General features: G+C 68.9%; 54 protein-coding genes (2 of these 54 cut by a window edge). 13 read left to right on the top strand and 41 right to left on the bottom strand.

Annotation, left to right across the window (positions count from 1 at the left end; all coding sequences use genetic code 11):
• The 5 genes in view from tkt to pgl are tightly spaced (at most 4 nt apart) and all read left to right on the top strand, a layout consistent with a single transcriptional unit that may run on beyond the window.
• Window positions 1–175, top strand: partial view of a transketolase gene (tkt, locus tag PV766_RS06655; protein WP_064064995.1) — the final stretch only. It extends 1928 nt beyond the left edge of the window; the window shows 175 of its 2103 coding nt (coding positions 1929–2103); the start codon falls outside the window, past its left edge; its stop codon occupies window positions 173–175.
• A gap of 4 nt (window positions 176–179) precedes the next feature.
• The gene (tal, locus tag PV766_RS06660) at window positions 180–1325 is read left to right on the top strand and encodes a transaldolase (RefSeq protein WP_064064900.1); all 1146 of its coding nucleotides are present in this window, start codon (window positions 180–182) and stop codon (window positions 1323–1325) included.
• 2 nt (window positions 1326–1327) lie between these two features.
• Complete coding sequence (zwf, locus tag PV766_RS06665; protein WP_026003409.1) at window positions 1328–2869, top strand: glucose-6-phosphate dehydrogenase; 1542 nt, start codon at window positions 1328–1330, stop codon at window positions 2867–2869.
• Complete coding sequence (gene opcA / locus PV766_RS06670; protein ID WP_347400870.1) at window positions 2866–3774, top strand: glucose-6-phosphate dehydrogenase assembly protein OpcA; 909 nt, start codon at window positions 2866–2868, stop codon at window positions 3772–3774. The genes zwf and opcA overlap by 4 nt, the downstream gene beginning before the upstream one ends.
• On the top strand, window positions 3767–4528 hold the full coding sequence (gene pgl / locus PV766_RS06675) for a 6-phosphogluconolactonase (RefSeq protein WP_421096716.1): 762 nt from the start codon (window positions 3767–3769) through the stop codon (window positions 4526–4528). Before opcA ends, pgl begins: the two co-directional genes overlap by 8 nt.
• A gap of 385 nt (window positions 4529–4913) precedes the next feature.
• Here pgl and PV766_RS06680 read toward each other — a convergent pair whose 3' ends face one another.
• Window positions 4914–6683, bottom strand: coding sequence for a GMC family oxidoreductase N-terminal domain-containing protein (locus PV766_RS06680; protein ID WP_421096717.1), 1770 nt, complete (start codon window positions 6681–6683; stop codon window positions 4914–4916).
• Window positions 6680–7363: a hypothetical protein gene (locus PV766_RS06685; protein ID WP_421096718.1), complete on the bottom strand. Its 684-nt coding sequence runs from the start codon at window positions 7361–7363 to the stop codon at window positions 6680–6682. The genes PV766_RS06680 and PV766_RS06685 overlap by 4 nt, the downstream gene beginning before the upstream one ends.
• 195 nt (window positions 7364–7558) lie before the next feature.
• On the opposite strand from PV766_RS06685, the gene PV766_RS06690 reads away from it, so the two are divergent.
• The 5 genes from PV766_RS06690 (at window position 7559) to PV766_RS06710 (ending at window position 13592) form a co-directional block, all read left to right on the top strand.
• A complete protein-coding gene (locus tag PV766_RS06690; RefSeq protein ID WP_421096719.1) occupies window positions 7559–9166 on the top strand; it encodes a hypothetical protein in 1608 nt (535 codons plus the stop codon).
• Between the two features lie 104 nt (window positions 9167–9270).
• Complete coding sequence (locus PV766_RS06695; protein WP_421096720.1) at window positions 9271–10035, top strand: pentapeptide repeat-containing protein; 765 nt, start codon at window positions 9271–9273, stop codon at window positions 10033–10035.
• A gap of 297 nt (window positions 10036–10332) precedes the next feature.
• Window positions 10333–11769: an MFS transporter gene (locus PV766_RS06700; RefSeq protein ID WP_421096721.1), complete on the top strand. Its 1437-nt coding sequence runs from the start codon at window positions 10333–10335 to the stop codon at window positions 11767–11769.
• A 68-nt stretch (window positions 11770–11837) separates the two neighbouring features.
• Window positions 11838–12326, top strand: coding sequence for an SRPBCC domain-containing protein (locus PV766_RS06705; protein WP_421096722.1), 489 nt, complete (start codon window positions 11838–11840; stop codon window positions 12324–12326).
• 135 nt (window positions 12327–12461) lie between these two features.
• Window positions 12462–13592: a DUF2235 domain-containing protein gene (locus PV766_RS06710; protein ID WP_064064906.1), complete on the top strand. Its 1131-nt coding sequence runs from the start codon at window positions 12462–12464 to the stop codon at window positions 13590–13592.
• Between the two features lie 20 nt (window positions 13593–13612).
• Here PV766_RS06710 and PV766_RS06715 read toward each other — a convergent pair whose 3' ends face one another.
• The 21 genes from PV766_RS06715 to PV766_RS06815 form a co-directional block, all read right to left on the bottom strand.
• Window positions 13613–14863 carry an RNA polymerase sigma factor gene (locus PV766_RS06715; protein WP_421096723.1) on the bottom strand — a complete coding sequence of 417 codons (1251 nt, stop codon included), beginning with the start codon at window positions 14861–14863 and terminating at the stop codon, window positions 13613–13615.
• 3 nt (window positions 14864–14866) lie between these two features.
• Window positions 14867–15205: a YciI family protein gene (locus PV766_RS06720; RefSeq protein WP_421096724.1), complete on the bottom strand. Its 339-nt coding sequence runs from the start codon at window positions 15203–15205 to the stop codon at window positions 14867–14869.
• A 90-nt stretch (window positions 15206–15295) separates the two neighbouring features.
• Window positions 15296–18058, bottom strand: a complete 2763-nt coding sequence (gene ppc / locus PV766_RS06725; RefSeq protein WP_421096725.1) for a phosphoenolpyruvate carboxylase — start codon at window positions 18056–18058, stop codon at window positions 15296–15298.
• Between the two features lie 65 nt (window positions 18059–18123).
• The gene (gene secG, locus PV766_RS06730) at window positions 18124–18357 is read right to left on the bottom strand and encodes a preprotein translocase subunit SecG (protein ID WP_026003669.1); all 234 of its coding nucleotides are present in this window, start codon (window positions 18355–18357) and stop codon (window positions 18124–18126) included.
• A gap of 195 nt (window positions 18358–18552) precedes the next feature.
• Window positions 18553–19338 carry a triose-phosphate isomerase gene (gene tpiA, locus PV766_RS06735; protein ID WP_421096726.1) on the bottom strand — a complete coding sequence of 262 codons (786 nt, stop codon included), beginning with the start codon at window positions 19336–19338 and terminating at the stop codon, window positions 18553–18555.
• 5 nt (window positions 19339–19343) lie between these two features.
• The gene (locus tag PV766_RS06740; protein WP_064064911.1) at window positions 19344–20555 is read right to left on the bottom strand and encodes a phosphoglycerate kinase; all 1212 of its coding nucleotides are present in this window, start codon (window positions 20553–20555) and stop codon (window positions 19344–19346) included.
• Window positions 20556–20581: 26 nt separating this feature from the next.
• On the bottom strand, window positions 20582–21598 hold the full coding sequence (gap, locus tag PV766_RS06745) for a type I glyceraldehyde-3-phosphate dehydrogenase (RefSeq protein ID WP_064064912.1): 1017 nt from the start codon (window positions 21596–21598) through the stop codon (window positions 20582–20584).
• A gap of 123 nt (window positions 21599–21721) precedes the next feature.
• Entirely contained in the window at window positions 21722–22705 is a 984-nt protein-coding gene (whiA, locus tag PV766_RS06750) for a DNA-binding protein WhiA (protein WP_064064913.1), read from the bottom strand.
• Window positions 22696–23748, bottom strand: coding sequence for a gluconeogenesis factor YvcK family protein (locus PV766_RS06755; protein WP_084421931.1), 1053 nt, complete (start codon window positions 23746–23748; stop codon window positions 22696–22698). Before PV766_RS06755 ends, whiA begins: the two co-directional genes overlap by 10 nt.
• Window positions 23745–24668 (bottom strand): RNase adapter RapZ, encoded by a 924-nt coding sequence (rapZ, locus tag PV766_RS06760; protein ID WP_064064998.1) that lies wholly within the window; start codon window positions 24666–24668, stop codon window positions 23745–23747. The genes PV766_RS06755 and rapZ overlap by 4 nt, the downstream gene beginning before the upstream one ends.
• Window positions 24669–24682: 14 nt before the next feature.
• Window positions 24683–26851 carry an excinuclease ABC subunit UvrC gene (gene uvrC / locus PV766_RS06765; RefSeq protein WP_064064914.1) on the bottom strand — a complete coding sequence of 723 codons (2169 nt, stop codon included), beginning with the start codon at window positions 26849–26851 and terminating at the stop codon, window positions 24683–24685.
• 30 nt (window positions 26852–26881) lie between these two features.
• A complete protein-coding gene (locus PV766_RS06770) occupies window positions 26882–27388 on the bottom strand; it encodes a PH domain-containing protein (protein WP_421096727.1) in 507 nt (168 codons plus the stop codon).
• Window positions 27385–27867 carry a 6,7-dimethyl-8-ribityllumazine synthase gene (ribH, locus tag PV766_RS06775; protein WP_064064915.1) on the bottom strand — a complete coding sequence of 161 codons (483 nt, stop codon included), beginning with the start codon at window positions 27865–27867 and terminating at the stop codon, window positions 27385–27387. Before ribH ends, PV766_RS06770 begins: the two co-directional genes overlap by 4 nt.
• Window positions 27867–29117, bottom strand: a complete 1251-nt coding sequence (locus PV766_RS06780; protein ID WP_255162759.1) for a bifunctional 3,4-dihydroxy-2-butanone-4-phosphate synthase/GTP cyclohydrolase II — start codon at window positions 29115–29117, stop codon at window positions 27867–27869. Before PV766_RS06780 ends, ribH begins: the two co-directional genes overlap by 1 nt.
• A 74-nt stretch (window positions 29118–29191) precedes the next feature.
• Window positions 29192–29797 carry a riboflavin synthase gene (locus PV766_RS06785; RefSeq protein WP_016934885.1) on the bottom strand — a complete coding sequence of 202 codons (606 nt, stop codon included), beginning with the start codon at window positions 29795–29797 and terminating at the stop codon, window positions 29192–29194.
• 39 nt (window positions 29798–29836) lie between these two features.
• Window positions 29837–30856, bottom strand: coding sequence for a bifunctional diaminohydroxyphosphoribosylaminopyrimidine deaminase/5-amino-6-(5-phosphoribosylamino)uracil reductase RibD (ribD, locus tag PV766_RS06790; protein ID WP_064064917.1), 1020 nt, complete (start codon window positions 30854–30856; stop codon window positions 29837–29839).
• On the bottom strand, window positions 30853–31536 hold the full coding sequence (gene rpe, locus PV766_RS06795) for a ribulose-phosphate 3-epimerase (protein ID WP_129976702.1): 684 nt from the start codon (window positions 31534–31536) through the stop codon (window positions 30853–30855). Before rpe ends, ribD begins: the two co-directional genes overlap by 4 nt.
• 157 nt (window positions 31537–31693) lie before the next feature.
• Complete coding sequence (locus tag PV766_RS06800; RefSeq protein ID WP_421096728.1) at window positions 31694–32623, bottom strand: 1-phosphofructokinase family hexose kinase; 930 nt, start codon at window positions 32621–32623, stop codon at window positions 31694–31696.
• Window positions 32624–32700: 77 nt separating this feature from the next.
• On the bottom strand, window positions 32701–34182 hold the full coding sequence (locus tag PV766_RS06805; RefSeq protein ID WP_064064920.1) for an RsmB/NOP family class I SAM-dependent RNA methyltransferase: 1482 nt from the start codon (window positions 34180–34182) through the stop codon (window positions 32701–32703).
• Window positions 34179–35102 (bottom strand): methionyl-tRNA formyltransferase, encoded by a 924-nt coding sequence (gene fmt, locus PV766_RS06810; protein WP_129976699.1) that lies wholly within the window; start codon window positions 35100–35102, stop codon window positions 34179–34181. The genes PV766_RS06805 and fmt overlap by 4 nt, the downstream gene beginning before the upstream one ends.
• A gap of 159 nt (window positions 35103–35261) precedes the next feature.
• Window positions 35262–36272 (bottom strand): esterase/lipase family protein, encoded by a 1011-nt coding sequence (locus PV766_RS06815; RefSeq protein WP_421096729.1) that lies wholly within the window; start codon window positions 36270–36272, stop codon window positions 35262–35264.
• Window positions 36273–36559: 287 nt separating this feature from the next.
• Here PV766_RS06815 and PV766_RS06820 point away from each other — a divergent pair, with 287 nt between their 5' ends.
• Window positions 36560–37261, top strand: coding sequence for a hemerythrin domain-containing protein (locus tag PV766_RS06820; RefSeq protein ID WP_129976697.1), 702 nt, complete (start codon window positions 36560–36562; stop codon window positions 37259–37261).
• Window positions 37262–37302: 41 nt separating this feature from the next.
• Here PV766_RS06820 and PV766_RS06825 read toward each other — a convergent pair whose 3' ends face one another.
• The 16 genes from PV766_RS06825 to PV766_RS06900 all read right to left on the bottom strand — a co-directional run bounded on the left by PV766_RS06825 (window position 37303) and on the right by PV766_RS06900 (window position 55046).
• Entirely contained in the window at window positions 37303–39321 is a 2019-nt protein-coding gene (locus PV766_RS06825; protein ID WP_421096730.1) for a primosomal protein N', read from the bottom strand.
• A gap of 17 nt (window positions 39322–39338) precedes the next feature.
• Window positions 39339–40553 carry a methionine adenosyltransferase gene (gene metK / locus PV766_RS06830; protein WP_016934198.1) on the bottom strand — a complete coding sequence of 405 codons (1215 nt, stop codon included), beginning with the start codon at window positions 40551–40553 and terminating at the stop codon, window positions 39339–39341.
• 134 nt (window positions 40554–40687) lie between these two features.
• Window positions 40688–41971: a bifunctional phosphopantothenoylcysteine decarboxylase/phosphopantothenate--cysteine ligase CoaBC gene (coaBC, locus tag PV766_RS06835; RefSeq protein ID WP_421096731.1), complete on the bottom strand. Its 1284-nt coding sequence runs from the start codon at window positions 41969–41971 to the stop codon at window positions 40688–40690.
• Complete coding sequence (gene rpoZ / locus PV766_RS06840) at window positions 41968–42288, bottom strand: DNA-directed RNA polymerase subunit omega (RefSeq protein ID WP_371053292.1); 321 nt, start codon at window positions 42286–42288, stop codon at window positions 41968–41970. Before rpoZ ends, coaBC begins: the two co-directional genes overlap by 4 nt.
• A gap of 56 nt (window positions 42289–42344) precedes the next feature.
• On the bottom strand, window positions 42345–42896 hold the full coding sequence (gene gmk / locus PV766_RS06845; protein ID WP_016934195.1) for a guanylate kinase: 552 nt from the start codon (window positions 42894–42896) through the stop codon (window positions 42345–42347).
• Between the two features lie 64 nt (window positions 42897–42960).
• Window positions 42961–43281, bottom strand: coding sequence for an integration host factor, actinobacterial type (gene mihF / locus PV766_RS06850; RefSeq protein WP_006551450.1), 321 nt, complete (start codon window positions 43279–43281; stop codon window positions 42961–42963).
• A 430-nt stretch (window positions 43282–43711) separates the two neighbouring features.
• Window positions 43712–44554 (bottom strand): orotidine-5'-phosphate decarboxylase, encoded by an 843-nt coding sequence (pyrF, locus tag PV766_RS06855; protein WP_421096732.1) that lies wholly within the window; start codon window positions 44552–44554, stop codon window positions 43712–43714.
• Window positions 44551–47895, bottom strand: coding sequence for a carbamoyl-phosphate synthase large subunit (carB, locus tag PV766_RS06860; RefSeq protein ID WP_129976694.1), 3345 nt, complete (start codon window positions 47893–47895; stop codon window positions 44551–44553). The genes pyrF and carB overlap by 4 nt, the downstream gene beginning before the upstream one ends.
• Complete coding sequence (gene carA, locus PV766_RS06865; RefSeq protein WP_421096733.1) at window positions 47896–49077, bottom strand: glutamine-hydrolyzing carbamoyl-phosphate synthase small subunit; 1182 nt, start codon at window positions 49075–49077, stop codon at window positions 47896–47898.
• A gap of 117 nt (window positions 49078–49194) precedes the next feature.
• Complete coding sequence (locus PV766_RS06870) at window positions 49195–49686, bottom strand: hypothetical protein (RefSeq protein ID WP_016935410.1); 492 nt, start codon at window positions 49684–49686, stop codon at window positions 49195–49197.
• An 8-nt stretch (window positions 49687–49694) separates the two neighbouring features.
• On the bottom strand, window positions 49695–51008 hold the full coding sequence (locus tag PV766_RS06875) for a dihydroorotase (RefSeq protein ID WP_064064929.1): 1314 nt from the start codon (window positions 51006–51008) through the stop codon (window positions 49695–49697).
• A 44-nt stretch (window positions 51009–51052) separates the two neighbouring features.
• Entirely contained in the window at window positions 51053–51994 is a 942-nt protein-coding gene (locus PV766_RS06880) for an aspartate carbamoyltransferase catalytic subunit (protein WP_016934774.1), read from the bottom strand.
• The gene (pyrR, locus tag PV766_RS06885) at window positions 51991–52629 is read right to left on the bottom strand and encodes a bifunctional pyr operon transcriptional regulator/uracil phosphoribosyltransferase PyrR (RefSeq protein WP_026003434.1); all 639 of its coding nucleotides are present in this window, start codon (window positions 52627–52629) and stop codon (window positions 51991–51993) included. The genes PV766_RS06880 and pyrR overlap by 4 nt, the downstream gene beginning before the upstream one ends.
• A gap of 211 nt (window positions 52630–52840) precedes the next feature.
• Window positions 52841–53350: a transcription antitermination factor NusB gene (nusB, locus tag PV766_RS06890; protein ID WP_016934776.1), complete on the bottom strand. Its 510-nt coding sequence runs from the start codon at window positions 53348–53350 to the stop codon at window positions 52841–52843.
• The gene (gene efp / locus PV766_RS06895) at window positions 53351–53914 is read right to left on the bottom strand and encodes an elongation factor P (RefSeq protein ID WP_016934777.1); all 564 of its coding nucleotides are present in this window, start codon (window positions 53912–53914) and stop codon (window positions 53351–53353) included.
• Between the two features lie 34 nt (window positions 53915–53948).
• Window positions 53949–55046 carry an aminopeptidase P family protein gene (locus PV766_RS06900; RefSeq protein ID WP_129976692.1) on the bottom strand — a complete coding sequence of 366 codons (1098 nt, stop codon included), beginning with the start codon at window positions 55044–55046 and terminating at the stop codon, window positions 53949–53951.
• Window positions 55047–55121: 75 nt separating this feature from the next.
• Here PV766_RS06900 and PV766_RS06905 point away from each other — a divergent pair, with 75 nt between their 5' ends.
• A complete protein-coding gene (locus PV766_RS06905; RefSeq protein ID WP_064064931.1) occupies window positions 55122–55706 on the top strand; it encodes a B-4DMT family transporter in 585 nt (194 codons plus the stop codon).
• Between the two features lie 79 nt (window positions 55707–55785).
• Window positions 55786–56397 (top strand): TIGR03086 family metal-binding protein, encoded by a 612-nt coding sequence (locus tag PV766_RS06910; protein WP_421096734.1) that lies wholly within the window; start codon window positions 55786–55788, stop codon window positions 56395–56397.
• Window positions 56398–56400: 3 nt separating this feature from the next.
• On the opposite strand, the gene aroB is transcribed toward PV766_RS06910, so the two are convergent.
• Together aroB and PV766_RS06920 are read right to left on the bottom strand one after the other, a co-directional pair.
• Window positions 56401–57510, bottom strand: coding sequence for a 3-dehydroquinate synthase (aroB, locus tag PV766_RS06915; RefSeq protein ID WP_064064933.1), 1110 nt, complete (start codon window positions 57508–57510; stop codon window positions 56401–56403).
• Window positions 57507–57671 carry the 3' portion of a shikimate kinase gene (locus PV766_RS06920; RefSeq protein ID WP_064064934.1) on the bottom strand. Its footprint extends 402 nt past the window's final position, so the window shows 165 of its 567 coding nt (coding positions 403–567); its start codon lies beyond the right edge, outside the window; its stop codon occupies window positions 57507–57509. Before PV766_RS06920 ends, aroB begins: the two co-directional genes overlap by 4 nt.

The following is a 57671-nucleotide window of genomic DNA, read 5'->3' on the forward strand; positions in this document are numbered from 1 at the left end:
CGAGGCCGGGCTCGCCATGCCGTGGTACCGCCTGATCGGCGACGCCGGTGAGCCGGTCTCGCTCGAGCACTACGGCGCTTCCGCCGACTACAAGACCCTGTACCGCGAGTTCGGCATCACCGCCGAGGCCGTCGTCGACGCTGCGCGCCGCTCGCTGACCCGAGTGAAGGGATGATCCGATGACCCAGCAGACCTCCACGCAGAACGCTGCGCTGGCCGAACTGTCCGCCCAGGGTGTGTCGGTGTGGCTGGACGACCTGTCGCGCGACCTCATCGACTCCGGCAAGCTCGCCGAGCTCGTCGCCACCCGCAGCGTCGTCGGTGTGACGACCAATCCGTCGATCTTCCAGGCCGCCCTGTCGAAGGGCCACGCCTACGACGCGCAGATCCGCGACCTCGCCGGAGCCGGCGCCGACGCCACCGAGGCGATCCGCACGGTCACCACCGACGACGTCCGTTCGGCCTGCGACGTCCTCGCACCGGTGTTCGAGGCGACCGGCGGTCTCGACGGACGGGTGTCGATCGAGGTCGACCCGCGTCTGGCGCACAAGACGGACGACACCGTCCAGCAGGCCCTCGACCTGTGGCGCGTCGTCGACCGCCCGAACCTGTTCATCAAGATCCCCGCGACGGTGGCGGGCCTGCCGGCCATCGCCCGGGTGATCGGTGAGGGTGTCAGCGTCAACGTCACCCTGATCTTCTCGGTCGAGCGCTACGAGCGGGTCATCGAGGCCTACCTCGACGGTCTCACCGCGGCGAAGGCCGCCGGGCACGACCTGTCGGCGATCCGCTCGGTGGCGTCGTTCTTCGTCTCGCGTGTCGATACCGAGATCGACCCGCGCCTCGAGGAGATCGGTACCGATCAGGCGCTGGCTCTGCGCGGCAAGGCCGGCTTGGCCAACGCGCGACTCGCGTACGCCGCCTACCAGCGGGCGTTCGAAGGCGGAACGCGCTTCGAGCAGCTCGCCGAGGCCGGTGCCGTTCCCCAGCGTGCGCTGTGGGCGTCGACGGGTGTGAAGAACCCCGACTACCCCGACACGCTCTACGTCACCGAGCTGGTCGCGCCGAATACCGTCAACACGATGCCGGAGAAGACCCTCGAGGCCGTCGCCGACCACGGCGAGGTCACGGGCGACACCGTGACACGCAACGTCGCCGCTTCCCAGCAGGTGTTCGACGCGCTGACCTCGGTCGGCGTGGATCTTCCCGACGTCTTCCGCAAGCTCGAGGACGAGGGCGTGGAGAAGTTCGTCGTGTCCTGGAAGGACCTGCTCGCGGCAACGGCGGAACAGCTCGCGGCTCACGCGCCGGGCGCGGAGGGCTGAACGTGCCCGAATCCGGTGCGGCGGAGTGGGTGAATCCGCTCCGGGACAACAGAGATCGCAGACTGCCCCGTATCGCCGGCCCGTGCGCGCTGGTGATCTTCGGTGTGACCGGCGATCTCGCCCGGCGCAAGTTGATGCCCGCCGTCTACGATCTCGCCAACCGCGGTCTCCTGCCGCCCGGATTCGCGCTCGTCGGTTTCGCCCGGAGGGATTGGGCCGACGAGGATTTCGGTCAGGTGGTCCACGACGCGGTGCGTGAACATTCGCGTACCCCCTTCCGCGAGGAGGTCTGGCAGCGCCTCGCGGAAGGGATCCGCTTCGTGCAGGGCACCTTCGACGACGACGCGGCATTCGCGGAACTCGCGACGACCCTCGAGAAGCTCGACCGCGAACGGGGTACGGGCGGCAACCACGCGTTCTACCTGTCGGTCCCGCCGGACGCCTTTCCCGTGGTGTGCGGGCAGCTGTCGCGTTCGGGTCTGGCCGCGCAACGCAACGGCTCGTGGAGCCGCGTCGTGATCGAGAAGCCCTTCGGGCACGACCTCGAGAGCGCACGCGAACTCAATTCGGTTGTCGGTGAGGTGTTCTCCGAGGAATCCGTCTTCCGCATCGATCACTATCTCGGCAAGGAGACGGTTCAGAACATCCTCGCGTTGCGTTTCGCGAACCAGATGTTCGAGCCGGTGTGGAACGCGCACTACGTCGACCACGTGCAGATCACGATGGCCGAGGACATCGGCCTCGGTGGTCGCGCCGGCTACTACGACGGCATCGGAGCAGCCCGCGACGTCATCCAGAATCACCTGCTTCAGCTGCTCGCCTTCACCGCGATGGAGGAGCCGGTGAGCTTCGCGGCGTCGGAGCTGCACGCGGAGAAGATCAAGGTGCTGTCGGCGACCCGGCCGGCCGAGCCGTTCGAGGAGACCACCGCGCGCGGCCAGTACGCATCCGGGTGGCAGGGCGGCGAGAAGGTCGTCGGTCTGCTCGAGGAGAAGGGCTTCGCGGCGGATTCGACCACCGAGACGTACGCGGCCATCACCCTCGAGGTCGACACCCGCCGCTGGGCGGGTGTGCCCTTCTACTTGCGCACCGGCAAGCGCCTCGGCCGCCGCGTCACCGAGATCGCAGTGGTCTTCAAGCGGGCCCCGCACCTGCCGTTCGACAAGACCATGACCGAGGAGCTCGGTCAGAACGCGCTGGTGATCCGCGTACAACCCGACGAAGGCATCACGATGCGCTTCGGGTCGAAGGTGCCCGGCTCCGAGATGGAAGTCCGGGACGTGAACATGGACTTCAGCTACGGCCAGGCGTTCACGGTCTCCTCCCCCGAGGCCTACGAGCGACTGATCCTGGATGTGCTCCTCGGCGTCCCGTCGTTGTTCCCGGTGGACGAGGAAGTCGAATTGTCCTGGAAGATCCTCGATCCGGTGCTCGAGCACTGGGCGGCGAACGGACGACCGGAACCCTACGAGTCCGGTACGTGGGGTCCGCATTCGGCCGACGAGATGCTCCGTCGTACGGGCCGGGAATGGAGGCGTCCGTGAGGCTGCAGTTGCGTAACACCTCCGCCAACGCCATCAGCCGCAAGCTGGTGGAGTTGCGACGATCGAGCGGAATGGTCACGCAGGGACGTGTTCTCACGTTCATCGTGTGCGCCGGCGACGCCCGTGGCCTCGACGCCGCGATCACCGCGGCCACCGAGGCGTCGAAGGAACATCCCTGCCGAGTCATCGTCGTCGGTCGCGGTCGCCAGGACGGCCCGTCGAGGCTCGACGCGGAGATCCGGGTCGCCGGTGAGGCGGGCGCGTCCGAGGCGTTGATCCTCGCCCTGCACGGCGAACTCGGTGAGCACCAGGAATCGGTTGTGGTGCCGTTCCTGCTGCCGGACACGCCCGTCGTCGCGTGGTGGCCCAACCAGGCCCCTGCGGTACCGGCCGAGGATCCGGTGGGACGTCTCGCCGTCCGCCGCATCACCGACGTGACCAACTCCGACGACCCGCAGGCCGATCTCGCCACCCGTTTGTCCGGTTATCGGCCGGGCGACACGGATCTGGCCTGGGCACGGATCACCTACTGGCGGGCACTGCTGGTCTCGGCGCTCGACCAGCCACCGCACGAGCCGGTGCTCTCGGCCCGTGTCTCGGGGCTGCGAACCGAGCCCGCCGTCGATCTGCTCGCAGGCTGGCTCGCGAGCCGTCTCGACTGTCCCGTCGAGCGAACGATCGGCGAACTGAGGGTGGAATTGCGCACGACCTCGCAGACGATCGCTCTGGAGCGACCGCAGGAAGGCCGCGTGGCAACCCTCGAACGTACCCACAAACCCGATTCGCTGATCAGCCTGGCGCGCCGGAACTCGGCCGAATGCCTCGCCGAGGAACTGCGCCGACTCGATCCCGACGAAGTCTACGAAGCCGCGTTGTCGGCCCTGCCGAAGGTGGAATATGTCTGACCTCGCCCGGAACCCGTCCGAGATCCTGCGTTTCGCCGATGCCGACGAGGTCGCGAGCGCGGCGGCGTCCGCCTTCGTCGACGCGGTCGTCGCCGCGCAGCGCGAGCGGGTGCAGGCCCATGTCGTGCTCACCGGCGGCGGCACCGGTATCGCGATGCTCGAGCATGTGCGCCGCGCCCAGGGCGGTATCGACTGGTCGGCAGTGAACGTCTACTTCGGCGACGAGCGTTTCCTCCCGCCCGGCGATCCGGATCGCAACGAGGTGCAGGCCCGGCACGCTCTGCTCGACCACGTGCCGATCGACCCGACCCGCATCCACGCCATGCCGGCGCTCGGCGAGGACGGGTGCAGCACGCCGCAGGACTCGGCGCAACGGTACTCCGAACTCCTGGCCGCACACTCCCCCGACGGCACCGTGCCGGTGTTCGACGTGCACCTGCTCGGCATGGGCGGTGAGGGACACATCAATTCGCTGTTCCCCCATACCGATGCGGTGCGCGAGTCCGAGCGTTTCGTGGTGGGTGTCGACAATTCACCGAAGCCGCCGCCGGCGCGGGTGACGTTGACGCTGCCCGCCGTACAACGGGCGCGCCAGGTGTGGCTGCTGGTCACCGGCTCCGCCAAGGCCGAGGCCGTCGCGGCGGCCGTGGCCGGTGCCGCACCGGAGGATTTCCCCTCGGCGGGCGCCCGTGGCACCGAACGCACCGTGTGGTTCCTCGATCCGGAGGCCGCCGCGCAACTTCCGGCCTCATGATCGAGCCGAGTACTGCCGAGATCGCTGCCTGCGTCGTGAGGCCGCGATCGGCGACTCGGCGCTCACGCGCCGGCACCGTCGAAGTCGGGGTCGTCGGCCTCGTCCGTCTCCGTGCGACGATCCCCTGCGGAGTGGCCACCGCTGCGGTCGTCGAGACCGCTTCGCACACAACGCATCCGAATCGACGATCGCGGACCTGCCGTCGACCGTAGTGCTCGTAGTGGTGATCGACCCGGGACACATCGCACCGTTCGTGGGTCCATGCCGGTGAACTCCTCCCGTCGTGGACCGTTGTCGTCACGGCCCTCTGTCTCGTTCGACGCGCCGGGACGCCCGACGGTTCCATTCGGAACGAAATCGACGGTTCCGATTCGGGAGCGAGCGGTCAGATACCCCGTTCGATCACCGCGGCGGTGACGCGGTCGTCGATCGACGACACGGGGTTCTCACGTGCCACCCAGGGATCGCCACCGAAGTACTTCGCGAAGATCTTCTCGGCTGTGCGGGTGGCGAGCGCCTGCGTCGTCAACGTCGGGTTCGGACCTCCCAGACTGTTGGCGAGCGCCGAATTGTCGGCGACGAACAGCCTTTTCACCCACCGCGCTTCGGCGTCGGCATCGAGCACCGAATCCCGGTCGCTCACCCCCATCCTCATGCTCGACTGCGAGTGCAGGATCAGCGGCGGCCAATCGCAGCGATGCACCCTCTTCGCACCCGCCGCCCTCATCAACTCGACGGCCTTGCGGGTCGCGTAGTCACGATTGCGGCGGGTACGAGCCGAGCGCCGACGATGCTGCACGGTCACCCGCGGCGCCGGACCTCCTTCGTCCGGATACAGGATCGGTGAGAGCGTCACGCGGTTGTCAGGTTCGACGTCGTCGTCCGAGATGACGAGCGCCGCGAGGACGCGGTCGGCGTCCGCCATCGTGTCGAGCAGGTCGCGTCCGACGAGCCGCCCCATACTGTCGGCCCCCGCGGAATCGACAACACCGCCGGCACGTCCGTACCCGTGGATGCCGGAGTCGCTGAAGTTCAGCGCATACGCGATCAACGCCGGGGGCAGACCGACCTGCTCGATCCCGCCGTAGCCGGGCAGATCGACGCGAGCGTTGGAACCCGGTCCGCGCGTCTGTCCGGTGTACTCGTCGAAGACACCGAAGACCGCGTCCATGTGGTGGTCGGTGAGACCGCGGCCGACCCAACCGTTCGGATTCGGCAGCGTCGAGTTCAGCCACAATCGCGGGCTCTCGATGCACCCGGCCGCCAGCACCACCACCGGGGCGGTCGCCTCGTGCTCCTCCCCCGCTGTCGTGAACCGCACGCCGCGTGCCACGGCCTCCCCGTTCACCTCGTCGACGAGAATCTCGGAGACCACCGCATCGGCGATCAGGGTGACGGCACGCCCCGGGGATGACCACGCGTCTGCGGTGAGCATCATCGGGACATACGAGTTGTCGGTGGACCGTTTGGCCTTGAGATTGCGCGGCGCCCCCAGCGGCAGGAAACAACCCTGATAACAGTGCCCGCACATCGTGCAACCCCGCGCTTCGGGATGGTGCAGACGCGCGCGGTCGCGGGTGCGGCCGGCGGTGCCACCGGGTTGGAGGATCGCGTTCTGCTGGGCGCGGTGGGCTGCCCCGGTGGTGTCGAGCGAGGTCTGGTGCGGCAGACCCATGGCGGCTGCGCCCCGCAGGAACAATTGCTCCTTGGCACCCATCGGTGCGGTCTGCACGGGCAACGTGGCCTCCACCCACTCGTAGTAGGGACGCAGATCGTCGTAGCCGAAGGGGAACAGGTGCGCCGTGTCGTACATGTCGCGGTCGGCGCCGTCGTATCCGGAGAACGCGCCGGGTGCCGCCCGCGGTGAGTTGCCGAAGAAGTGGAGCGTGGTGCCCCCCACGCCGGACACCTGCCACACGAACGAGTTCTGAGGCAGATCACGCAGCCACGGCGTGCCCGAGCGGTCTCCCGGCCCGTGGCGGAACAGCCCGGTGATCGGATTGTTGATGTCGTCCTCGAAGTGGGTCCACTCGTTCTCCGGGTCGGCGAAGCGAGGTCCTGCCTCGAGAACGAGCACGTCGAGGCCGCGCGCTGCGAGCTCCTTGGCCACGACGGGTCCGCCGCCACCGGCCCCGATGACGATGACGTCGGTCATCTGTCCCCCACCTCGTCGATTCCGCCGTAGTAGCCCAGGAACTCGTCCCACCCGTCGCTCGGCCCGGCATAGCGGCTCAGCTCCCAGCCGACCGGGCGTCCCGTGATCTGCCGGCGCGCGCGGTCGTAAGCGGAGACCTCCGCGAAGGCCGCGAAGGCCGCCAGGGTGGGGATCGCGTTGACCATGAACTTCAGCACCAGACCTTCGAAACGCGGGTCGGTGTCGAGCCATTCCAAGACCTGCGCTTTCGCGGCGTGACTCAGGTTCGCGAAGGGCGCCGCGAACGGCCCACTCACCGAACGCGGGTCGGCGGTGACACCGAAGGTGTTGAGCAGCACCGCGATCGCCGCGGCGCCGGGCAGCTTGCCCGCCTCGGGGCCGAGCAGCGGCATCGGCGACGCCTGGTCCAAAGTTCGCTCGAGGGATTCCGCCGTGCCGACGGTGACGCCACCGGGCCTGTCGGTCCACACGCCCTGCTGGTGCGAGTACAGGTCGTTGCCGGGTACGACGAACGCGAGCACTCCGTTGATCGTGTCGCGCACCGGAGGCGTCTCGCTCGGCGGACTCGCGGCCGACTCCCGCGCAAACACCCCTGCGGTGCCGACCAGGGCCGCCATGGTCGTGGCCATTCCGGCGAGAAAACGCCGCCTGTTCCAGTACCCCTGTTGCGCGTCGTCCACGTCACCCCCTCGTCGCTTCCGGCGTGCAGCGTACGAGATGTCACGGAACGGGTGCGGTATTTCGCCCGAATCACCCGTCGGTCGTACGGACCGGCGGAGCCATCAACGGAAATCGGGTAGCTCGCTACCCGTGTCGTCCGCGCCCGAAGCGCGGAGGATTCGAACACGGTCGATCGGTGCAACGGGGTGAGAATCATGTTGCAGAAGAGGGAAGACAGCCGGTTCGCGACGATCTGGAAGCGGCATCGCAGCCAGGGAGACAGCCCGGCCGCACCTCCCGAGTTCACGCTGCGCAATGCGACGCCTTCCCGGCTTCGCATCACCCGCGCGGACGGCCGAACACTCGTGTTCTCACCACTCGAACGCCGCGTGCTCACCGAAACCGAAGAACAGTGGCTTTGGCAAGGTCTGATACGTCGCGGACTCGTGTCCCCTGTTCGACCCTCGGTCGAGAAACGTCTCGACGGCGCCAAACCGCGTTCCCGCCGTCAACTGCACACGGTCACGCTGTGGTGCATGCTCGCGATCAGCGTGGCAGTGCCCGTCCTGGCGTTCCGGGCCGGGCTGGTGAGGATCACCGAGGCACCCATCGTCGCCGTCGTGTTCGTGGCAGTGGCAACCATGTTGCCGGGTCTGTTGTTCTTCCTGTTCGACCGTCAACGTTTGAGCACGCTGCGCGACCGCTTCGAATGGCAGATCTTCCGGCTGGACCCGAATGTCCGCACGCTGGCAGACGTGCAGTCGAAGTACGGCAGCCAGATGGACGAGGTCTTCTACGCTGCAGACGAACAGACCACGACGGTGAACGCCACTCAGCGACTGTGGCCCATCCTCGTCTCCACTGTCACCATCGCGTTGGGCTGGACCATGGCCCTGCATTCCCCCACCGCGCCCGACACAACCCTTTTCGCTGCGCTCGCCGACCCACTTGCGTTCGCGTTCCTGGGCGCATACTTCTTCTCCCTGAACACCTGTCTGCGCCGCTATTCCCGGAACGACCTACGACCGAAGGCATACAGCGCGATCACCGTGCGAGTGATCACCGTCGCCATCCTGGCCTGCCTGCTACAGGCCGTCGTCGAATCACCGGAGTCATGGATCTACGACGCCACGGTGCTGCCGTTGGCGTTCCTGATCGGCGTGCTTCCTGAAACAGGGATGGTGCTGCTCCGCCAGACTCTGCGACACCGCCTTCTCCCCAAGGATCGCCGTGCCCTCGAAGAGCAACTACCACTGACCGACATCGAAGGACTCGACCTCTACGACCAGGCACGTTTGATCGACGAGGGCGTACCCAACATCGAGGCTCTCGCGCACCACGATCTCGTGGACCTGTTGCTCGAAACGCGAATCCCGGTCGGGCGTCTCGTCGACTGGGTAGACCAGGCGATCCTGCGCCTACACATCGTCGAGTCTACGAAGACGGACGATCCCGGCGACCTCGAGGGCACGGAAGTGCTGTCCGATTTGCACGCGTTGGGAATCCGCAGCGCCACCGATCTCCTGGCGGCCAAACGGAGATGCGCCTACCGCAACGCTCTGGTCGACGCGATTGCCCGCCGTGGCGATTCCCCGGACACCGCCGAGTGCCGTCTGGAACTACTGACCGGCGCGTTGTGCGACGACGAGTGGATCACCTACATACAAGCCTGGCGTGCTCGAACCTTGATGCCTGATCGGCACATCGAACTCGACGATCGAGGTGAGCCGGTATCGGATGAGACGACCGCTCCCCACCACGACCTCGATGCTTGCGAATGTGGCAGCCACCCCGCGGGCCGTGAATGCTCGAACCCGATGTAGGACGGGTCTGACCCGATACAGGAAGACGCATGGACCCCACGCGCACAACGCCACCTCGCCCTCCCGAACCGCGCCGCCGGAGACAGGCGGAGCGGTTGCGACCCATGACACGACATCCGTCACCTCTGTCGACACCACAGTCGTGGTGGGCGCGGATCAGCCTTCGCGGCGGTCGGATCTTCGGGTGGCACGGCTGGCCCAAGGTGGCGTCACTTGCCACCACGGTCGCTGCGGTCGGTGCGCTCTGGTTCTCCGGCCAGTCGTTACGCGCCAACGAGAACCAGTACCAACTCTCCGAACAGGGACTCCTCACCGAGCGTTTCAGCAGAGCCGTCGAGCAGCTGGGCTCGTCGGCGCTCGACGTCCGCTTGGGCGCGGTCTATTCCCTCGAACGCCTGTCCCGCGACTCCGTTCGCGATCATCCGACGATCTTCGAGGTCCTGGGTGCTTTCGTCCGAACCCATTCCCCCGTCACGCCAGGGTGCGCCGAATCGCCGGATCCCCTCGCCGAGCCTCGCCCCTCGGTCGATGTGCAAGCGGCTCTCACGGCCATCGGGCGACGGAATGCTGATCACGATGGACCCAACGCGATCGATCTGTCGGCATCCTGTCTTGCCGGCGCCTCTCTGACCGATGCAGATCTCTACAATGCCGATCTGGCCGAGACCGTGCTGGCCTACGCCGATCTCCGAGGAACCGACCTCACGGCTGCTCACCTGACCAACGTCGACCTCTACGGTGCCGACCTCACAGGCGCAACGTTGATCGGCACCGAGCTTCGCGAGGCCGACCTGACCGGCATCGTGTACGACGCCAGCACCACCTGGACCGACGGAACTGCACCGCCCCCGCCTGCTGTCCCCCGTTGAGTCGGGTACTACGCCTCTAGGTACTCGGTCCTATTCGGTCCGGAGGGGATCGAGTAACGCACTACTCGTGCTGATGCCTGCCGACGGCGCACACTGGGAATATCGATTCGGTGGACACGGAAGCGTCCACCCGTCCGAGGAGAAGTAATGCGAATGCAGAAGACGGAGCGACGAGTATCGCATCGGTGATCCCGCCTTCCGGCGGTCCGATCCCCGTGCGCCCTCACTTCGTGTCGCATTCGGTTCCGGCCCTGCCCTCGACTCCGTCGAACGCCGACTTCGTCCAAGGACCCCGTCATGTCCTCGCACCGAGCTGCGGTTCCGCAGCTCTCGTCACCGACATCCGTCGACCCACCACCCACCCATCACGACATCCTCGCGGTGCTGCTCCCCCTGCTCGCAGCGCTGTTCGCCGCATTGCTCTCGGGCACCGTCGCGATCCCCGCACTACCTGCCGTCACAGCAGAACTCGGTGGCGGCTCCGTCGGCCTGACCTGGATCATCACGGTCGCTCTCCTCGCCAACGCGACCACCACCCCGGTCTGGGGATCGATATCCGACCGCTACGACACGCGTCTTCTCGTCCAGGCGGCGCTGTTGACATTGACGGCGGGGTCGGTGATCTCGGCCTGCGCTCCGGCTCTGTCCGTTCTCCTCGCCGGTCGCGTGGTGCACGGGGTCGGTCTCGGCGGCGTCGTGGCCGTGACCGTGGCGGTGCTCGGCGCTCTCATCCCGCCGCGGGAACAGGGCCGTTATGCCGGGTACGGCGCCGTGGTCATGGCGGTGTCGATGGCGGGCGGTCCGCTCCTCGGCGGCGCACTCGTCGACACTCCTCTCGGTTGGCGGGCCTGTTTCCTCGTGCCCGCGGTACCGGCCGGCGTGGCGCTGGTCGCACTGCGACGCAGGCTGAAGTCGCGGCCGCGCAGCTCGTCGGATGCGCGGGTCGATTGGGCCGGCGCGGTACTGCTCACAGCCGGGGTGACGCTGGTGCTCGTGTGGGTCAGCTCCGGCGGCAGCCGGTTGTCGTGGCCGCAGGTCGGATACCTCGTCGTCGGCGGGGTCCTGCTCGTCGCTGCGCTCGCCGTCGAACGCCGCACTCCCGTCCCTGTGGTGCCGGTGGATCTGCTCGGGCAGCGCACCGTCGCGTGCGCTCTGATCACGTCCGTATCGTCCGGGTTCGCGTTCTACGCAACGCTGTCCTTCCTCAGCGAGTACTTTCAGGCGGTGCGCCACCACACGGCCACTGCCACAGGGATCCTGCTGACCCCCTTGGTGTTCGGACTCGCGTCCTCCTCCTACACCTCGGGTCGTCTCATCGCTCGCTCCGGCAGGTGGAAGGCACTGCTCGTGGCCGGGTCCGTGCTCCAGGTCGCCGGATGCGCGATGCTCGCGTGCGCCGACGGCAACACCGCTCCGTGGTGGATCGAGCTCGCAGTCCTGCTGCTCGGTCTGGGGATCGGGGTCCTGCTGCAGAACCTCGTGACGCTGGTCCAGAACGCCGTCGCCCCGGAGCGTTTCCGTGCGGCCGGTGCGGCGGTCTTCTTCTTCCGCCTCATCGGAGCGGCCGTGGGTCTGCCCCTCCTCGCCGCGACGGTCCCGCCCCACGGCGAGGGCACCGACCGGGTCTTCCTCCTGCTGTCGGTGCTGTCCGTCGTCGGACTCGTCGCGGTCGCCCTGCTGCCGAACCAACGGCTGCGCACCTCCTTGGCCACAGCGGAGGAACCATCGCGGTGAAACGGCTCGCGCCGACAGCCGGATACAGGACAATTTCGGTGAGGTGAGCGCCCATGAGAGGAGCCGTGATGAGCACGCCGAGGACGATCACAGGCGAAGTGAACCCGGAGCGTGATTGCCCGAGCGACTCGTCGCTGGTGCGGCTGAGCTACCACCGCAACTTCCCGCTCCCGATCGGCGAGGTCTGGGCGGCACTCACCGACTCCGAGAAGCTGGGTCGCTGGTACGGCACATACACCGGCGACCCGGCCACGGGCCGTGTGCGGTTGACGATGACCGACGACCACGACTCGGCCACCACATACGTGGACATCCTTCGGTGTTCTCCCCCGGACGGATTCGCCGTCGACGTGGACGGGTGGCAACTCGAGGTTGCGCTGCACCAGGTCGGAAAGATCACCACCCTCGAGTTCACGCACCGTCACGTTCCGCGCTCGGAAGCCGGAGAGATCGGGCCGGGCTGGCAGTACTACCTCGACCGTCTCGACGCAGCACTGGCCGGCACCCGCCCACCGTCATGGGACGACTATCTCGACCTGGTCGACGAATACCGCTGACCGGCACGGACGCGTCCGATGCAGGAACGCCGTCCGACGCGTCGGACGGATTCGAGTAGTGCACTACCCGTGAGACGTCCTGTCAGGGCTCCTAGCGTCGGGTCTACCAGCCGGACGCATTCAGGGAGTCCTACTATGCCGCAGCCCGGAACAGACACACAGCAGACCGAAACAACGACGAAGAAAGGATCGAAGAACATCGTCCTGTGCTTCGACGGCACCGGGAACGAAATTCGCGCCACGGGGAACACCAACGTCGTCCGATTGTTCCGAGCACTCGAGAACACCACGGGCGAACAGATCGTCTACTACGACCCGGGGGTCGGCACATTCTCGTCGGCCGGCGCGTCGACACGCGTCGGGCAGAAGATCTCGCGCACGCTCGGGCTCGCATTCGGCGTCGGAATCAAGACGAATCTCGCGGAGGCCTACGCCTTCCTGATGAACCAGTGGGAGCCGGGAGATCGAATCTATCTCTTCGGGTTCAGCCGAGGTGCGTACACGGCCCGGGCGTTTGCGGGCATGTTGCACGTCATCGGCATTCCACGACCTGCGGCAGAAAACCTCGTCCAGTATGCGATCGCCAGGTATGCGCCCCGGGGCGAGTGGACAGAGGAGAACGAGAAAGCCGCCCAGGAATTCTCCGCCACCGTGTGCCGTGCGCCGAACGGCTCGTTCTCCGTTCCTGTGCACTACCTAGGCATCTGGGACACTGTCAGCGCCCCCGGCCTGTTCCGGCGAGACCTTCACTTCGTGAAGACCGAGGACCTCCCGAATGTGGAAGCAGGTCGGCATGCCGTCTCGATCGACGAATATCGCAGGCCGTACAAGGCGGACTTGGTGACGAACGCGGCAATCCAAGAAGCCTGGTTCACCGGCGTCCATTCCGACGTGGGTGGCGGATTCAAGGACGACAGACTCGCCAACATCTCGCTTCTGTGGGTGCTCGACGGGGCACGTGAGCACGGGGTACTGCTGCGTCGGAAAGCGGAGTTGCGTGGACTTCCCCAGCGGGACAAAGAGTACGCAAAGGCGAAGCCGAATCGTATGGGCCGGATCTGGATCCTTGCCGGTCGCACACGGCGCCCGATCCCACCCGACGCGAACTTCCACGCGAGCGTGCTGTTCCGGTGGGACGACTTCCGAGACGGCCCGGACGATCCGGCATGCATCGACGACGGCTGGTGCGACCCGGAACCTCCGGACGATCCCGTGCCGCTCGCTCTCTCGGAGTCACGCGGCGACCCGGAGTTGCCCGAATCGTAAGCTCCAGCGCCCGCAATCCTCTACTCACCCGGTGGGTTCGCCGACCTCACGAGTCTCGATCGAAGGTGTCGCCGCTCGGGTTCGGTACCGGCGAGCTCGAGCGCGCGCCGATACGCCTCGGCCGCTTCACCTTTCCGACCGACCCGGCTCAGCAACTCGGCCCGCGCCACCGCGTACGGCCCGTAGTCGCGCAGACTCGGCTCCTCCGCGAGACCGTCGAGGAGTTCGAGTCCGGCCGCGGGCCCGTCGCGCATCGCAACCCCCACGGCGCGGTTCAGTGCGACGACCGGCGACGGGCTCAGTGCGGTCAGCACGTCGTAGAGCGCGACGATCTGCGGCCAGTCGGTGCTGTCGACGTCGTTCGCTTCGTCGTGCAGTGCGGCGATGGCAGCCTGCACTCCGTACGGGCCGGGTGGTCCCCCGGTGAGTGCGGCGACCACCAGCGAACTGCCCTCCTCGATCATCGAGCGGTCCCAGCGGGTGCGGTCCTGTACGTCGAGCAGCATCATCGCGCCCGACGGGTCGGTGCGTGCGTCCCGGCGTGCATGGACGAGCAGCATGAGCGCGAGCAGCCCGCTCACCTCCCGTTCGGTCGGCATCAGGCGGTGCAGGATGCGCGCGAGGCGGACCGCTTCCTCGGCGAGGTCGAGGCGTTGCAGATGTTCGCCGCTGCTCGCGACATAACCCTCGGTGAAGATCGAGTAGAGCGCCGCAAGCACCGCCGGTAGTCGCTCCGGCAGTTCGTCGGGGCCCGGCACCCGGAACGGAATGCGAGCACCGCGGATCTTCTTCTTGGCCCGCACGATCCGTTGCGCCATCGTCGGCGGCGGAAGGAGGAAGGCGCGGGCCACCTCGTTCGTCGTGAGCCCGCCGAGGCAGCGCAGGATCAGCGCGACGCGGTCGTCGGCGGCGAGGGCGGGGTGGGCGCAGGTGAAGAACAGTTCGAGGCGGTCGTCCGGCAGCTCACCGGTCTCGGGTGGTTCGTTCGACGTGCGACGTTCGGTGTCGATGGCGAGTTCGGCGAGGCGTGTCGCATACACGCGGTCGCGGCGTACCCGGTCCAGCGCTCGGCGCCTCGCCGTGGTGAGCAGCCAGGCACCCGGACGCTCGGGCACCCCGTCGGCCGGCCAGCGTACGAGCGCCGTTTCCAGCGCGTCCGATGCGACCTCCTCCGCGAGGTCGAGATCGCCGAACCGATGGACGAGCGCGGCGAGGAGCCGGCCGTGTTCCTCCCTGAACACCGCCTCGACGGTCGCGGCCGGTTCCTCCATCGCTCAGTCCCCGAAGTCCGCGATCGGCCGCACCACGACCGTGCCGCCGTCCCTCGAACCGGGGCAGCGGGCCGCCCAGTCGAGTGCCTCGTCCAGACTGCCGACGTCGATGACGTCGTATCCGCCGAGCACCTCGCGGCTCTCGCCGAACGGTCCGTCTGTCACCGTGCGTCGCCCGTTCGCGTCGACCTGCACGGACGTCGCGGTGACGAGATCCTGCAAAGCGTGCCCGGACACGAGGACTCCCGCGTCGCGCATCGTCTTCTCGTAGTTCTGCCAGTCCTCGATGGTGCATGTGGGCTCATCGGTGGTGGATGCGTAGATCAGCAGCATGTACTTCATGGCGGTCGCTCCCGTCTGTGTGGTGTTCGTCCCTACACCATCACGACGAACGGACATGTGCCGGATCGACAACCCGACGAGAAACTCTTTCTAGCCGCTGTTGCGCAATGCGGTAGCAAGCCCGTTCATGGTGATCTGGATGCCGCGCCGGACCCGGTCGGTGTCCTCGCCGGCGCGGAACCGGCGCAGCAACTCGACCTGCAGATGGTTGAGCGGTTCGAGGTACGGGAACCGGTTGTGCAGCGACCGCTCGAGGGCAGGATTGTCCGCGACGAGCGAGTCGTACCCCGTGATCAGCTCGTAGGCGACGACGGTGCGGGCGTGCTCGTCGACGATGCTGCCGAACACCCGCTCACGCAGTTCGGTGTCGTCGACGAGTTCGGAGTACCGGGCGGCCAGGCCGAGATCGGACTTGGCGAGCACCTGCGCCATGTTCGACAACACCGAACGGAAGAAGGGCCAGCGTCGGTAGAGATCCTGCAGAGTTGCCAATCGGTCCGGATCGCCGGATACCCAGTCGTGCACGGCCGTTCCGGTGCCGTACCAGCCGGGGAGCATCACACGGCTCTGCGTCCAGGAGAGCACCCACGGGATGGCCCGCAGGTCGCTGATCGCCTTTGTCTGCTTGCGGGAGGCAGGACGGCTGCCGATGTTGAGCGCCCCGATCTCCGAGACCGGTGTCGCCGTGGTGAAGTACTCGACGAAGCCCGGCGTCTCGTGGACCAGGCGGCTGTACGCGGCGCGGGCCAGGTCGGCGAGTTCGTCGAGGATCCGGTAGGCCTCCGGTGCGTCCTTTCCGAGGCCTTCGACGTCGAGCAGGCTCGATTCCAGTGTCGCCGAGACGAGCGCTTCGAGATTGCGGCGGGCGAGCACCGGTTCGCGGTACTTCGCGGCGATGACCTCACCCTGCTCGGTGAGGCGCAACGATCCCTGAACCGCTCCTGGCGGCTGGGCGAGGATGGCGTCGTAGCTCGGTCCGCCACCGCGGCCGACGGTACCGCCGCGACCGTGGAACAGACGCAGCCGGATCCCGGCGGTGCGAGCCGCGTCGACGAGGTCGAGTTCCGCGCGGTAGAGCGCCCAGTTGGCGGCGAGATAGCCGCCGTCCTTGTTGGAGTCGGAGTACCCGAGCATGATCTCCTGCAGGCCGTCGTGCCCGTCGACGAGGCTGCGGAACTCGGGCACGGCGAGGGCCGCGGTCAGCGTGGCAGCGCCGCCGCGCAGGTCGTCGATCGTCTCGAAGAGCGGGATGACCTGCACCGTGCTGCGCGGATAGCCGCGGTCGAGGTCGAGCAGGCCGACCTCCTTGAGCAGTACCTCGACCTCGAGCAGGTCGGACACCGAGGTGCACATGCTGATGATGTAGTGCTCGATGGCGGCCGGTCCGATGCGGCGGACCACTTCGGCGGCGGCACGCAGGATGCCGAGTTCTTTCGCGGTCTCGTCCGACAGGTGCGCATCGGCGGCGGTGAGCGGGCGGCGAATCCGCAGTTCCGCGGTGAGGAGCGCGACCTTCTGGTCTTCCGGCAGATCGCGATAGCGGTCGGTGACCCCCGCCCAGGAGAGCAGTTCGGCGACGACGTTCTCGTGTACCTCGGAGTTCTGCCGCAGGTCGAGCGGTGCGAGGTGGAACCCGAAGACCTCGACGGCGCTGCGCAGGTGGGCGAGCCGGTCGTCGGCGATCACCGCGGCACCACCCGCACGCAAGGATGCGTCGACGATGTTCAGGTCGGTGTGCAGGCGGGCCGGGTGAGGATACGGTTCGCACGGGATGCGCACCGTGTGGGGCAGGTCGACGCCGGGCAGCAACCGTTCCGCGGCCGCGGTGAGGCGAGCGCGGATGCCGTGCACGGCACGCCGGTACGGCTCGTCACTGTGCGCGGGATCCTCGTCGCCCGAGTCGTCGGCGAGTTTCTTCAGGGCACCGCTGATGGTCGCGGTGCGTTCGGACATCGACAGTTCGCGTTCGAGCGCCGCGAGTTCGGTGAGGTGATGACGCAGCGCGGTCTCGCAGGCACGATTCGCGGCGGTGGTGACGACTTCCCCGTCGACGTTGGGGTTGCCGTCGCGGTCGCCACCGATCCAGGTGCCGGGCCGCACCAGCGGCTCGGTGAGCACCGCGGCGTCGGGCCAGCGTCGCCGGAGTTCGCGGCGCACTTCGGCGTTGAGAGCGGGCACGACGTCGAACAGCGCGAGGTCGTAGTAGCGCAGACCGTTGTCGACCTCGTCGCTGATCCGCAGCCGCGCAAGCCTGATGAGCGCGGTGTCCCAGAGGGTGAGGATGTGCCGGTAGAGCGCACGGTCGATCTCCTCGAGCGCGGCGGGGTCGTCGGTCTTCTCCCGGCGCCGCATGAGGTCGGTGACGGCGGTCTGCACGTCGAAGACCGTGCGCCGCCGGGTCTCGGTGGGATGAGCGGTGATGACAGGAGCGACGAGGGCGGAGGACAGCGCGTCGGTCACGGTGCCGACGTCCAGGCTCGGGCCGGCCGCGTCGAGCTTGGCGTAGGTGGCGGCGAGACTGCTGTCCTGCGGCGGGTCGCCTGCCCGCACGTGCAGGGCGCGGCGTCGTTCGCGGTGCAGATCCTCGGCGAGATTGGCGAGCAGACCGAAATGACTGAACGCGCGGGCGACGGGAAGCAGGTCGTCGGTGGCGACGCCGGCGAAGCGGTCGGCGAGTGCGGTGCGGTCGATCTCGGAGCGCCGGATCCGGAAGCTCTCCACCCGGGCCGATTCGACCAGGTCGAAGGTGTCGGCTCCCGCCTGCTCGCGGATGACGTTGCCGAGGATGCCGCCGAGCAGGCGGATGTCCTCGCGGAGAGGTTCTGTCGCAGATGTAGGCACAGCGTCCGTCATACGGCCAGTATGTGTGCCTCGTGGCCGGTGCGCGACCGCGCACGCGGCCGTGCGCCCCGGTCGGATCAGCTGAACTTGATCTGCAGTCCGATGCCGAGGATCGCGATCACCCAGATGATGCCGGTGAAGACGGTGAGACGGTCGAGGTTCTTCTCCGCCACCGTCGAGCCCGAGAGATTGGACTGGACTCCGCCACCGAACAGGCTGGACAGACCACCGCCCTTACCGCGGTGCAGCAGCACCAGCAGGATGAGCAGCAGGCTCGTGACGATCAGGAGGATGTCCAGGAACAGTTCCATGTCGGTGTTCGATGTCCTTCGGATGGTGGGCGACGTCGGCGTCAGCTTACCCGCTCGTCGTGGGACGACGGCGTGGGTGTGCCGGTGAGGGTCGCTGCGAGCACGAGGCCGGGCGGGAAATCTGCGTACAGAGGCGAAAAGCGGTGGAGTGCAGGATCTCGACGAGATCCTGCACTCCACCGCGATGTTCGTCGCTCAGAGCAGCGGACCGCCTGCGGCGATCGCCGACAGCTGAGCGAACTCGTCGGCCTTGAGGGAAGCGCCTCCCACGAGACCACCGTCGACATCGGACTGAGCGATGAGCTCGCCGACGTTCTTGGCGTTGACCGACCCGCCGTACAGGACGCGGACCGACGCCGCGACCTCGGGCGAGGCCAGCTCGGCAAGGGTGGTGCGCACCGCGGCGCACACCTCCTGGGCGTCGGCCGCCGAGGCGACCTTGCCCGTGCCGATGGCCCAGACCGGCTCGTACGCGACGACGATCTTCGCGATCTCGTCGGCGGACAGACCGGCGAGCGAGTTCTTCAACTGCTCGACGTTGTATTCGACGTGGTTGCCCGCTTCGCGGACGTCGAGACCTTCGCCGATGCAGACGATCGGCGTGAGGCCGTGCCGAAGCGCGGCCTTGGCCTTGTCGCGGACGATCTCGTCGGTCTCACCGTGCAGGGTGCGACGCTCCGAGTGCCCGACCACCACGTAGGTGCAGCCGAGCTTGGCGAGCATCGCGCCGGAGATCTCTCCGGTGTAGGCGCCGGAGTCGTGGACCGACAGATTCTGCGCCCCGTAGGTGATGCCGAGCTTGTCGCCCTCGACGAGCGTCTGCACCGAGCGGATGTCGGTGAACGGCGGGATGACCGTCACGTCGACCTTCTCGAGGTACTTCTCGGGAAGGGTGAACGCGATCTTCTGCACCAGAGCGATGGCCTCGAGGTGGTTGAGGTTCATCTTCCAGTTGCCCGCGATGAGCGGTGTCCGTGCCATTCCCGTCAGCCCTCCAGAACCGAGATGCCGGGCAGTTCCTTGCCCTCGAGGTATTCGAGGGAGGCGCCGCCACCGGTGGAGATGTGCGAGAAACGGTCCTCACCGAGTCCGAGCGACCGCACGGCCGCAGCGGAGTCGCCGCCGCCGACGACGCTGAACGCGCCCTTTCCGGTGGCTTCGATGATCGCCTCCGCGACACCCTTCGTGCCTGCCGCGAAGTTCTCGAACTCGAACACGCCCATCGGGCCGTTCCAGAACACCGTCTTCGCGGAGCCGAGGAGCGAGGCGAAGCGCTGCACGGATTCCGGTCCGATGTCGAGGCCCATCCATCCGTCCGGGATGGAGTCGGCCGCGACGGTCTGCGACTGTGCGTCGGCCGCGAACTTGTCGGCCACCACAACGTCCTGCGGGATGTGGATGACGTCGCCGAACCGCTCGAGCAGCTGCTTGCAGGTGTCGATCATCGACTCCTCGAGCAGCGACGTGCCGACCGGACAACCCTGCGCGGCAAGGAAGGTGAAGCACATGCCGCCACCGATGACGAGCGTGTCGACCTTGGGCGCAAGTGCCTCGATGACCCCGAGCTTGTCGGAGACCTTCGAGCCGCCGAGCACCACGGCATAGGGCCGCTCGGTGTCGGTGGTGAGCTTGGCGAGCACCTCGACCTCGGCCGCGACGAGACCGCCCGCGTAGTGCGGAAGCAGCGTCGCGACGTCGTAGACCGACGCCTGCTTGCGGTGCACGACACCGAAGCCGTCGGAGACGAACGCGCCGTCGTCGCCGACGAGCTCGACGAGTTCGCGGGCGAAGGCGAGCCGCTCGGCGTCGTCCTTGCTGGTCTCGCGAGCGTCGAACCGGACGTTCTCGAGGAGGAGGATGTCGCCGTCGGTCAGGCCTTCGGAGCGTGCGAGCGCGTCCTGCCCGACGACGTCGCCGGCGAGCTGGACATTGCGCCCGAGAACCTCACCGAGCTTCGCCGCGACGGGCGCGAGTGAGTACTTCGGATCCGGCTCGCCCTCGGGGCGGCCGAGGTGCGCGGTCACGACGACCTTGGCCCCGGCCTCCGCCAGCGTGCGGATGGTGGGCGCGGACGCGAGGATGCGGCCGGCGTCGGTGATCGTCTCGCCGTCGAGCGGGACGTTGAGGTCGGAGCGCACGAGCACGCCACGGCCCTCGACACCGGCGTCGAGCAGATCCTTCAGGGTCTGAACTGCCACTGTTCGGATGTCCTGTTCTGCGAGTGTCAGAGGGACTTGCCGACGAGACCGATGAGGTCTGCCAGACGGTTCGAGTAGCCCCACTCGTTGTCGTACCAGGAGACCACCTTGACCTGCTCGTCGATGACCTTGGTCAGCGGCGCGTCGAAGATCGACGAGTGCGGGTCGGTGACGATGTCCGAGGACACGATCGGGTCGGTGTTGTACTTCAGGATGCCCTTCAGCGGGCCCTCGGCAGCGGCCTTCAGCGCGGCATTGACCTCGTCGGCGGTGGCCTTCTTGGTGAGGGTCGCGGTGAGGTCGGTGACCGAACCGGTCGGGACCGGGACGCGCAGCGCGTAGCCGTCGAGCTTGCCGAGCAGTTCGGGGAGCACCAGGCCGATGGCCTTGGCGGCGCCGGTGCCCGTGGGCACGATGTTCAGGGCGGCGGCGCGGGCGCGACGCAGATCCTTGTGCGGCGCGTCCTGGAGGTTCTGATCCTGGGTGTACGCGTGGATCGTGGTCATCAGACCCTTCTCGATGCCGAACTCGTCGTTCAGCACCTTGGCGAGGGGGCCGAGGCAGTTCGTGGTGCACGAGGCGTTCGAGATGATGTTCTGCGTGCCGTCGTACTTGTCGTGGTTGACGCCCATGACGATGGTGATGTCCTCGTCGGTGGCGGGCGCCGAGATGATGACCTTCTTGGCACCGGCGTCGAGGTGACCCTTGGCCTTGGCAGCGTTGGTGAAGATGCCGGTGGATTCGACGACGACATCGACACCCAGGTCGCCCCAGGGCAGCGCGGAGGGGCCTTCCTTGATCTCGAGAGCCTTGATCTTCTGCTCGCCGACGATGATGTAGTCGCCCTCGACACGCACGTCCTTGTCGAGGCGACCCAGGATCGAGTCGTACTTCAGGAGCGTCGCGAGAGTGTCGTTGTCGGTGAGATCGTTGACGGCGACGATCTCGATGTCGGTGGTGCCGAGCGCCTTCTGCGCCTCGACCGCACGGAAGAAGTTACGCCCGATGCGTCCGAATCCGTTCACGCCTACGCGGACAGTCACAGTGAAGCTCCTTTGCCCTGAAATTTCGATGATTGTGCTGGTGTGACCCCTACCCTAGTGGGCTGTGGTCGTGCGGTGGGAGCCGCCCTGTCGTGGCGCGAACTCCGTTCCCAGCGTGCCCCGCTACGCCTCGTCCAGCAACTCAGCGGTGACGGCCGACTCCGTGTCGGGGATACCGAGTTCCTTCGCCCGTCGATCCGCCATAGACAGCAGGCGGCGGATCCTCCCTGCCACGGCGTCCTTGGTCATCGGCGGGTCCGCGAGCTGTCCGAGTTCCTCGAGGGACGCCTGGCGGTGCTGCACGCGCAGCGATCCGGCGGCGGCGAGGTGGTCGGGCACGTCCTCTCCCAGGATCGCCAACGCCCGTTCGACCCGCGCCGCGGCTGCCACTGCGGCGCGTGCGGACCGGCGCAGATTGGCGTCGTCGAAATTGGCGAGGCGGTTCGCGGTCGCGCGCACTTCCCGGCGCATGCGGCGTTCCTCCCAGACCAGGCGGGTGTCCTGGGCGCCCATGTGGGTGAGCAGCGCGCCGATGGCCTCGCCGTCTCGGATCACGACGCGGTCGGCGCCGCGCACCTCGCGCGCCTTGGCGGTGACGCCGAGCCTGCGGGCCGCACCGACGAGCGCGAGGGCGGCCTCCGGGCCGGGACAGCTGACCTCGAGGGCCGAGGACCTGCCCGGTTCGGTGAGCGAGCCGTGCGCGAGGAACGCCCCCCGCCAGGCCGCGGCGGAGTCGGAGACGCTGCCGCCGACCACCTGCGCCGGCAGGCCGCGTACGGGTCGTCCCCGGCCGTCGAGCAGACCGGTGCGGCGGGCCAGCGCCTCACCGTCCTTGGCGACCCGGACGACGTACCGGGAGCTCTTGCGCAGTCCGCCCGCGCCGAGCACCTGGATCTCGGCGGGATAGCTGTAGAGCTCGAAGATCTCGCGGCGGAGACGGCGGGCGATCGAACCGAGGTCCACTTCGGCCTCGACGACCACCCGTCCGGCGACGATGTGCAATCCCCCGGCGAAGCGCAGGAGGGCGGACACCTCGGCCTTGCGGTTGCTGATCCTGGTGACCGACAACCTGCTCAGCTCGTCCTTGACCTCCGCTGTCATTGCCACGAGACGCTCTCCCTCCCGTCCCCGCGTGCGGCACGGTTTCCACGGCGCGAGGACAGACATGTTTCCAGTGCCCCTGCCAACTTGGCGGGGTCGTGTCGATGCGTACCGGTCTCCGCGACGTCGACGAACGAGACGTCCGCGCCGAATCGGGCCGCGGACCGGCTCAGGTGCTCGCGCTCGCGTCCTTCCGGTACCGAGGCAGCATCCACGACGACGTGGTCGACACGGAAATCGGGTGCGTGCTGGGCGAGAACGTGCAGGTGACGCTCGGCGGAGAATCCGGCGGTCTCCCCCGGCTCCGCCGCGAGGTTGAGCACGAGTACCTTGAGCGCCTTCGTGTGGACCAGCGCCTCGTGCAGGTCCGGGACGAGCACGTGCGGGATGACGCTCGAGAACCACGATCCGGGGCCGAGCACCACGAGGTCGGCCTCGCAGACCGCGTCGAGCGCGGACGGGCAGGCCGGCGGATCGGCGGGGATCAGGCGGACCCTGCGCACCTTGCCGGGGGTGGTCGCCACCGCGACCTGCCCACGGATGCACCGGCTCACCCGCGGGTCGGATTCGAGTCCCGACACGTCGGCCTCGATGTCGAGCGGGATCGGCGACATGGGCAGGACACGGCCGCGCACGTCGAGGACGCGGGCGAGCATGTCGAGCGCGGTGACGGTGTCGCCGGCCACCTCGGCGAGCCCGGCGAGGATCAGGTTGCCGACGGAATGCCCGGCGAGCGCACCCGTCCCCCCGAAACGGTGCTGCACGGTCTCGGTCCACACCCGGACCTCGTCGTCCGGACCGGCGAGCGCGGCGAGGGCCATGCGCAGATCACCGGGTGGGACGACGCCGAGTTCGGCGCGCAGCCGCCCGGAGGATCCGCCGTCGTCGGCGACGGTCACCACGGCGGTGACCCGCTCGGTGAGACGCCGTACGGCGCTGAGGGTCGCGTACAGGCCGTGTCCGCCACCGAGAGCCGTGATCGCAGGTCCGGATATGGCCTCGTCGGAGTTCGAAACCGCGTCGGGGTTCGGAGCCTCGTCGGAGTTCACTCGCGCCCCAGATCCCGGTGCACCACGTTCACCGTGAGATCCGGTGCCTGCTCGAGGCGTGCGGCGAGGGCCTCTGCCATCGCCACGCTCCGGTGTTTCCCTCCCGTGCAGCCCACTGCGATCGTCATGTAGCGCTTCCCCTCCCGGCGGTAACCGGCCGTCGTCAGATCGAGCAGCCGGTGATAGGTGGCGAGATAGTCCTCGGCACCGTCGCGGGACAGTACATAGTCGCGCACCGCGGGCTCCTGCCCGGTATGCGGTCGCAGTTCGGCGATCCAGTGGGGGTTCGGCAGGAACCGCACGTCGCACACGACGTCGGAGTCCATGGGCAGGCCGTACTTGAAGCCGAACGACTCCACGGTCACCCGGATGGTGTCGGACGCGGCGTCGCCGAAGGCCGCTTCGATCTTGCGGCGCAGGTCGGGTCCCGACAGGGCGGACGTGTCGATCACGAGGTCGGCGGCGGCCTTGACGGGAGCGAGTTGCTCGCGTTCGACGGCGATACCGTCGGTGAGCGTGCGGTCGGCCGTGTCGGATTGCAGCGGATGACTGCGGCGCACCTGTTCGAACCGCCGGACGAGCACCGAGTCGGCTGCTTCGAGGAACAGCACACGGGTGTTGACCGGACGGGCCGCGAGGTCGGTGACGACACGTTCGAGGTCGCCGGTGAACAGCCGGCTGCGCACATCCATCACCACGGCGAGACGTTGCAGAGGAGGCTCGGCCTGCACCGCGAGATCGATCATGGACAGCATCAGCTGGGGCGGAAGGTTCTCCGCCACGTACCACCCGAGGTCCTCGAGTGCGGTCGCCGCGGTACTCAGCCCTGCCCCGGACAGGCCGGTGACGACGATGACCTCGGCCTGTGCCGGCCTCTCACCGTCGACTCCCGACTCCGAACCGTCCGCCGTTCCCGGGATCCGACCCACTTCGGTCACTGTTCCGACTCCGCTCGTACACCCGACACGCCGACGGAGCCATCATCGCCTACCGGCGTGTCGCCCGCATCCGCGACCGCCGGCGCGTCGGTACCGTCCTGCCGTGGTGCGGCCGGTGGCGGCGTGTCGTCCCGCAGCGCTTCGAGCACGGCACGCGCGGTGGCCTGCCCGATGCCGGGTACCGCGGTGATCTCCTCGACGCTCGCCTCCCGCAACCGTGCAACGGACCCGAAATGGGTGACCAGGGCCTTACGCCGGGTGTCGCCGAGGCCACGAACCCCGTCGAGGGCGGATGCCGTCATCCGCTTGGACCGCTTGCTCCGGTGGTAGCCGATGGCGAAACGGTGCGCTTCGTCGCGGATGCGCTGCAGCAGGAACAGCGACTCGCTGGTGCGCGGAAGGATCACCGGATCCTCCTCTCCCGGCACCCACACCTCTTCGAGACGCTTCGCGAGTCCGACGACGGCGACATCGGTGATGCCGAGTTCGTCGAGGACCTCCGCCGCGGCCGCGACCTGCGGTGCACCACCGTCGACGACGAACAGGTTCGGCGGATAGGCGAACCGCCGGGGGCGGCCCGTCGCCGGGTCCAGTGCTGCCTCGGGCGCGAGATCCCCGCCGTTGCCGTCGTCGGACGCAGGTTCGGCCGCATCCGTCTGTCGCGCCACGTCGCGGTTGTGACGGAGGAAGCGTCGACGCGTCACCTCCGCGATCGAGGCGACGTCGTCGCTGCGCCCGTCTCCGGCCGCCTCCTTGATGGCGTAGTGCCGGTAGTCGGACTTGCGCGGCAACCCGTCCTCGAACACCACCAGTGAGGCGACGACATCGGTGCCTTGCACGTGGCTGATGTCGACACATTCGATGCGCAGCGGCGCCGAGTCGAGGTCGAGGGCGTCCTGGATGCCCTGCAAGGCCGCCGAGCGAGCATTGAAGTCGCCGGCGCGCCGCAGCTTGTGCTGGGCGAGGGCTTCCTTGGCGTTGCGCTCGACCGTGTCGGCCAGGGCCTTCTTGTCGCCGCGCTGCGGGATGCGCAGACGCACGGGACCACCCCGCAGGCGCCCGAGCCAGCGGCTCATCTCGTCCGGATCCGGCGGCAGAGCGGGGACGAGCACCTCGCGCGGCACGGCGCTGGTCGCGTCGGTGTCGCCGCTGTCGAGCGCGGCCTCCTCACCGTAGAACTGGGTGAGGAACTGCTCGACGAGCAGGGAGAGCTCTTCGGCGTCGTCCGTTCCCTCGACAGCCTCGACGCCCTCGACGTCGCGGTCCTCGGGACGATCGAGCACGTCACCGGACTTCTCGACGACCCAGCCACGCTGACCGCGCACGCGCCCGCCACGCACGTGGAAGACCTGCACGGCCACCTCGAGGTCGTCGCCTGCGAAGGCCACGAGGTCGGCGTCGGTGCCGTCGCCGAGCACGACCGCCTGCTTCTCGAGGGCCTTGCGCAGCGCCCCGAGGTCGTCGCGCAGGCGGGCGGCGGTCTCGAAGTCGAGTTCCTCCGCCGCGGCCTGCATCCGCTTCTCGACGTCGCGTACCAGTTTGTCGGTGCGTCCGGCGAGGAAGTCGCAGAAGTCCTCGACGATGCGACGGTGCTCCTCGGCGGACACGCGCCCGACGCAGGGCGCGGAGCACTTGTCGATGTAGCCGAGCAGGCACGGACGGCCGATCTGCGCGTGCCGCTTGAAGACCCCGGCCGAGCACGTGCGCGACGGGAACACCCGCAACAGCAGATCGAGGGTCTCGCGGATCGCCCAGGCGTGCGAGTAGGGGCCGAAATAGCGCACGCCCTTACGGCGCGGCCCGCGGTAGACGAACAGCCGGGGATATTCCTCGTTCAACGTGACCGCGAGCATCGGATAGGTCTTGTCGTCGCGGTAGCGGACGTTGAAGCGCGGGTCGAACTCCTTGATCCAGTTGTACTCGAGCTGGAGTGCCTCGACCTCGGTGCGCACCACCGTCCACTCGACCCGGCCCGCGGTGGTCACCATCTGACGGGTGCGCGGATGCAACGAGGCGATGTCGGCGAAGTACGAGTTCAGACGGGAGCGAAGGTTCTTCGCCTTGCCGACGTAGACGACCCGGCCGTGCGGATCGCGGAACTTGTAGACCCCCGGCTCCGTGGGAACGGAGCCGGGGGCGGGGCGATATGTCGAGGGGTCGGGCACAGGTCCAGGCTAGTCGTCGCCCCTGACGGCTCAGCCGTCGTCGTCGCCCCTGACGGCTCCCCCGTCGTCGTCGCGCCTGACGGCTCCGCCGGTGTAATAGGACTCGAGTTCGCGGAAACGCTCGAGTGCGTTCACGGCGAGTTCCCCGTCGCGCGCCTGGATGGCGACGACGGGCACGTACTCGTCGAACGGCAGTTCGAGGCGCGCCCAGGGCGCCCCGTGGTCGAAGAACAACCCACGCACGTCGGTCCACGGGATGTGTCGTTCGGCCACGACGTTGCGGACGGATACTCCCTCCGCCCCGGCACGCAACCGCGGCCGGGTGAACAACAGGACGCCCCCGGTGAGCATGATGCCGATGGCGAGGATCGCGATCTGGTCGACGAACCGCAGGTTCACCCCGGTGTCGCCGCCCCCGCGGAGTACCAGCGCCGCGAAGATGTGCGCGGCAAGGACGACGACGGCCGCCACGACGACCCAGCGCCGCATCTTCTGCGGGCGTACTTCCAGATCCCGGCCGGTCTCGTCGCGGGTCAACGCGCCACCTTCCGCAGCCGCTGCAGCGTCACGGCGGTGTCGAGCGCGGCCGCACAGGCCTGTCCGCCCTTGTCCTCCGCGGAGCCGGGCAGACCGGCGCGGTCGCGGGCCTGCTGTTCGGTGTCGGTGGTGAGAACACCGTTGCCCACGGGGGTGCCCTCGTCGAGCGCGATCCGGGTCAGGCCGTAGGTCACGGCGTCGCACACGTACTCGAAGTGCGGTGTGCCGCCGCGGATCACCACGCCGAGCGCGACGACCGCGTCGTGGGTGCGCGCCAACTGCTGCGCGACGACGGGGAGCTCGATGGCTCCCGCAACGCGCTCGAGCGTGACGTCGGTGACGCCTGCCTGCTCGGCGACCCGTTGGGCGCCGGCGATGAGCGCGTCGGAGATCTCGGTGTGCCAGCGACCGGCGACGATCGCGAGGCTCAGGCCCGCGGCGTCGGCGAGCTGCAGGTCGGGCAGGCCCTCGCCGCTCATCAGGCGTCTCCCTCGTCGAACTCGTCGAGACCGATCAGGTCGTGGCCCATGCGATCGCGCTTGGTGCGCAGGTACGAGATGTTCTCGCGGTTCGCGCGCAGCGGCATCGGGACACGTTCGGTGATCTGCAGGCCGTAGCCGTCGAGACCGACACGCTTGGCCGGGTTGTTGGTCAGCAACCGCATCGACGAGATGCCGAGATCGACGAGGATCTGCGCACCGATGCCGTAATCGCGAGCGTCGGCGGGCAGGCCGAGCTGGAGGTTGGCGTCGACGGTGTCGGAGCCGGAGTCCTGCAGCTGGTAGGCCTGCAGCTTGTGCATCAGGCCGATGCCGCGCCCCTCGTGGCCGCGCATGTAGAGGACGACGCCACGGCCTTCCTCGGCGACCATCTCGAGGGCGGCGTCGAGCTGCGGACCGCAGTCGCAGCGCAGCGACCCGAAGACGTCGCCGGTGAGGCATTCGGAGTGCACGCGTACGAGCACGTCGGAGCCGTCGCCGTCCGGACCGGCGATGTCGCCGCGGACGAGCGCGACGTGTTCGACCTCGTCGTAGATGCTCTGGTAGCCGACGGCCGTGAAATCGCCGTACCGGGTGGGGATGCGGGCCTCCGCGACACGCACGACGTGCTTCTCGTGCTTACGGCGCCACGCGATGAGATCGGCGATCGAGATCAGGGCGAGCTCATGTTCGTCGGCGAAGACCCGCAGCTCGGCGGTGCGGGCCATCTCGCCTTCGTCCTTCTGCGAGACGATCTCGCAGATGACGCCGGCCGGTCGCAGGTCGGCCATGCGGGCGAGGTCGACGGCCGCCTCGGTGTGGCCGGGCCGGCGCAGGACGCCGCCCTCCTTGGCCCGCAGCGGCACCACGTGGCCGGGACGTGTGAAGTCCTGGGCGGTGGTGGTCGGGTCGGCGAGCAGTCGCATGGTGGCGGCGCGGTCGGACGCGGAGATGCCCGTGCCGATGCCTTCCTTCGCGTCGACGGTGACCGTGTAGGCGGTGCCGTGCTTGTCCTGGTTGACGCTGTACATGGGAGGAAGCCCGAGACGGTCGCAGTCCTCCCCGTCCAGGGGCACGCACAGGTACCCGGACGTGTAGCGGACCATGAACGCCACGAGTTCGGGCGTCGCCTTCTCTGCGGCGAAGATGAGGTCGCCCTCGTTTTCACGGTCCTCGTCGTCGACCACGACGACCGCCTTACCGGCGGCGATATCGGCGACCGCGCGCTCGATGGTGTCGAACCTCGTCACTTCCCTGGACTCCAACTCTCGTATCCGGACGACTCGTGCTCCGCGTCCATTGTCGATCTCCACACTACGACGCCTCAACGCGCGTTCTGCAGGCGCTCCACGTACTTGGCGATCACGTCGACCTCGAGGTTGACCAGGGTGCCCGGTTCGGCGGTGCCGAGGGTGGTCAGCGACAGGGTGGTGGGGATGAGCGAGATCTCGAACCACTCGCCACCCGGTTCCCCACCGAGATCCGAGACCGTCAGTGAGACACCGTCGACGGTGATCGAGCCCTTTTCGACGACGTAGCGGGAGATCTCGGCCGGGAGGGAGATGCGCACGACCGTCCAGTTCTCCGAGGGCGTGCGGGAGACGACGGCGCCCGTGGCGTCGACGTGGCCCTGCACCAGGTGACCGCCGAGCCGGCTGTTCAGAGCCGCGGCACGTTCGAGGTTGACGGAGCTGCCGAGCGTGAGCTGCCCGAGCGACGAACGGTCGAGCGTCTCCTGCATCACATCGGCGGTGAAGGAGTCTCCGTCGAGGACGTCGACGACCGTCAGGCACACCCCGTTGACCGCGATCGAATCGCCGTGCTTGGCGTCGGAGGTGACCAACGGTCCGCGCACGGTGAAGCGCGCCGCGTCGGCGAGGCTCTCCTTCGCCACGATCTCACCGAGTTCCTCGACGATGCCCGTGAACATGTTCCGCTCCTTAGCTCCCGATCCGTGACCGGGTCCGATTCAGTTGTCCCGGTCCGGGACGAGGGTCAACAGAATGTCCGAGCCGACCGTCTCGACGCGTTCCCGGCGGAACCGTAGCGCGTCCGCGATCGTGCCCACGCCTGCGTCCTCGACGGCGGCCTCGCCGGCTCCGAGCACGACGGGCGCCAGGTACGCCTGGACGCGGTCGACGCACCCCGCCGCGAGGAACGCACCTGCGAGTCGGGGTCCGCCCTCGACCAGCACGTCGGGCCGGTCGTCGAGCGCGGCGAGTACCGCACCGAGGTCATGGGTGCGTAGCACCAGCGTCGGTGCAGAGTCGTCGAGAACCCGTGCGGAGGTTGGGATCTCACGCATACCGACGACCACCCGCAGGGGCTGGTGGGGTGCGAGTTCCCCGTCGGGCAGGCGGGCGGTGAGCCAGGGATCGTCGGCGAGCACGGTGCCGGTGCCGACGATGATGGCGTCGAGCCGACTGCGCTGGTCGTGCACTCGTGCCCGCGATTCGGGGCCGGAGATCCACTTGCTCGTGCCATCGGCGGCCGCGCTGCGGCCGTCCATCGACGCGGCGTACTTCCACGTCACGTGCGGCCGGCCGGTACGTTGCCGATGCAGCCATGCCCGCAGCGGTCCGCGGGTGACGGCTTCGGCACCGAGACCGGGATGCACGGTGACGCCCGCGGCGCGGAGCGTGTCGGCTCCCCCGCCGGCGACGGGATTCGGGTCGGCGACCGAGTAGTAGACCGTGGCGATCCCCGCATCGACGAGAGCCTGCGCGCACGGTCCGGTGCGGCCGGTGTGATTGCACGGCTCGAGAGTGACCACCGCGGTACCGCCCCGGGCACGCTCCCCCGCTGCCACGAGTGCTCGCACCTCGGCGTGCGGGCCGCCGGGCGGTGCGGTGGCACCGATACCCGCCACCGCGCCGTCCGCGTCGAGGATCACCGCACCGACCGGCGGGTTGGGGCTGGTCGTGCCCCGCACGGCCTCGGAGGCGTCGAGCGCGAACTGGAGGGCTTCGGCGATCTCGGGCGCGGTCACGGCGCGAGCGTCAGGTGCGGGGACGAAGCCCCGGCCTGCGCCCGCAACTTGCGGACCGCCTCGCCGGGATCGGCGGCACCGTAGACGGCGGACCCGGCGACGAAGCAGTCCACACCCGCTTCGGCGGCGGCTTCGATGGTGTCGGCGTTGATGCCTCCGTCGATCTCCACGAGCAGGCGGAGCTCGCCCGAATCGACGAGACGACGGACCTGACGGGCCTTGTCGAGGACGTCGGGAATGAAGGATTGACCACCGAAGCCCGGTTCGACGCTCATCACGAGCAGCGTGTCGAATTCCTTCAGGATCTCGAGATAGGGCTCGATGGGGGTACCGGGCTTGACCGACAACCCGGCCTTGCCGCCGGCTGCGCGGATGTCGCGGGCCACTGCGACCGGATCGTCGGTGGCCTCGGCGTGGAAGGTGACGTTGTGCGCACCCGCTTCGGCGTAGGGCGGCGCCCACCGGCCGGGATTCTCGATCATCAGGTGGCAGTCGAGCGGGATGTCGGTCGCCTTCAGCAGCGACTCGACGACCGGGAGACCGAGCGTGAGGTTCGGAACGAAATGAGCGTCCATGACGTCGACGTGGAGCCAGTCGGCACCGGCGACGGCCTGCGCCTCGTCGGCGAGACGAGCGAAATCCGCGGACAGGATGGACGGAGCGATCATCGGGTGGGCCACAACCGACGAGTCTAGTCGGCGCTCTCCACCGGGTCGGACCTGCATCGGACCACACAGCCCGTAGCCGCACACCCCGGGAATGCCCGCACCCGGGATCCGCGCGCGTCCACCGTGAACGGCAGTGCTCGGACCGCGCGAGGGTCAGACCGCGCGAGGGTCAGACCGCGCGAGCGAGGGCGTCGAAGCGGTCGATGTCCTCGCGGCGGCAGACCTGACTACCCGCGGTGAGGAGAGCGGCCGTACCGCAGGCGATCCCGAGTGCCAGTGCGTCGCGCAGCGACCGTTCCTGCAGCAGCCCCACGACGAGACCTGCGACCATGCTGTCACCGGCTCCGACGGCACTGCGCACTTTGGCCGCCAGGGCCGGTACCCGCACGGCCTCGTCGGCGGTCACCATGATCGCGCCGTCCGCGCCGAGCGAGACGACGACGATCTCCGTGACACCGGCGGTGACGAGCGCCCGTGCGGCCGCGATCTGCTCGTCGCCGGTGTCCAGCTCCCGCCCGGTCCACTCGCACAGCTCGTCCAGGCTCGGTTTGACGAGGAAGACCCCCGAATCGATGCTGGTCAGCGCATCACCCGACGAGTCGAGGACGAAGCGGGCGCCGGCTTCCCGGGCAGCCGCGGCGATGCGGCGCACGAAGGTTCCGGGGACTCCGGGCGGAAAGCTGCCACTCGCCACCACGTACTTCGCACCTTCGGCGACCTTCTCGAGCGTCGCCAGGCAACGCTCCTGCTCCTCACTCGTCAGCTCGGGGCCGGGCGTGACGAAGCGATATTCCTGACCGCTCCTGCGGTCGATCGCCGTGAAGCACTCGCGGGTGGACCCCGCGATGGGGACGATGTGCTCTTCGACGCCGTCGTCGTCGAGCAGACCGCTCATCTGCTCGCCCAGCGCACCGCCGGCCGGATAGACGGCGGCGGCCGAGGCACCGAGCACGCGCGCGACCTTCGCGACGTTCACTCCGCCTCCACCGGCGTCGTAGAACGGCTCGTCACAGCGGAGCTTGCGGGTGGGCACCACCGCGTCCGTGAAGGTCGTGACGTCGAGCGCCGGGTTCATGGTCAAGGTGACGATCTCGGGCATGACCGAACCCTATTCGGACCGGCGGGCCGGCGCGCGGGGCTTCCGCCCGACCGGTCCGGGAGTGCGACTCCCCTCGGTCAGTGCTCGGGTCTACGCAGCGCCGCCATGAACATGGCGTCGGTGCCGTGCCGGTGCGGCCACAGCTGGACTCCCGGCCCCTCCCCGATCCCCGGCACGCCGGGGACGAGTTCGCGTGTGTCGAGTTGCTCGACGCCGTGGCGGCGCACCGCGTCGGACACGACGGCGACCGTCTCGGACACGTGCGGTGAGCACGTGGAGTAGAGCACCACGCCGCCGGGACGCAACAGCCCGATCGCCGACGCGAGCAGTTCCTTCTGCAGCCGCACGAGTTCGGCGACGTCGCCCGGTTGCCTCCGCCATCGCGCCTCGGGACGCCGCCGCAGAGCACCGAGACCCGTGCAGGGAGCGTCGACGAGGATGCGGTCGTATCCCGGTTCGAGGCCCGGGTCGCGGCCGTCGGCGACATGCACGGTTACCGGCAGGTCGCGGGCGGTCTTGCGGACCAGTTCGGCACGGTGCTCGACCGGTTCGACGGCGTCGACGGCGAATCCGTCGATCGCCGCGATGGCGCCGAGCAGCGCCGCTTTTCCGCCCGGTCCCGCGCACAGGTCGAGCCAGCGGCCCCGATCCTCTCCCTCGAGAGGCGCGAGGGTGAGGGCGCGGGCGACGAGCTGGCTTCCCTCGTCCTGGACGGCGGCCATTCCTTCCCTGACCGGTTCGAGTCGGCCGGGATCGCCGTGGTCGAGATGCACCGCGTACGGCGACCACGGACCGATCTCACCGCCGGTGACGAGTGCGAGTTCTTCGGCGGTGATGACACCGGGCCGGGCGACCAGATGGACGATCGGGCGCGCGTCGTCGGCGGCGAGGACGTCGGCGAGCTCGGAGGCGTCCGCGCCGAGCGCGTGGGCGAACGCCTGCGCGATCCACAGGGGGTGGGCGTACCGGAACGCCAAGTGCCCCACCGGGTCCCGTTCCCGGTCGGGGGCGAGCAGTGCGACCCACTCGTCCTCGGACCGCTCCCCCACACGACGCAACACGGCGTTGACGAATCCGGCTCGGCCGGAACCGAATTCCGCTCGCACCAGGTCGACGCTCGTGGCGACGGCGGCATGCGGCGCGACGCGTGTGCGCAGCAGCTGGTAGGCGCCCAGCCGCAACACGTCGAGCAGCGCGCCGTCGATCTCGTCGACGGGACGGTTGGCGGCGTCGGCGATCACCGCGTCCAGCAGACCCCGTGCGCGGGCCGCGCCGTAGGTGAGTTCGGTGGCCAGGGCGGCGTCGCGCGCATCGAGGTGCCGCTCGCGCAGCAACGACGGCAGAACGAGATTCGCGTACGCGTCGCGTTCGCGCACCGCGCGCAGCACGTCCCGCGCGGCGACGCGGGCGGGGTCGGAGTGCGGCTTCGGCGGGCGGCGGGTGTGCTCGGACGCCGGGGTGCGACCCGGCTTCCCTCCGCTGTTGCGCCCACCGCGCCCGGCGGGAGTGCGTCCCCCCGGATCGCGCTTGCCCCGCGGGGGCCTACCGGACTCGCTCATCGCGCACGCACCTTCGGGTCGAGACGGGCGCCGCGCGCCCAGTCCGTGGCTGCCATCGCCTTCTTTCCGGGCGGCTGCACCGTCCCGAGTCGCACCGCCGCGGTAGCGGTACCGACGAGCACACCGTCCTTGCGGATCTCGAGCTCACCGGGTTCGAGGGACTCGTCGGTCACCGTCACAGGTCCGATCTTCACTCGCAGGTCGCCGATCATCGTCCACGCGCCCGGAGCCGGGGTGACCGCGCGGATCCCACGGTCGACGACGTGCGCGGGCAGGGTCCACTGCACCTGGGCCGCCTCGACGGTGACCTTCGGAGCGTGCGAGATACCGTCGGCCGGCTGGGGAGCGGGCGTGAGGATGCCGTCCTCGAGTCCGTCGAGGGTGGACTCGAGCAGCGTGGCTCCCGCTTCCGCGAGTCGGCCGAGCAGGTCTCCGGCGGTGTCGGTGGGACGGACCGTCTCCGTGACGACGCCGTAGACCGGCCCGGTGTCGAGTCCGGCTTCGAGCCGGAAGGTGCTTGCACCGGTGATCTCGTCACCGGCGGCGATCGCCGCCTGCACCGGTGCTGCGCCACGCCAGGCGGGCAGCAACGAGAAGTGCAGGTTCACCCATCCGTGAGCAGGGATGTCCAGGACCTGCTGCGGGATCAGGGCGCCGTAGGCGACCACGGGGCAGCAGTCGGGTGCGAGCTCGGTCAGCCGAGCGACGAACTCGGGGTCGTGCGGCGTGCGCGGAGTGAGCACCTCGATGCCGTGCTCGTCGGCGAGCTGCCCCACGGCCGATCGCACGACCTTCCGGCCGCGACCGGCGGTCGTGTCGGGGCGGGTGACCACCGCGACGACCTCGTGGCGCGACGACTCGATGAGGCGGAGCAACGACGGGACGGCGGGTTCCGGTGTTCCCGCGAAGACCACGCGCATGTCAGAGCACCACCGGGGAGGACGTGGGGTGCGCTGCGTGTGGACTGTGCGGGGATGTCACGGATGCTGCTCCAGTTCTCGACGGCGATGACCTCCCACAGTCTAGGGAGTCGGTGCCGTGCGACCCGCATCACCGCGCCGTGCGGGCTCTCGTCACGGTCAGGTGTTGGACTGGAGGATCAGTTCGGGGATGCCGGTACCGAGCGCGACGGGGTCGCATTCACCGAGCGCGTACCGATCGGGATCGAGCACGTGCCGGGCGAGCTGCAGCGAGAACGAGTCGTAGACCATGTTGAAGTGACCGGTCAGATCCTGCGGGCACAGCTCCTGGATGACATAGTTGGTCGCGCCTTCCCCGCGCAGTGCGACGTTGCCGGCGGGCTGGATGACCTCGTCGACCGCGGTTCCGATGGTCGTGTACCGCACGCCGGCAACGGTGTCGGTGGGCGTGTTGAGTTCGGTGAGCAGTTCCGATCCCTCGAGTTGCTGCACGAGCGCGACGGAGAATTCGCCCTCGACGATGTCTGTCGCTCCGGGCAGCGTGGCGACGGCCGCACCGATTCCGTAGAAGGTGCCCCCGTAGGTGGGTGACGCCATTCCGACCCATCGGTCGACGACCTCGGCGCCACCGAGTTCGTTGATGTAGTACCGGGCGACGGTGGCTCCCTGCGAATATCCGACGACGTCCACCTCCTCCGCACCGGTGGCGCCCTGTACCTCGGTGACGAAGTCGCCGAACTGTGCTGCGGAGACCCGGATGTCACCCGTGCCGTAGTCGTCGGCGCCGTCGGCGAGACCGTAGTTCAGTGCAAACACGCACCAGCCCGATGCGGCGAGCAGCGGTGAGAGCGCAGCGAAGTCGGAGTACGCGTCGGAATCGGTGCCGTGCGCGAGCACCACCGGGCGGGGATGCTCCTCGGACGGCACACACGAGAAGTCGTTACTGCCCGCCGGCGCGACGTCGGGATTGTTCTCGGCATACTCGGCTGCTTCGGCGTGGCCGGTGGCCACCGGTCCCGCCGGGACCGGCACGCTGCTGCCGGAACCCTCACCGAGACCGAGTATCGGCCCGTCCCCGGGCGAGATCGGCTGCGCCGCCGCCGTACCGACAGTGAGCATCGCGGCGACGCATACGCCGACGACACCGCCGACATTCCGCCCGGCTCTCATTCGTCCGTCCTCTCCCTCTGCGCGCCTTCCCGGCACTTACGAAAGAGATCGGTCACAATCACCAGCTTCGCTACTGTGACGAATGGTATCTCCCGCACGGTGTGTCGCTGTCGTTTCTGCGTACGACAGGAGCCTGATGGACCTTGCGCTCGATCCACGGCGGTTCCACACTGAGAACAGCCTCCGCCGACGGAACTGTACGGTGCGAACACGGTGTCCTCACCGTCCTCGCACATCTCGACCTGCACTTCGCATGTGCCGTTGCTCACCGATCCACCGGAGACGTCATGATCACCGATCCCGACGGACCCGCCGATACCCGAATCATGGGAATCGTGCACTCGGCCCTGCGCCGCGACCTCCTTCGTATCGAGGTGGCCACCGCCACGAAGACCTGGCAGGAGACCCATCGCATGGCTCTCGCCGACCACGTGCTGTGGATGATGGACTTCCTGCACCACCACCACGAGTCCGAGGACAAGGGGCTCTATCCGCTCGTGCTGCGATGCAACTCCGAAGCCGGCCCACTCGTGGACAGGATGAACACCGACCACCGCACGATCGAACCGGCGATCTCGGCCGTCGAGGCCGCCGCCCTCGACCTCCGCTCCGACCGTCCGGGTTCCGGAGAGGCGCTCGGGGCCGCTCTGTCCCGGCTGTCCGAGGTTCTGCTCCCCCACCTCGAACTCGAGGAACGGGAGATGATGCCGCTGGTCTCGAAGAGCATCACCGATGCGCAGTGGCGGGCGTGGGACGACGAATTCAACATCGGGCCGAAGGGAATGCAGCAACTCGGCAAGGAGGGGAACTGGCTCATCGACGGCCTCGACGCGTCGTCGCGAGATCACGTCGTGCATCTCGTGCCGCCGGTGCCGCGCTTCATCCTGCTGCACATCCTCGGCATACGACACCGCCACGAGTTCGCAGCGCTGTGGAAGGGTTCCGAAGCCGCATCCATTCCTTCGCAACCGATTCCGAAAGCGGCGTAAGGCGCGAGGCGAGGATCCGGAGAGATCCTCCCGTGGCCGGATCAACCGATACGCGGCGGATCCACCTGGACCCGCAGTGGCCCGTCCGCGCGACGTGCCGTGCGGGTGGCCTGCGCGTCGCGCAGGGACCGACCGAGTGCGCGACCGCGCTCCCGTGCGACCCGCACGATCATCCGGTGCACGTCCTCCGGTTCGGGCCCGTCGGATCCGAACGGCAGTCGCTGGCCCGGCGGTAGCGGTACGGGTCCGAGTACTTCGGCTCCCTCGGGCAGGTGTGTGGCCCCGAGCAGTTCGGCGACCGCCGCCGACGACCCGTCGATCGCGGCCATGTGGACCGCGGGAGGGAACCCGACCTCGGCTCGTTCGGAGACCTCGGATCGGGCATGCCCCACGGGATCCCAGCGCACGAGTGCCTGCACGGTGGGGATCCCGGAATCCGCGACGACCACGACCTGTCCCCCCTCGGCGAACGAGCGCACGAGGGCCGACGCCGTGAGCCAGCGCCGCAGCGTCTCCTCGGCGGCACGCAGATCGGCTCTACCGAGCAACGCCCACCCGTCGAGGAGCAGCGCCGCCCCGTAACCGCCCTCGGCGACCGGTTCGGCTCCCACGGTGGCGACGACCAGCGCCGCCGAACCGGGCACCGCGTGTTTGACCTCGTTTCCGCCGGAGGTCACGACGGGCACACCGGGAAAGGCGCGTCCCAGTTCCTCTGCGGTGCGAGCCGCCCCGACGACCACAGCCCGCAACGAACGTGCACCGCACGCGTGGCACCGGTGCCGCGCGTCGGCGACACCGCACCACCGGCACGCCGGGATCGCGGCTCCGTCGGGCCCGGCCGCGGTGGGCAGCGCGAGCGGACCGTTGCAGTGCCGGCACCGAGCGGGTGCCCGGCACTTGCCGCACGCCAACGCGGGCACGTAACCGCGCCGTGGTACCTGCACGAGGACCGGGCGCTCCGACGCGAGAGCGGACCGCGCGGCGGCGAACGCGATGGCCGGCAGCCTCGCGGCACGCGCGGCCGGGTCCCGCGCGAGTGCCTGGTCGCTGTCGGCGAGGGCTGTGACCTTGGGAGCGCACGCCCTCACGACGTCACGGGGCGCCACGAGGTCGTGCGCCCATCCGGCGTCGACGAGTGCCTGGGTCTCCGCGGTGCGCGCGTGCCCGGCGATCACGATCGCGGCACCGACCGCGTGGGCGCGCAGGGCGGCCACTTCGCGGGCGTGCGGATACGGCGACCGCGGCTCACAGTGCAGGTCGTCGCCGTCGTCCCACACCACGAGAAGCCCGAGATCGGGTGTCGGCGCGAACACCGCGGCACGGGTCCCGACGACGATCCGCGCGGAGCCTCTCAATGCCGCGAGCCAACGCCGATAGCGTTCGGCCGGCCCGAGACCGGCGGCGAGGCCGACGACGTGATCGGCCCCGGCGACGTCGGCGCACGCCGACACGAGGCGGTCGAGGTCGCGCTGGTCGGGGACGACGAGCACGGCCGCCTTTCCCGAGGCCAGGGTCAACGCGGCGAGTTCGGCGAGCCGACGGGGCCAGTCCTCACCGGGCAGCGCCTGCCACGCCGCGCGCGGGGCACGGCCGCCACCGAGCGCTTCGAGGAAGTTCTCGCCGTGCCGGTACCGGCCCCATGCCCCGTGATCGATTTCCGGAACCGACGGGGAGTGCGGTGTGCGGGGATCCTCGGCCTCGACGCGTGCGTGTCGCGGCGGCACTGCGAGACGCAGCACATCGGCCCGGGTCCCCGCATAGCGGGTCGCAACTTCCTCCGCCAGAGCGGCGATCTCGGGCGTGAGGACCTGCTCGGACGAGACCACCCGGTCGAGGCGGCCCAGCTTGCCGGTGTGATCGCTCGACGCGGCGCGCGCGAGCAGGAAACCGTCGACGAGGCGTCCGGCGAAGCGGACGCGGACGCGGACGCCCGGGCGGGCGTCCGCGTCCAGGTCGCGCGGGATCAGGTAGTCGAACTCCCGGTCGAGGTGCGGAACCGGCAGCAGCGGGAGAACCCGCGCGACCGGATCGACCTCGGCGGCGTCGAAATCGGCAGCCACCCGGGCCCGATCGGAATCTACAGACCGGCGGCCGCGCGCAGCTTGTCGGCGCGGTCGGTGTTCTCCCACGGCAGGTCGATGTCGGTACGGCCGAAGTGACCGTACGCAGCGGTCTGCGCGTAGATCGGGCGCAGCAGGTCGAGGTCGCGGATGATCGCGCCCGGACGCAGGTCGAAGACCTCGCCGATCGCCTGCTGGATGCGGGCCGGGTCGGTCTTCTCGGTACCGAAGGTCTCGACGAACAGACCGACCGGAGCGGCCTTGCCGATCGCATAGGCGACCTGCACCTCGATGCGCTCGGCGAGGCCGGCGGCGACGGCGGTCTTGGCGACCCAGCGCATCGCGTAGGCGGCCGAACGGTCGACCTTCGACGGATCCTTGCCGGAGAACGCGCCGCCACCGTGACGCGCCATACCACCGTAGGTGTCGACGATGATCTTGCGGCCGGTCAGGCCGGCATCACCCATGGGACCGCCGAGGACGAACGATCCGGACGGGTTGACCAGCAGACGCACGTCGGCGGTGTCGAGATCGGCCAGATTGGGGTCGGCGAGCACCGCGTCGACGACGTGGGTGCGCAGATCCGGCGTGAGCAGGTTGTTCAGGTCGATGTCGGCGGCGTGCTGCGTCGAGATGACGATCGTGTCGAGGCGGACGGGCTTGTCGCCGTCGTACTCGATGGTGACCTGGGTCTTGCCGTCGGGGCGCAGGTACGGCAGGACCGCGGACTTACGGACCTCCGTGAGGCGCCGGGACAGGCGGTGGGCGAGGGAGATCGGCAGCGGCATCAGCTCGGGCGTATCGGAGCACGCGTATCCGAACATCAGTCCCTGGTCGCCGGCGCCCTGCAGCGCGACCTCGTCGTCGGTGAGCACACCGCTGCGCGCTTCGAGGGCGACGTCGACGCCACCGGCGATCTCCGGGGACTGGGCGCCGATGGCGATGTTGACGCCGCAGGAGTTGCCGTCGAAGCCCTTCGACGACGAGTCGTAGCCGATCTCGAGCACGCAATCGCGCACGATCTTGGGGATGTCGGCGTATGCGGAGGTGGTGACCTCACCCACCACGTGCACCTGCCCCGTGGTCACGAGAGTTTCCACCGCTACCCGGGCACGAGGATCCTCGGTGAGGAGCGCGTCGAGAACCGAGTCGCTGATCGCGTCACAGATCTTGTCCGGATGTCCTTCCGTCACGGACTCACTGGTGAAAAGACGACCGCCGGTCTTGGCCACGAAACTCCCTCTCGACTATGCGCCAGGCGCTGGACGGACAAACCGTGTGGAGCGTGCGCTCCTCGAACGGGCCGCAACGACCCGATCGCAGTGCCGACGCTACTGCTCCGCAGGCGTCGACGCGAGTATTGAAATCACCCGATTCTGCTGCGTTCCGCCAGCAGAGGTCCGAGCGCGTCGAGTACGCGGCTGGCCATGAGGGCCTTCGATCCGTGAGCGAGGGCGGTTTCCGAACCGTCCGCGGACAGCAACCAGCCGTTGTTGTCGTCGACCTCGAACGCCTTGCCTTCTCCGACGGCGTTGACGACGAGAAGATCGCATCCCTTGCGGGCGAGCTTCTCCCGGGCGTAGGTGAGCACGTCACCGTGCTCGTCGCCGGTCTCCGCCGCGAACCCGACGATGACCGTCTCCGCGGAGAGGCCCCCTTCGGTGCGTGCACGGACGAGCCCGGCGAGGATGTCGTCGTTCTTCGTCAGCGCGATGGAGTCGGGTTCGCCCTTCCCCTTCTTGATCTTGCTGATCGCGAAGGTGGACGGCCGGAAATCGGCCACGGCCGCGGACATGATCACAGCGTCGGCGCCGGAGGCGTGCTTGGCGACGGCGTCCTGCATCTGCGCGGCCGTCTGCACCCGGACGACGTCGACCGCGGCCGGGTCGTCGAGACCTGCGACACTGCCGGCGACGAGGGTCACGTCGGCGCCGCGTTGCGCGGCGAGACGTGCGAGTGCGTAGCCCTGCTTGCCGGACGACCGGTTGCCGAGGAAGCGCACCGGATCGAGGGGCTCGCGGGTGCCACCGGCGGACACGACGACGCGGCGTCCGGCCAGGTCGCGAGGCAGCGCGTCGGCGCGTTCGAGCAGCAACGCGGCCAGAGTGAAGATCTCGTCGGGTTCGGGCATCCGCCCGGCTCCGGTGTCCTTGCCGGTGAGCCGGCCGGACGCGGGTTCCACGACCACCGCCCCGCGGCGGCGCAGGGTCGCGACGTTGTCGACGGTGGCGGGATGCTCCCACATCTCGGTGTGCATCGCGGGCACGAACATCACCGGGCACCGCGCGGTGAGCAAGGTCGCCGTGAGCAGGTCGTCGGCGCGACCTGCGACCGCCCGGGCCATCAGGTCGGCGGTCGCCGGCGCGATGACGACGAGGTCGGCCTCCTGACCGAGCCGCACGTGCGGAACCTGCGGCACGTCGGCGAATACACCGGTCTGGACGGGGTTGCCGGACAACGCCTCGAAGGTGGCGCGGCCGACGAATTCGAGGGCGGACTCCGTCGGGACGACCCGCACGTGGTGGCCGCTCTCGGTGAACGCGCGGATCAGTGCGCAGGACTTGTAGGCGGCGATGCCGCCGGCGACACCGACGACGATGCGGCGGCGCTGCACGGATCCGGCCTCGCCGCTCGAAGCGGGGTTGTTCACTCGCCTTCGGTGTGCTCGAGCAGATCCGAGTGGATCTCGCGCATGGCGATCGACAGCGGCTTCTCCTGCAGGCCCGGCTCCACGAGGGGGCCGACGTACTCGAGGATGCCGTCGCCGAGCTGGTTGTAGTAATCGTTGATCTGGCGTGCCCGCTTGGCGGCGTAGATCACCAGCGCGTACTTCGAGGAGGCGCGCTCGAGCAGCTCGTCGATAGGCGGGTTGGTGATACCCGAGGGGGTGTCGTAGACCGGGAGGGCGTTGCCCTCGAGGTCGGTCGCGGCTGCCTGGATGCTGCTCACTCGGTGTTCTCCTGAGATGTCGCTGAATAAGGGGGCACGAAACCGGCGGCCGGACGCGCACGAGGCGCGGACGGTCAGTCGGCTCCGGGTCCGACCAACAAGGATACCAATTCATCGCAGGCCCGGTCGACGTCGTCGTTGACGATCACGACATCGAACTCGTCCTGCGCGGCCAGTTCGCTGCGGGCGGTATCGAGCCTGCGAGCGACGACCTCGTCGGTTTCGGTGCCTCGGCCGGTGAGGCGCTCGACGAGCACCTCCCAACTGGGCGGGGCGAGAAAGGCCAGTACTGCGTCCGGCATCGCGGCGCGGACGGCCCGTGCTCCCGCGAGGTCGACCTCCACGAGCACCGGATGTCCCTCGGCGAGTGCGTCGCGCACCGGCTCGGCCGGCGTGCCCGAACGCTGCAGACCGCCGTGGATGTCGGCCCATTCGAGCAGTTCACCGGCGTCGATCATCCGGTCGAACTCGGCGCGGCCGACGAAGTGGTAATCCACCCCGTCCACCTCGCCCGGTCGCGGGTCCCGGGTGGTGGCCGAGACACTGAAGTGCAGATCCGGGATCCGGCTCCGCAGCAGGCGTACGACGGTCGACTTACCCACCGCGGAGGGCCCGGCCAGTACCACCAGCCGGCCCCTCCGCGTTGCGGGCACGCTGTCCGTCACGGTTCGTGCGTCAGCTACCACGTGCTCAGGCGTCGAAATCGAACCTGGCGAGCAGGGCTTTGCGCTGACGGTCGCCGAGGCCGCGCAGACGGCGGGTCGGGGCGATCTCCAGCTCGGTCATGATCTCCTGCGCCTTGACCTTGCCGACCTTCGGCAGGGCCTCGAGCAGAGCCGACACCTTCATCTTGCCGAGGATCTCGTCGTTCTCGGCGTCCTTGAGCACCTGCTTGAGGTCGGTGCCGCCGCGCTTGAGGCGCTCCTTGAGCTCAGCCCGGGCACGACGGGCAGCAGCCGCCTTCTCCAGAGCAGCGGCGCGCTGCTCATCGGTCAGCTGGGGAAGGGCCACGGTTCCTCCGTCTCATCGTTGGCTTTCGAGTCTTCACCGCTGCAACCAGCGGCGATAGCGACCGTACTCACGACCACCGACGAATGCGAACCCACCCCCCGGCGTTCCGCTCGAAAATCCGTGCGGTAGTGCACGCCGATTCCGCAGCGGATTCCGCGCCCTCCGGTGCGCGTCCGCGCATCGCCGCGACCTGCCCAAATGGGGGAAAACTGCAGGTGAGTGGGCATCCGGGGCGCCGGAGAGGTCCGCAGCGCGCCGAGCGGCTCGCGGGATCGGCGACCGGACGTTCGGGCACTTCGGCGGCCCGAGAAATTTTTCTTCCCATTCCGCGTGTCGCGCCGCTCCGAGCGCAGGTCAGAGTGCATACCAGCGGTATGTACGACTCGTGCCCGGACCGCGCGTGGCGATCCGGGCACGAGAGTCGAACGTCTCAGTCCGTCAGGAAGGCGAAGCCGTCCAACGTGCGGGCGACGGCGGCCCGCAGCCCCGCGACGGACGGACCTGCCCGCAGCACGTCCCGTGAGACGTTGGGCACGACGGCCCGCAGGTGGTCGCCCACGAGTCGGCGCACGTCGTCGGCGGTGCCGCCCTGGGCGCCCACTCCGGGCATCAGGATGGGCCCGTGGAGGGCGGACAGGTCGGGCGCCTCGGGGAGGGTCGCTCCGACCACCACACCCACGGATCCGAGCTCTGCCGCTCCGCCGCTCGCGTCGGCGCAGTTGCGGGCGGCGCACTCGTCCACCACGACCTGCGCCACGGTGCGCCCGTCGGCGACCCGGGCCCGCTGGACCTGAGCACCTTCGGGATTGGAGGTGGCCGCGAGCACGAATACCCCGCGGCCCGTCCCGGCCGCCAGATCCAGCGCAGGGGCGAGCGAACCGAAGCCCAGATACGGGGAGACGGTCACGGCGTCCGAACGCAGCGGCGAGTCGTCCGACAGCCAGGTCCGGGCGTAGGCGTCCATCGTGGAACCGATGTCGCCGCGCTTGGCATCGGCGAGCACGAGCACGCCCGTCTCCCCCAGCCCGGCGATGGTGCGTTCGAGCACCGCGAGGCCGGCGGAGCCGTATGCCTCGAAGAACGCCACCTGGGGCTTGACGACCGCGACGGTATCGCCGAACGCCTCGACGCACAGTTCGCTGAACCGGGCCAGACCGTCCACGTCGTCGCCGAGACCCCATGCGGCGAGGAGCCCCGGGTGCGGATCGATACCCACACACAGCGGCCCGCGGCGCCCGAGGGCGTCCGCGAGTCGCTGCCCGAAGGGCGTCACGCCCGTTCGGCGGGTGCGCCGCGCAGTCGCGCGTGCATCCGCTGGATCGAGCTGACGCCGATCTCACCGCGCAGTGCCGCCTCGATGCCCTGCACCGCGGCGGAGGCACCCTGCACCGTGGTGACGCACGGGATGTTCGCGGCGACCGCCGCGCTGCGGATCTCGTAGCCGTCCACGCGCGGACCGGCATTGCCCCAGGGGGTGTTGATGACCATGTCGACGTCGCCGGCGCGGATGCGATCGACGATGTCGAGCGCGCCCTCGGGCTTGTCCTCGCCCGAGACCTTGTAGACCTGCTCGCAGGGAACACCGTTGCGGCGCAGCACTTCTGCCGTGCCGACGGTGGCCATGATGTGGAAGCCCAGATCGGCAAGGTGCTTGACCGGGAAGATCATCGACCGCTTGTCCTTGTTCGCGAGCGAGACGAAGACCGTGCCCGAGGTGGGCAGGGAGCCGTAGGCCGCGGTCTGGCTCTTCGCGAACGCGGTACCGAAGTCGTCGTCGAGGCCCATGACCTCACCGGTGGACTTCATCTCCGGGCTGAGCAGGGTGTCGATGCCCGTGCCGTCGGCACGCCGGAACCGGTTGAACGGCAGCACCGCTTCCTTCACCGCGACCGGCGCGTCGAGCGGGACGTCGCTGCCGTCGCCCTCCGCCGGGAGGATGCCCGCGGCGCGCAGATCCGCGATGGACTCGCCGAGCATCACCCGAGCACAGGCCTTGGCGAGCTGCACCGCCGTGGCCTTGGAGACGAACGGCACCGTGCGCGAGGCGCGAGGGTTCGCCTCGAGGACGTACAGGATGTCGTCCTTGAGCGCGTACTGGACGTTGAGCAGGCCCTTGACGCCGATGCCCTTCGCGAGCGCCGCCGTCGAACGGCGCACGTTCTCGATGTCGGCACGGCCGAGCGTGATCGGCGGCAGCGCGCAGGCCGAGTCACCGGAGTGGATCCCGGCCTCCTCGATGTGCTCCATGATCCCGCCGATGTACACGTCGGTGCCGTCGCACAACGCGTCGACGTCGATCTCGACCGCATCGTCCAGGAAACGGTCGACGAGCACCGGGCGGTCGTCGGAGATCTCGGTCGCATTGGAGATGTACGTCTCGAGCGCCTTCTCGTCGTACACGATCTCCATACCGCGACCGCCGAGGACGTAGGACGGGCGCACCAGCACCGGGTAGCCGATGCCCGCGGCGATCTCGCGCGCACCCTCGAAGGTGGTGGCGGTGCCGTACTTCGCGGCCGGCAGCTCGGCCTCGTCGAGCACGCGACCGAACTCGCCGCGATCCTCCGCGAGGTCGATCGCCTCGGGCGAGGTACCGACGATCGGCACGCCTGCGGCCTTCAGGCGGCGCGCCAGGCCGAGCGGGGTCTGACCGCCGAGCTGGACGATGACGCCGGCGACCGTGCCGGACTCGCACTCGGCGCGGTAGACCTCGAGGACGTCCTCGAAGGTCAGCGGCTCGAAGTACAGGCGATCGGCGGTGTCGTAGTCGGTCGAGACCGTCTCGGGGTTGCAGTTGACCATCACGGTCTCGTAACCGGCCTCCGACAGCGTCAGCGCGGCGTGGACGCACGAGTAGTCGAACTCGATGCCCTGTCCGATGCGGTTCGGGCCGGAACCGAGGATGAGCACCTTGGGCTTGTCGCGCTGCTCGACGACCTCGGTCTCGGCCGCGGGGTCGAGCTCGTAGGTCGAGTAGTGGTACGGCGTCTTCGCCTCGAACTCGGCCGCGCAGGTGTCCACGGTCTTGTAGACCGGGTGGACGCCCAGCTCCTGACGGAGGGCACGGACATCGTCCTCGGAGGCGAACTGCGCCGGGCGCAGCGCCGCGATCTGCCGGTCGGAGAAACCGTGGTGCTTCGCGTAGCGCAGCTCGGTGGCACCGAACTGCTCGGCCGTGCGGACGTCCTCGCCCAGCTCGACGATGTACGCGAACTGCTCGAGGAACCACGGGTCGATCTTCGTGGCGTCGAAGAGCTGCTCGACGGTCGCGCCGAGCTCGAGCGCCCGGGCGATCCGGTAGAACCGGCCGTCCGTGGGAGTGCGGATCTCTTCGAGGATCTCCTCGAGCGTGCCCTCGACCTCGGGGCCGGTCCAGAAACCGGCGGACTTGGTCTCGAGCGAGCGCAGCACCTTGCCGAAGGCCTCGGTGAAGTTGCGGCCGATCGACATGGCCTCACCGACCGACTTCATGGTGGTGGTGAGAGTGCCGTCGGCACCGGGGAACTTCTCGAACGCGAACCGCGGGGCCTTGACCACGACGTAGTCGAGGCTCGGTTCGAAGCAGGCCGGCGTTTCCTTGGTGATGTCGTTGACGATCTCGTCGAGGGTGTAGCCGATGGCGAGCTTGGCGGCCATCTTCGCGATCGGGTAGCCGGTGGCCTTCGACGCGAGCGCCGACGACCGCGACACGCGCGGGTTCATCTCGATGACGACGAGCCGGCCGTCGCGCGGATCCATCGCGAACTGGATGTTGCAGCCGCCGGTGTCGACACCGACCTCGCGCAGGATGGCGATCGAGAGGTCGCGCATCTGCTGGTACTCGCGGTCGGTGAGCGTCATCGCGGGGGCGACGGTCACCGAGTCGCCGGTGTGCACACCGACCGGGTCGACGTTCTCGATCGAGCAGACGATGACGACGTTGTCGGCACCGTCGCGCATGAGTTCGAGCTCGTATTCCTTCCAGCCGAGGATGGATTCCTCGATGAGCACGTTCGCGGTGGGCGAGGCCGCGAGGCCACCGCCGGCGATGCGCTCGAGGTCGGCGTCGTCGTAGGCCATGCCGGAGCCGAGGCCGCCCATGGTGAAGGACGGCCGCACCACGACGGGGAAGCCGAGTTCGGCGACGGTCGCACGGACCTCGTCCATCGTGTAGCAGACGGCCGAGCGAGCGGATTCGCCGCCGCACTTGGTGACGATGTCCTTGAACTTCTGCCGGTCCTCGCCGCGCTGGATGGCGTCGAAGTCGGCGCCGATGAGTTCGACGCCGTACTTGTCGAGGATGCCGCGCTCGGACAGCGCGACGGCGGTGTTGAGTGCGGTCTGGCCGCCGAGGGTCGCGAGCACCGCGTCGATGGGCGTGCCGTTGGCCTGTTCGGTCGCGATGACCTTCTCGACGTAGTCGGCGGTGATCGGCTCGATGTAGGTCGCATCGGCGAACTCGGGGTCGGTCATGATCGTGGCCGGGTTCGAGTTCACGAGGGAGACCCGCAGGCCCTCCTCGCGGAGCACCCGGCACGCCTGGGTGCCCGAGTAGTCGAACTCGCAGGCCTGCCCGATGACGATCGGGCCGGACCCGATGACCAGGACGTGGGAGAGATCGGTACGGCGTGGCATTTAGTTCTTCTCTCCCTCGAGCAGGCGGGTGAAACGATCGAACAGGTCGACGGCGTCGTGGGGACCGGCCGCCGCCTCGGGGTGGTACTGCACGGAGAACGCCGAACCGTCGAGCAGTCGGACGCCCTCGACGACACCGTCGTTGGCGCAGGTGTGGGTGACCTTCGCGCACCCGAACGGGGTGTCGAACTCCTGGCCGGCCTCACCTTCGAGCGCGAAGCCGTGGTTCTGGGAGGTGATCGCGATCTGCCCGGTCTCGTGGTCGATGACCGGGATGTTCAGGCCGCGGTGGCCGAACTTCATCTTGTAGGTGTTCAGGCCGAGCGCGCGACCGAGGATCTGGTTGCCGAAGCAGATACCGAACAACGGCAGCCCCTGGCCGAGGATCTCCTTCGTCAGGTGCACCACGTCGCCGACCGCCGCGGGATCACCGGGACCGTTGGACAGGAACACGCCGTCGGCCTTCAGGTCGAGGATGTCGTGCAGGGTCGTGGTGGCGGGGAGCACGTGCACGCGGATCCCGCGCGCAGCCAGCAGTCGCGGGGTGTTGCTCTTGATCCCCAGGTCGAGGGCCGCGACGTCGAAGCGCGCCTCACCCTCGGGTTCGACGACGTAGCCGCTGGTGGTCGTGACCTCACGTGCGAGATTCGCGCCGAGCATCGGAGGCTGCGCCTTGACGCGGTCGAGGAGGGCGTCGATGTCGAGGTCGTCGCCGTTCCAGGCGAGTGCGTCGCCCGAGAAGATTCCCGCGCGCATCGAGCCGAGGGTGCGCAGGTGCCGTACCAGCGCGCGGGTGTCGATGCCCGCGATCCCGACGACCTTCTGCCGTTCGAGTTCGTCCTGCAGGGAACCGGTGGCGCGCCAGCTCGAGGTGGTGCGCGACGGGTCGCGCACCACGTAGCCGGCCACCCAGATCTTCGAGTCGGCCGCGTTGCCGTCGGGGCCGACCGATTCGTTGTCCTCGTCGTTCCAGCCGGTGTTGCCGATCTGCGGTGCGGTGGCAACCACGATCTGGCGGTGGTAGCTCGGATCGGTGAGGGTTTCCTGGTAGCCGGTCATTGCCGTGGTGAACACGGCCTCGCCGAGCGTCTGGCCGACCGCGCCGAAAGTGGTGCCGCGGAAGGCACGTCCGTCCTCGAGGACCAGCACCGCGGTGCCGCCGCCGAATGTTCTGCCGCTCATGCGTTGTCTCCGTTCTTATCGACCGCACCAGAGCCGGCCGCGCGGGCTGAGATCTCGCGTGTCGTGATCGTCGTGTTGTTCGTCGTGATCGTCATCGTCGTTGTGATCGTCACCGTCTCAAGATCTTTCGTCGTTCCCGTTCGTCCAGAGCGGGTAGATCGACTTGTCGTCGCCGCGGAAGCCCGTGTCGATCTCGGTCCCCGAGGGCAGCTCCCAGCGGATGACCAGCACCCCGTCCTTGGACATGACCTTGCCTGCCAGCCCGCGCTCGGTGCGGATCGCGCGGATCGAATCCTGCGGGATCCAGATCGGGGATGCACCGTCGCGTTCGAGCAGGACACCGGATCGGTAGCGCGACAGTTCCGCGTTCGCGCGGTGTCCGAGGTCGCCGACCGCGACGCGGTCCTGCCAGCTCGGCGCGAGGGTGCTGCCGACGTACAGGCCCGTGCTCGGCTCGACGAGCCGCTCCCCCAGCTCCGCGGGCACGGTCGGCAATTCGCCGACGGCGTCCTGCTGCCGGCGGGCGCGTCCCTTCCAGCCCTTCCACATCAGCAGGACGAGCACGACCCACAGCGCGAGGAAACCGACGGTGAGAAAAAGGCGATCCATGCCGGTTCCTACCTTTCGCCTGTGCGTGGGAACACCTCACCGTCGCGGGCGGTGATCCGCCCGCGCAACACGGTGGTGGTGACCCGGCCCGGCAGGGTCATGTCTTCGTACGGCGTGTTGTGGGAGATGCTCGCGAGGTCGGGGCCGTGCACCGTCCACTCGGTGTCCGGGTCGACGAGCACGACGTTCGCGGGCTCGCCCACGTCGAGCGGCCGGCCCTGGTCGTCGAGGCCCACGATCTGCGCGGGACGCTCGCTCATCACCTTCGCGACGCCGCGCCAGTCCAGCAGCCCGGGCCGGACCATCGTCTCGATCACGACGGACAACGCCGTCTCCAGTCCGAGCATTCCCGGACGTGCCTGCGAGAACTCGCAGCACTTGTCCTGTTCGGCGTGCGGGGCGTGGTCGGTGGCCACACAGTCGATGGTCCCGTCGGCCAGTCCGCGTCGCAGTGCCTCGACGTCGCTCCGCTCCCGCAGGGGCGGGTTGACCCGGTTGATGCCGTCGTAGCTCTCGAGACGCGAGTCGTCGAGGAGCAGGTGGTGCGGCGTGACCTCGGCGCTGATCGCGATGCCCTGCGAGCGTGCCCAGCGGACGAGTTCGACCGTCCCGGCCGTGGAAGCGTGGCAGATGTGCACGCGCGCCCCGGCGTCGCGGGCGAGCAGCGCGTCGCGGGCGACGATGGACTCCTCGGCGGCGCGCGGCCAGCCGGCCAGGCCGAGCCGCGCCGCGGTCGGTCCCTCGTGGGCGACGGCACCGACGGTCAGACGCGGTTCCTCGGCGTGCTGGGCGATGAGCACCCCGAGCGAGGCGGAGTATTCGAGCGCGCGACGCATGAGCAGCGGATCGTAGACGCACTTGCCGTCGTCGGAGAACATCCGCACTCCGCCGACACCGGCGGCCATCGTGCCCATCTCGGCGAGCTGCTTGCCCTCGAGCCCGACGGTGACGGCACCGACGGGGTGGACGTCGACGAGCCCGACCTCGCGGCCGCGGCGCCACACGTGATCGGTGACGACCACCGAGTCGGCGACCGGATCGGTATTGGCCATGGCGAAGACCGCGGTGTACCCGCCGCGCGCCGCGGCGGCCGAGCCGGAGTCGACGGTCTCGGTGTCCTCCCGGCCGGGCTCGCGCAGATGCGTATGCAGGTCGACGAAGCCCGGGAGCATGATCTGCCCCGTGCCGTCGACGATCTCCGCGTCGTCGCCGACCTCGAGGTCGGTTCCGACGGCGAGGATCTGCTCGTCGCCGAGCAGCACGTCGACCGGATCGCCCTCGCCGTAGAGGCGGACGTTGCGGATGAGCACCTGCGGCGTCACCTGTGTGTCTCCTGTTCCTGTATCTCCCGGGCGGGAAGTGTGGGTCACGACAGGTTCCCTTCCGTCCCCACGAGCAGGCGGAAGAGCACCGCCATCCGCACGTGGACACCGTTGCTCACCTGTTGCAGCACCGCGCTCTGCGGGGCGTCTGCGACCGGGAAACCGATCTCCATGCCCCGGAGCATCGGACCCGGATGCAGGATCACGGCATGGTCCGGCAGCAGCGCCGCGCGCGTGGCGTTGAGCCCGTACCGGATCGAGTACTCGCGTGCGGACGGGAAGAACCCGCCGTTCATCCGCTCGGCCTGCACCCGCAGCATCATCACTGCGTCGAGGGTGGGGAGTTCCGCCTCGAGCGAATCGGCGACCGTCACCGGCCAGGTCTCCACGCCCACCGGAAGCAGGGTGCGGGGCGCGACGAGAACGACCTCGGCGCCGAGCATGCTCAGCAGCAGCGCATTCGACCGGGCCACCCGGCTGTGCAGTACGTCGCCGACGATGCCGATGCGGCGGCCTTCGATCGATCCGAGGCGCTGACGCAGGGTGAGCGCATCGAGCAGCGCCTGTGTGGGATGTTCGTGGGTGCCGTCGCCGGCGTTGACCACGGCCGGACCGGACCCGGATTCGTCGGTCCACTGCGCGATCCGGTGTGCGGCACCGGAAGCGGAGTGGCGGACCACGAGGGCGTCGGCGCCGGCGGCGTGCAGGGTCAGCGCGGTGTCGCGCAGCGATTCGCCCTTCTTCACCGACGAACTCGACGCCGAGACGTTGATGACGTCGGCACTCATCCACTTGCCGGCGACCTCGAAGGACACACGGGTGCGGGTGGAGTTCTCGTAGAAGACGGTCATGATGGTGCGGCCGCGCAGCGTGGGAAGCTTGCGCACCTCACGCCCGAGCAGTGCCTGCTCGAACCGCTCGGCTTCGTCGAGAAGCCCCGTCGCGGAGTCCTTCGTCAGATCCGCGATGGTGAGCAGGTGTTTCACTGAGCCTTGCCTCCGGAGATCTCGACGGCGTCGCGCCCGTCGTGTTCGGTGAGCAGTACGCGGACATCCTCGGTGCGTGCGGTGGGCACGTTCTTCCCGACGTAATCGGCCCGCAGCGGAAGTTCGCGATGGCCGCGGTCGACGAGCACCGCGAGCTGGACGGCGCGGGGGCGACCGAGATCGCGCAGGGCATCGAGCGCGGCACGGACGGAGCGTCCCGAGAACAGGACGTCGTCGACGAGCACGACGAGGGTGTTGTCGACCCCACCCTCGGGCACCGAGGTGCGCTCGAGCGGTCGATGCGGCTTCGTGCGGAGGTCGTCGCGATAGAGCGTGATGTCGAGCGAACCCACCGGGACCCGGACACCGGCGAATTCCTCGATGCGCTCGGCGAGTCGCTGAGCGAGAGTGATCCCGCGGGTGGGGATTCCGAGGAGCACGACACGCGGCGCGTCGTCGGGAGTGTCGAGCGCGGTCTTCTCGATGATCTGATGTGCGATCCGGGCGATCGTCCGATGGACGTCGGCGGCGGAGAGCAGCTCGCGGGCCGGCACGGCGGTACCGGACGACGCGGCAGGAGTGGAGGAAGACTCGGTGGGGGTAGAAGCTGTGGACCCGTCCTCGGACACGGCCATGCAGCGACCTCCTTCTCCGCCTCACTGGACGGATCGTTAAAGGATGCCTGACGGTTGTCGAGCCTATCAGCGTCGACGTCCGCCTCGGCACGGATGGTGGGTGAAGCGCAACACAGACCTCCCGGACGCCGGAGTGGGCCCGGCAGGAACATTCCCGCCGGGCCCACTCACGGTGCCTCGTGTCGTCGCTCGCCCCGACAGGGTGACGAACTCAGGACTCGTCCGACTCCCGGTCCTGCGACGCCTGCGCCGGCCGGACGAGGGTGGCAGCGGCAGCTGCGCGCACCTGGTCGGCGACGGCGACGATCTGCCCGAGTACTCCGTTGACGAAGGCGGGCGAGTCGTCCGTGGACAGCTGCTTGGCCAGCTCGACCGCTTCGTCGACCGCCACCACGGGCGGCACGTCGGTCGCGTGGAAGAGTTCCCAGACCGCGATGCGCAGGATCGCGCGGTCGACGGCGGGAAGCCGGTCCAGGGTCCATTCGTGCAGGTGGTCGGCGATCACCCGATCGGTCTCGTCGAGGTTCTCGGCGACACCGCGGATGATGGTCTGCGCGTATGCCGGCACCGGTGCGACCTGATCGTCGTCGATCGCGAGTTCGACGCGATCGGCGGCGAGGTCGACGGGATGCACGTCGCGGGCCTCCGCCTCGAAGAGCAGATCCACGGCGCGCTTGCGGGCCTTGTGGCGGGCCCCGAGCTTCTTCTGGTTACCGGACACTCAGGAATTCACTCGCCCGAGGTAGTTGCCGTCGCGGGAATCGACCTTGAGCTTGTCGCCGGTGTTGATGAACAGCGGGACCTGGATCTCGGCGCCGGTCTCGAGAGTCGCGGGCTTGGTGCCGCCGGTGGAGCGGTCGCCCTGCAGGCCGGGATCGGTGTGCTGGACGACGAGCTCGACCGTGACCGGGAGCTCCACGAACAGCGGGACGTCCTCGTGCGTCGCGACCTGGACGGGCATGTTCTCGAGGAGGAAGTCGGCGCTGGTACCGAGCAGCTCGGGCGAGATGGTGATCTGGTCGTAGGTCTCGCCGTCCATGAAGACGTAGTCGGTGCCGTCGTTGTAGAGGTAGGTCATGTCGCGGCGATCGACGGTGGCGGTCTCGACCTTGACACCGGCATTCCAGGTCTTGTCGACGGTCTTGCCCGACGTCACATTCTTGAGCTTCGTACGCACGAAGGCAGGGCCCTTGCCCGGCTTGACGTGCTGGAACTCGATGATCTGCCAGAGCTGTCCGTCGATTTTCAGAACGAGGCCGTTCTTGAAGTCACTGGTATCAGCCACTTGGTTCGTGTCTCCTAGGGTCGAGGAACCGCCCTCAAACGACGGTCAATGTCTTGTCGGTGAGCGTGAGCAACTCCGGAGTATGCTCCCGCACCACGAGCGTGTCTTCGATCCGCACGCCTCCGCGCCCCGAGAAGTACACACCCGGCTCGACGGTCACCGCCGCACCGGCGACAAGTGTACCGGTCGCCGCCGCACCGATCCCGGGCGCTTCGTGGATCTCGAGCCCGACTCCGTGGCCGAGCCCGTGCAGGAACAGCTCGCCGTAGCCGGCCTCGGCGATCACCGTGCGCGCGGCGGCGTCCACCGCGGAGCATTCGGCACCGGGTGCGAGCGCCTCGCGACCGGCCTGCTGTGCACGCAGGACCAGCTCGTACAGGTCGCGCTGCCAGTCCGCCGCCCGGCCGAGCACGTAGGTGCGCGTCATGTCGGAGTGGTAACCCCCGATTCGGGCACCGAAGTCGAGTTTGACGAAATCGCCCTCCACGAGGACCGCGGAGGTGGGCCGGTGGTGGGGTACGGCGGAGTTCGCACCTGCGGCGACGATCGTCTCGAAGGAGATCCCGTCGGCGCCGTGCCCGAACATGCGCCATTCGAGGTCGCGCGCCACCTCCTTCTCGGTACGCCCCGGGCGCAGCCCGCCCGCCGCGAGGAGATCCGCCAATGCGCGGTCGGCCGCGCCGCACGCGTCGCGCAGCAGGCCGATCTCGTGTTCGTCCTTGACGGCGCGCAGCTGCTCGACGAGTCCCGGAGTGGGGACGAAGCGGACGGGGACGTCGAGCTCGTCCCACCGAGCCCTCTCGTCGACAGTGACCAAGTGGCTCTCGAATCCCCAACGCGCAGCGTCGGTTCCGAACTCGGTGATGAGCCGGGCCGCCGACGACCGGGCGATCACGGCGCGCAGATCGGGGACCTGCTCCTCCACCTGCGTGACGTAGCGGCCGTCGGTGCAGACGACGGTGCGGGTCTCGTCCGCATCGTCCACCGTGGAGACGATCAGCGCCGCGTTGGAACCCGTGAAACCCGTGAGATATCGGATATCGGTCAGACCGGTCACCAGCAGCGCGTCGAGATCGCGGTCGGCGAGCAGCGCACGCAGCGCTCGGCGACGGGAAGCGTGGTCGGCAGACATATCGCTCAACCTACCGCGACGGCAGCTGTGGGACGGGACACACTGTCGGCTTCGCCACCCGTTACGCTGAGGTACATGAAACCCTGGTTGCTTCGCGGACTCGGGCTCGCCCTCGTCCACGTGGTCGTGCGCGTCCTGCTCGGTGCCGCTCTCATCCAGTGGCCGTTGCAGGGGTCGGTACTGCGCTGGCTGGGCTTCGCCGTGGTGGTGATCGCCGCGTTCGTCTGGGCCGGTCTCGACGGCATCCGCGACCACCGCGCGCATCCCGACCCCGACGAGGGCGACGACCTGACGATGCGCTGGCTCGCCGCCGGCGCGGTCACCGCCATCGTCGGTGGAGTCCTCACGTGGCTCGTCGATACGGTCACCCCGGTGCCGGTGGGCGTGACGTCCCTGTTCTTCGAGATCACCTCCGGTGCCGCGTTCACCGTGCTGCTGGTGTTCCTGCCGGCGATGGCCGCGGTCACCTCGGGCAGGTTCTTCGCGCGGCGGAGCGAGCGCAAGGCCGCGCGTGACGACGACTGGTCGGTCCATCGGGAGCACCACGCGCCCGCAGGTGTGGGGGCGGCGGCGCCCGCGGGTTCGGCGCAGGCCGACCCTGCCTGGCGCACCGACGACTCCCCCACCGAGGTGTTCCCGAGGGTCGATCCGAAGCAGTAGGCCCCTCGGCAGGCGGGCGGGTGCTCAGTTTTCCGGGTGGTGACGGTCGGTACCTACAGCCGACCTCGAGGAGCTTCCCATGACCGACACCACCGAGATGCTCGACCTGACTCCCGCCACCCGCCGTATGGAGCGCATCCTGGCGGGCATCGACGACGCGCAGCTGACAGGACCGACGCCGTGTTCCGACACTTCCGTCGGGGTGCTCGTCGACCATGTGCTCGGACTGTCGCTCGCGTTCACGGCGGCAGCGCGCAAGGACCACGGGCCGTACACCGACACCCCACCGCAGCTCACGAGCGAACTGCAGCCGGACTGGCGTCGCCTCGTACCCGATCGGCTCGCCGACCTCGGCCGGGCGTGGAAAGAGCCCACAGCCTGGGAGGGCACGACCCGCGCGGGCGGACTCGACCTTCCGGCAGCGGTCGCCGGACTCGTCGCCCTCGACGAACTCGTCGTCCACGGCTGGGATCTCGCCGTCGCCACGGGACAGCCGTACACCTGCGAGCCCGACGAGATCGCAGCGTGCACCGCCTTCGCGGAGAGCATCACCGAGGCGGAACGCGCCGGCGACGGGGGTGGTCTGTTCGGTCCTGCCGTCCGGGTGGGCGACGACGCGTCGCCACTGGACCGCCTGATCGGACTCACCGGACGCGACCCGTCGTGGAGACCACCCTCGTCGACGAGGTGACTGCTAGAGCAGCACGGTTCCCGCGTCGGCCTTGCCCTGTCGCGCGACCTCGGAGTAGGCCGCCGCGAGCAGGGTGGGATCGGGTCCTTCGAGCCTGCCGGGCTTCGCGAGTCCGTCGAGGACGACGAAGCGCAGCATGCCGGCACGGTTCTTCTTGTCGGTCTGCATACCCTCGAGCAGATCGCCGAAGGCGTCGGGATCGTAGGTCGTGGGCAGGCCGACGGATTCGAGGATCGCGCGGTGCCGGTCGGCGGTGGCGTCGTCGAGGCGCCCGGCGAGCCGGCCGAGTTCGGCTGCGAACACCAAGCCCACCGACACGGCGGCGCCGTGACGCCAGCGGTATCGCTCGCGACGCTCGATGGCATGCCCGAGGGTGTGGCCGTAGTTGAGGATCTCGCGCAGGCTCGACTCCTTGAGGTCGGCCGCGACCACCTTCGCCTTGACCTCGACCGAACGCCGGATCAGCTCGGGCAGCACCGTCCCGGCGGGATCGAGCGCGGCCTCGGGGTTCTCCTCGATCAGATCGAGGATGACCGGATCGGCGATGAAGCCGGTCTTGACGACCTCGGCCAGACCGGCCACGATCTCGTTGCGCGGCACCGTCTCGAGGGTGGCGAGATCGACGAACACCGCGGACGGTTCGTGGAACGATCCGACGAGGTTCTTCCCCGCCTCGGTGTTGATGCCGGTCTTGCCGCCCACCGCGGCATCGACCATCGCCAGCAGGGTGGTGGGGATGTGGTAGACGCGCACACCGCGCATCCACGTCGCGGCGACGAATCCGGCCAGGTCGGTGGCGGCGCCGCCGCCGAGGCTGACGACGGCGTCCGAGCGGGTCAGCCCGATGCGGCCGAGAACCTCCCAGCAGAAGCCGGCGACGGCGAGTTCCTTGCCGTCCTCGGCGTCGGGAATCTCGATGCGGTGCGCGTCGATGCCGGTCTCGGCCAGCGCCTCCCGCACGGCCTCCGCCGTCGCGGTGAGCGTCGGCTGGTGGAAGATCGCGACGGTCCGCGTGCCGGACAGTTCTTCGACGACGTCGCCGAGCAGTCCCCGGCCGATGATCACCGGATAGGGCTGGGCGGTCTCGACGTCGATGCGTACCGGTTCGGTCACGGTGTGGGGCTCCGATCCTCGCTGATGGTCTGGCTGGTAGCGGTGTCCGCTGCTTCGAGTTTGGCAAGCACCTGCTGGACGACCCGTCCGGGGCTGCGGCCGTCGGTGCGCACCCGGATGGTCGCCGCCTGCCGGTACAACGGACGGCGACGACGCATGAG

Origin of the sequence: Rhodococcus sp. As11, from assembly GCF_048957735.1 — a bacterium.
Lineage (GTDB): Bacteria > Actinomycetota > Actinomycetes > Mycobacteriales > Mycobacteriaceae > Rhodococcus > Rhodococcus gordoniae.

What these genes read in the sequence shown, in the direction of transcription:
- tal (WP_064064900.1), top strand. Translation starts at nt 180, where the DNA reads ATGACCCAGCAGACCTCCACGCAGAACGCTGCGCTGGCCGAACTGTCC.
- pgl (WP_421096716.1), top strand. Translation starts at nt 3,767, where the DNA reads ATGTCTGACCTCGCCCGGAACCCGTCCGAGATCCTGCGTTTCGCCGAT.
- PV766_RS06680 (WP_421096717.1), bottom strand. Translation starts at nt 6,683, where the DNA reads ATGACCGACGTCATCGTCATCGGGGCCGGTGGCGGCGGACCCGTCGTG.
- PV766_RS06690 (WP_421096719.1), top strand. Translation starts at nt 7,559, where the DNA reads ATGTTGCAGAAGAGGGAAGACAGCCGGTTCGCGACGATCTGGAAGCGG.
- PV766_RS06695 (WP_421096720.1), top strand. Translation starts at nt 9,271, where the DNA reads ATGACACGACATCCGTCACCTCTGTCGACACCACAGTCGTGGTGGGCG.
- PV766_RS06700 (WP_421096721.1), top strand. Translation starts at nt 10,333, where the DNA reads ATGTCCTCGCACCGAGCTGCGGTTCCGCAGCTCTCGTCACCGACATCC.
- PV766_RS06705 (WP_421096722.1), top strand. Translation starts at nt 11,838, where the DNA reads ATGAGCACGCCGAGGACGATCACAGGCGAAGTGAACCCGGAGCGTGAT.
- PV766_RS06710 (WP_064064906.1), top strand. Translation starts at nt 12,462, where the DNA reads ATGCCGCAGCCCGGAACAGACACACAGCAGACCGAAACAACGACGAAG.
- PV766_RS06715 (WP_421096723.1), bottom strand. Translation starts at nt 14,863, where the DNA reads ATGGAGGAACCGGCCGCGACCGTCGAGGCGGTGTTCAGGGAGGAACAC.
- PV766_RS06720 (WP_421096724.1), bottom strand. Translation starts at nt 15,205, where the DNA reads ATGAAGTACATGCTGCTGATCTACGCATCCACCACCGATGAGCCCACA.
- ppc (WP_421096725.1), bottom strand. Translation starts at nt 18,058, where the DNA reads ATGACGGACGCTGTGCCTACATCTGCGACAGAACCTCTCCGCGAGGAC.
- secG (WP_026003669.1), bottom strand. Translation starts at nt 18,357, where the DNA reads ATGGAACTGTTCCTGGACATCCTCCTGATCGTCACGAGCCTGCTGCTC.
- tpiA (WP_421096726.1), bottom strand. Translation starts at nt 19,338, where the DNA reads ATGGCACGGACACCGCTCATCGCGGGCAACTGGAAGATGAACCTCAAC.
- ribH (WP_064064915.1), bottom strand. Translation starts at nt 27,867, where the DNA reads ATGAGCGGCGAGGGCCTGCCCGACCTGCAGCTCGCCGACGCCGCGGGC.
- PV766_RS06785 (WP_016934885.1), bottom strand. Translation starts at nt 29,797, where the DNA reads ATGTTCACGGGCATCGTCGAGGAACTCGGTGAGATCGTGGCGAAGGAG.
- PV766_RS06800 (WP_421096728.1), bottom strand. Translation starts at nt 32,623, where the DNA reads ATGCCCGAGATCGTCACCTTGACCATGAACCCGGCGCTCGACGTCACG.
- PV766_RS06805 (WP_064064920.1), bottom strand. Translation starts at nt 34,182, where the DNA reads ATGAGCGAGTCCGGTAGGCCCCCGCGGGGCAAGCGCGATCCGGGGGGA.
- fmt (WP_129976699.1), bottom strand. Translation starts at nt 35,102, where the DNA reads ATGCGCGTGGTCTTCGCGGGAACACCGGAACCCGCCGTCCCGTCGTTG.
- PV766_RS06815 (WP_421096729.1), bottom strand. Translation starts at nt 36,272, where the DNA reads ATGAGAGCCGGGCGGAATGTCGGCGGTGTCGTCGGCGTATGCGTCGCC.
- PV766_RS06820 (WP_129976697.1), top strand. Translation starts at nt 36,560, where the DNA reads ATGATCACCGATCCCGACGGACCCGCCGATACCCGAATCATGGGAATC.
- carB (WP_129976694.1), bottom strand. Translation starts at nt 47,895, where the DNA reads ATGCCACGCCGTACCGATCTCTCCCACGTCCTGGTCATCGGGTCCGGC.
- carA (WP_421096733.1), bottom strand. Translation starts at nt 49,077, where the DNA reads ATGAGCGGCAGAACATTCGGCGGCGGCACCGCGGTGCTGGTCCTCGAG.
- PV766_RS06870 (WP_016935410.1), bottom strand. Translation starts at nt 49,686, where the DNA reads ATGGATCGCCTTTTTCTCACCGTCGGTTTCCTCGCGCTGTGGGTCGTG.
- pyrR (WP_026003434.1), bottom strand. Translation starts at nt 52,629, where the DNA reads ATGGCCGTGTCCGAGGACGGGTCCACAGCTTCTACCCCCACCGAGTCT.
- PV766_RS06900 (WP_129976692.1), bottom strand. Translation starts at nt 55,046, where the DNA reads ATGTCTGCCGACCACGCTTCCCGTCGCCGAGCGCTGCGTGCGCTGCTC.
- PV766_RS06905 (WP_064064931.1), top strand. Translation starts at nt 55,122, where the DNA reads ATGAAACCCTGGTTGCTTCGCGGACTCGGGCTCGCCCTCGTCCACGTG.
- PV766_RS06910 (WP_421096734.1), top strand. Translation starts at nt 55,786, where the DNA reads ATGACCGACACCACCGAGATGCTCGACCTGACTCCCGCCACCCGCCGT.